59 protein-coding genes (1 of these 59 running past the window's edge) are annotated in these 57194 nt (G+C 60.7%); 20 read left to right on the forward strand and 39 right to left on the reverse strand.

The window, feature by feature from the left end:
- The 3 genes from I6I71_RS09430 to I6I71_RS09440 form a co-directional block, all read right to left on the reverse strand.
- Positions 1-534: the start of a ferrochelatase gene (locus I6I71_RS09430; protein WP_201820637.1), read on the reverse strand. The gene continues 546 nt to the left of window position 1, outside the view; the window shows 534 of its 1080 coding nt (coding positions 1-534); its start codon is at positions 532-534; its stop codon lies beyond the left edge, outside the window.
- Positions 535-558: 24 nt separating this feature from the next.
- Positions 559-2079 carry an NlpC/P60 family protein gene (locus I6I71_RS09435; protein WP_236587298.1) on the reverse strand — a complete coding sequence of 507 codons (1521 nt, stop codon included), beginning with the start codon at positions 2077-2079 and terminating at the stop codon, positions 559-561.
- Positions 2080-2487: 408 nt separating this feature from the next.
- Entirely contained in the window at positions 2488-2949 is a 462-nt protein-coding gene (locus I6I71_RS09440) for an Rv1476 family membrane protein (RefSeq protein WP_052204242.1), read from the reverse strand.
- A gap of 141 nt (positions 2950-3090) precedes the next feature.
- On the opposite strand from I6I71_RS09440, the gene acnA reads away from it, so the two are divergent.
- The 3 genes from acnA to I6I71_RS09455 all read left to right on the forward strand — a co-directional run bounded on the left by acnA (position 3091) and on the right by I6I71_RS09455 (position 7299).
- A complete protein-coding gene (gene acnA / locus I6I71_RS09445; RefSeq protein WP_236587299.1) occupies positions 3091-5871 on the forward strand; it encodes an aconitate hydratase AcnA in 2781 nt (926 codons plus the stop codon).
- Positions 5872-5986: 115 nt separating this feature from the next.
- Positions 5987-6538: a TetR/AcrR family transcriptional regulator gene (locus tag I6I71_RS09450; protein ID WP_201820641.1), complete on the forward strand. Its 552-nt coding sequence runs from the start codon at positions 5987-5989 to the stop codon at positions 6536-6538.
- Between the two features lie 38 nt (positions 6539-6576).
- The gene (locus I6I71_RS09455) at positions 6577-7299 is read left to right on the forward strand and encodes a glutamine amidotransferase-related protein (RefSeq protein WP_201820643.1); all 723 of its coding nucleotides are present in this window, start codon (positions 6577-6579) and stop codon (positions 7297-7299) included.
- A gap of 24 nt (positions 7300-7323) precedes the next feature.
- Here the strand turns inward: I6I71_RS09455 and I6I71_RS09460 are convergent, their stop codons facing one another.
- Positions 7324-7986, reverse strand: coding sequence for an NAD(P)H-binding protein (locus I6I71_RS09460; RefSeq protein ID WP_201820645.1), 663 nt, complete (start codon positions 7984-7986; stop codon positions 7324-7326).
- 36 nt (positions 7987-8022) lie between these two features.
- Between I6I71_RS09460 and I6I71_RS09465 the strand changes: the two genes are divergently transcribed.
- Genes I6I71_RS09465 through I6I71_RS09480 form a run of 4 tightly spaced genes read left to right on the forward strand, consistent with a single transcriptional unit; the run spans position 8023 to position 10993 of the window.
- Positions 8023-8289, forward strand: a complete 267-nt coding sequence (locus I6I71_RS09465) for an ACT domain-containing protein (protein ID WP_052204234.1) — start codon at positions 8023-8025, stop codon at positions 8287-8289.
- 1 nt (position 8290) lies between these two features.
- Positions 8291-9667 (forward strand): PFL family protein, encoded by a 1377-nt coding sequence (locus tag I6I71_RS09470; RefSeq protein ID WP_201820647.1) that lies wholly within the window; start codon positions 8291-8293, stop codon positions 9665-9667.
- Positions 9668-9723: 56 nt separating this feature from the next.
- Positions 9724-10413, forward strand: coding sequence for a MerR family transcriptional regulator (locus I6I71_RS09475; RefSeq protein ID WP_201820649.1), 690 nt, complete (start codon positions 9724-9726; stop codon positions 10411-10413).
- On the forward strand, positions 10406-10993 hold the full coding sequence (locus I6I71_RS09480; protein WP_052204227.1) for a hypothetical protein: 588 nt from the start codon (positions 10406-10408) through the stop codon (positions 10991-10993). The genes I6I71_RS09475 and I6I71_RS09480 overlap by 8 nt, the downstream gene beginning before the upstream one ends.
- A gap of 9 nt (positions 10994-11002) precedes the next feature.
- On the opposite strand, the gene I6I71_RS09485 is transcribed toward I6I71_RS09480, so the two are convergent.
- The 11 genes from I6I71_RS09485 to I6I71_RS09535 are packed head-to-tail and all read right to left on the reverse strand — an operon-like array spanning position 11003 to position 20021.
- Positions 11003-11245 (reverse strand): PLDc N-terminal domain-containing protein, encoded by a 243-nt coding sequence (locus I6I71_RS09485; RefSeq protein WP_236587300.1) that lies wholly within the window; start codon positions 11243-11245, stop codon positions 11003-11005.
- 37 nt (positions 11246-11282) lie between these two features.
- Positions 11283-11819 carry a hypothetical protein gene (locus tag I6I71_RS09490; RefSeq protein ID WP_201820651.1) on the reverse strand — a complete coding sequence of 179 codons (537 nt, stop codon included), beginning with the start codon at positions 11817-11819 and terminating at the stop codon, positions 11283-11285.
- A 9-nt stretch (positions 11820-11828) separates the two neighbouring features.
- Positions 11829-12176: a hypothetical protein gene (locus I6I71_RS09495; protein ID WP_201820652.1), complete on the reverse strand. Its 348-nt coding sequence runs from the start codon at positions 12174-12176 to the stop codon at positions 11829-11831.
- Positions 12177-12202: 26 nt separating this feature from the next.
- A complete protein-coding gene (locus I6I71_RS09500) occupies positions 12203-13831 on the reverse strand; it encodes an ABC-F family ATP-binding cassette domain-containing protein (RefSeq protein WP_201820653.1) in 1629 nt (542 codons plus the stop codon).
- A 37-nt stretch (positions 13832-13868) separates the two neighbouring features.
- Complete coding sequence (locus tag I6I71_RS09505) at positions 13869-14234, reverse strand: metal-sulfur cluster assembly factor (RefSeq protein ID WP_052204216.1); 366 nt, start codon at positions 14232-14234, stop codon at positions 13869-13871.
- A gap of 3 nt (positions 14235-14237) precedes the next feature.
- Entirely contained in the window at positions 14238-14711 is a 474-nt protein-coding gene (gene sufU / locus I6I71_RS09510; protein WP_201820654.1) for a Fe-S cluster assembly sulfur transfer protein SufU, read from the reverse strand.
- Positions 14708-15937, reverse strand: coding sequence for a SufS family cysteine desulfurase (locus tag I6I71_RS09515; protein ID WP_201820655.1), 1230 nt, complete (start codon positions 15935-15937; stop codon positions 14708-14710). The genes sufU and I6I71_RS09515 overlap by 4 nt, the downstream gene beginning before the upstream one ends.
- A complete protein-coding gene (gene sufC / locus I6I71_RS09520) occupies positions 15937-16692 on the reverse strand; it encodes a Fe-S cluster assembly ATPase SufC (RefSeq protein WP_052204211.1) in 756 nt (251 codons plus the stop codon). Before sufC ends, I6I71_RS09515 begins: the two co-directional genes overlap by 1 nt.
- A 13-nt stretch (positions 16693-16705) precedes the next feature.
- Positions 16706-17887: a Fe-S cluster assembly protein SufD gene (gene sufD / locus I6I71_RS09525; protein ID WP_201820657.1), complete on the reverse strand. Its 1182-nt coding sequence runs from the start codon at positions 17885-17887 to the stop codon at positions 16706-16708.
- Between the two features lies 1 nt (position 17888).
- Positions 17889-19334, reverse strand: a complete 1446-nt coding sequence (sufB, locus tag I6I71_RS09530) for a Fe-S cluster assembly protein SufB (protein WP_201820659.1) — start codon at positions 19332-19334, stop codon at positions 17889-17891.
- 12 nt (positions 19335-19346) lie between these two features.
- Positions 19347-20021, reverse strand: a complete 675-nt coding sequence (locus I6I71_RS09535) for a helix-turn-helix transcriptional regulator (RefSeq protein ID WP_201820661.1) — start codon at positions 20019-20021, stop codon at positions 19347-19349.
- A gap of 97 nt (positions 20022-20118) precedes the next feature.
- On the opposite strand from I6I71_RS09535, the gene mptB reads away from it, so the two are divergent.
- The 5 genes from mptB to I6I71_RS09560 are packed head-to-tail and all read left to right on the forward strand — an operon-like array spanning position 20119 to position 25144.
- On the forward strand, positions 20119-21501 hold the full coding sequence (mptB, locus tag I6I71_RS09540) for a polyprenol phosphomannose-dependent alpha 1,6 mannosyltransferase MptB (protein WP_201820663.1): 1383 nt from the start codon (positions 20119-20121) through the stop codon (positions 21499-21501).
- A complete protein-coding gene (locus tag I6I71_RS09545) occupies positions 21467-22390 on the forward strand; it encodes an ABC transporter ATP-binding protein (RefSeq protein WP_201820665.1) in 924 nt (307 codons plus the stop codon). The genes mptB and I6I71_RS09545 overlap by 35 nt, the downstream gene beginning before the upstream one ends.
- Before the next feature lie 2 nt (positions 22391-22392).
- A complete protein-coding gene (locus tag I6I71_RS09550) occupies positions 22393-23163 on the forward strand; it encodes an ABC transporter permease (protein WP_201820667.1) in 771 nt (256 codons plus the stop codon).
- Between the two features lie 60 nt (positions 23164-23223).
- A complete protein-coding gene (locus I6I71_RS09555) occupies positions 23224-24177 on the forward strand; it encodes a COX15/CtaA family protein (protein ID WP_236587301.1) in 954 nt (317 codons plus the stop codon).
- Position 24178: 1 nt separating this feature from the next.
- Positions 24179-25144: a quinone oxidoreductase family protein gene (locus I6I71_RS09560; protein WP_052204198.1), complete on the forward strand. Its 966-nt coding sequence runs from the start codon at positions 24179-24181 to the stop codon at positions 25142-25144.
- On the opposite strand, the gene I6I71_RS09565 is transcribed toward I6I71_RS09560, so the two are convergent.
- Positions 25141-26094: a heme o synthase gene (locus I6I71_RS09565; RefSeq protein ID WP_201820669.1), complete on the reverse strand. Its 954-nt coding sequence runs from the start codon at positions 26092-26094 to the stop codon at positions 25141-25143. The genes I6I71_RS09560 and I6I71_RS09565 overlap by 4 nt on opposite strands.
- Positions 26095-26262: 168 nt before the next feature.
- On the opposite strand from I6I71_RS09565, the gene tkt reads away from it, so the two are divergent.
- The 5 genes from tkt (at position 26263) to pgl (ending at position 32688) form a co-directional block, all read left to right on the forward strand.
- Positions 26263-28416 carry a transketolase gene (gene tkt / locus I6I71_RS09570; RefSeq protein ID WP_201820671.1) on the forward strand — a complete coding sequence of 718 codons (2154 nt, stop codon included), beginning with the start codon at positions 26263-26265 and terminating at the stop codon, positions 28414-28416.
- A gap of 30 nt (positions 28417-28446) precedes the next feature.
- On the forward strand, positions 28447-29532 hold the full coding sequence (gene tal, locus I6I71_RS09575) for a transaldolase (RefSeq protein ID WP_201820673.1): 1086 nt from the start codon (positions 28447-28449) through the stop codon (positions 29530-29532).
- A gap of 83 nt (positions 29533-29615) precedes the next feature.
- Positions 29616-31082: a glucose-6-phosphate dehydrogenase gene (gene zwf, locus I6I71_RS09580; protein WP_330910993.1), complete on the forward strand. Its 1467-nt coding sequence runs from the start codon at positions 29616-29618 to the stop codon at positions 31080-31082.
- The gene (locus I6I71_RS09585; RefSeq protein WP_201820677.1) at positions 31083-31988 is read left to right on the forward strand and encodes a glucose-6-phosphate dehydrogenase assembly protein OpcA; all 906 of its coding nucleotides are present in this window, start codon (positions 31083-31085) and stop codon (positions 31986-31988) included.
- On the forward strand, positions 31975-32688 hold the full coding sequence (gene pgl / locus I6I71_RS09590) for a 6-phosphogluconolactonase (RefSeq protein ID WP_201820685.1): 714 nt from the start codon (positions 31975-31977) through the stop codon (positions 32686-32688). Before I6I71_RS09585 ends, pgl begins: the two co-directional genes overlap by 14 nt.
- Positions 32689-32750: 62 nt before the next feature.
- Here the strand turns inward: pgl and secG are convergent, their stop codons facing one another.
- The 18 genes from secG to I6I71_RS09680 all read right to left on the reverse strand — a co-directional run bounded on the left by secG (position 32751) and on the right by I6I71_RS09680 (position 50849).
- Complete coding sequence (gene secG, locus I6I71_RS09595; protein ID WP_052204186.1) at positions 32751-32999, reverse strand: preprotein translocase subunit SecG; 249 nt, start codon at positions 32997-32999, stop codon at positions 32751-32753.
- 67 nt (positions 33000-33066) lie between these two features.
- The gene (gene tpiA / locus I6I71_RS09600) at positions 33067-33846 is read right to left on the reverse strand and encodes a triose-phosphate isomerase (RefSeq protein ID WP_201820687.1); all 780 of its coding nucleotides are present in this window, start codon (positions 33844-33846) and stop codon (positions 33067-33069) included.
- A gap of 14 nt (positions 33847-33860) precedes the next feature.
- Positions 33861-35078 (reverse strand): phosphoglycerate kinase, encoded by a 1218-nt coding sequence (locus tag I6I71_RS09605; RefSeq protein WP_201820689.1) that lies wholly within the window; start codon positions 35076-35078, stop codon positions 33861-33863.
- A 73-nt stretch (positions 35079-35151) separates the two neighbouring features.
- Positions 35152-36162, reverse strand: coding sequence for a type I glyceraldehyde-3-phosphate dehydrogenase (gene gap, locus I6I71_RS09610; protein WP_052204181.1), 1011 nt, complete (start codon positions 36160-36162; stop codon positions 35152-35154).
- A gap of 95 nt (positions 36163-36257) precedes the next feature.
- Positions 36258-37265, reverse strand: coding sequence for a DNA-binding protein WhiA (gene whiA, locus I6I71_RS09615; RefSeq protein ID WP_201820697.1), 1008 nt, complete (start codon positions 37263-37265; stop codon positions 36258-36260).
- A 40-nt stretch (positions 37266-37305) separates the two neighbouring features.
- Positions 37306-38286, reverse strand: a complete 981-nt coding sequence (locus tag I6I71_RS09620) for a gluconeogenesis factor YvcK family protein (protein ID WP_052204175.1) — start codon at positions 38284-38286, stop codon at positions 37306-37308.
- A 40-nt stretch (positions 38287-38326) separates the two neighbouring features.
- Entirely contained in the window at positions 38327-39205 is an 879-nt protein-coding gene (rapZ, locus tag I6I71_RS09625; RefSeq protein WP_070494912.1) for an RNase adapter RapZ, read from the reverse strand.
- Positions 39206-39233: 28 nt separating this feature from the next.
- Positions 39234-41297, reverse strand: a complete 2064-nt coding sequence (gene uvrC, locus I6I71_RS09630; protein WP_201820699.1) for an excinuclease ABC subunit UvrC — start codon at positions 41295-41297, stop codon at positions 39234-39236.
- 9 nt (positions 41298-41306) lie between these two features.
- Positions 41307-41825 carry a PH domain-containing protein gene (locus I6I71_RS09635; RefSeq protein ID WP_408606272.1) on the reverse strand — a complete coding sequence of 173 codons (519 nt, stop codon included), beginning with the start codon at positions 41823-41825 and terminating at the stop codon, positions 41307-41309.
- Between the two features lie 10 nt (positions 41826-41835).
- Positions 41836-42321 (reverse strand): 6,7-dimethyl-8-ribityllumazine synthase, encoded by a 486-nt coding sequence (ribH, locus tag I6I71_RS09640; RefSeq protein ID WP_052204164.1) that lies wholly within the window; start codon positions 42319-42321, stop codon positions 41836-41838.
- Positions 42322-42404: 83 nt separating this feature from the next.
- Entirely contained in the window at positions 42405-43679 is a 1275-nt protein-coding gene (locus tag I6I71_RS09645) for a bifunctional 3,4-dihydroxy-2-butanone-4-phosphate synthase/GTP cyclohydrolase II (protein WP_201820701.1), read from the reverse strand.
- 11 nt (positions 43680-43690) lie between these two features.
- Positions 43691-44278, reverse strand: coding sequence for a riboflavin synthase (locus I6I71_RS09650; RefSeq protein ID WP_201820703.1), 588 nt, complete (start codon positions 44276-44278; stop codon positions 43691-43693).
- A gap of 5 nt (positions 44279-44283) precedes the next feature.
- Positions 44284-45279 carry a bifunctional diaminohydroxyphosphoribosylaminopyrimidine deaminase/5-amino-6-(5-phosphoribosylamino)uracil reductase RibD gene (gene ribD, locus I6I71_RS09655; protein WP_236587303.1) on the reverse strand — a complete coding sequence of 332 codons (996 nt, stop codon included), beginning with the start codon at positions 45277-45279 and terminating at the stop codon, positions 44284-44286.
- A complete protein-coding gene (gene rpe / locus I6I71_RS09660) occupies positions 45260-45922 on the reverse strand; it encodes a ribulose-phosphate 3-epimerase (protein WP_201820705.1) in 663 nt (220 codons plus the stop codon). Before rpe ends, ribD begins: the two co-directional genes overlap by 20 nt.
- Before the next feature lie 4 nt (positions 45923-45926).
- Positions 45927-47402, reverse strand: coding sequence for an RsmB/NOP family class I SAM-dependent RNA methyltransferase (locus I6I71_RS09665; protein ID WP_201820707.1), 1476 nt, complete (start codon positions 47400-47402; stop codon positions 45927-45929).
- Positions 47399-48322 (reverse strand): methionyl-tRNA formyltransferase, encoded by a 924-nt coding sequence (gene fmt / locus I6I71_RS09670; protein WP_201820709.1) that lies wholly within the window; start codon positions 48320-48322, stop codon positions 47399-47401. The genes I6I71_RS09665 and fmt overlap by 4 nt, the downstream gene beginning before the upstream one ends.
- Positions 48323-48352: 30 nt before the next feature.
- Positions 48353-48844 carry a peptide deformylase gene (def, locus tag I6I71_RS09675; RefSeq protein ID WP_101734283.1) on the reverse strand — a complete coding sequence of 164 codons (492 nt, stop codon included), beginning with the start codon at positions 48842-48844 and terminating at the stop codon, positions 48353-48355.
- 10 nt (positions 48845-48854) lie between these two features.
- Positions 48855-50849: a primosomal protein N' gene (locus tag I6I71_RS09680; RefSeq protein WP_201820711.1), complete on the reverse strand. Its 1995-nt coding sequence runs from the start codon at positions 50847-50849 to the stop codon at positions 48855-48857.
- 115 nt (positions 50850-50964) lie between these two features.
- Between I6I71_RS09680 and I6I71_RS09685 the strand changes: the two genes are divergently transcribed.
- From I6I71_RS09685 to I6I71_RS09695, 3 genes are read left to right on the forward strand one after another with little or no spacing between them, the layout of a single operon-like run.
- Entirely contained in the window at positions 50965-51870 is a 906-nt protein-coding gene (locus I6I71_RS09685) for a polysaccharide deacetylase family protein (RefSeq protein WP_201820713.1), read from the forward strand.
- A 22-nt stretch (positions 51871-51892) separates the two neighbouring features.
- A complete protein-coding gene (locus tag I6I71_RS09690) occupies positions 51893-52264 on the forward strand; it encodes a hypothetical protein (protein WP_201820715.1) in 372 nt (123 codons plus the stop codon).
- Between the two features lie 16 nt (positions 52265-52280).
- The gene (locus I6I71_RS09695) at positions 52281-53144 is read left to right on the forward strand and encodes a hypothetical protein (protein ID WP_052204139.1); all 864 of its coding nucleotides are present in this window, start codon (positions 52281-52283) and stop codon (positions 53142-53144) included.
- On the opposite strand, the gene metK is transcribed toward I6I71_RS09695, so the two are convergent.
- The 5 genes from metK to mihF form a co-directional block, all read right to left on the reverse strand.
- Positions 53141-54379 carry a methionine adenosyltransferase gene (gene metK / locus I6I71_RS09700; RefSeq protein WP_201820718.1) on the reverse strand — a complete coding sequence of 413 codons (1239 nt, stop codon included), beginning with the start codon at positions 54377-54379 and terminating at the stop codon, positions 53141-53143. The two genes, I6I71_RS09695 and metK, sit on opposite strands and share 4 nt — an antisense overlap.
- 56 nt (positions 54380-54435) lie before the next feature.
- A complete protein-coding gene (coaBC, locus tag I6I71_RS09705; protein ID WP_201820720.1) occupies positions 54436-55644 on the reverse strand; it encodes a bifunctional phosphopantothenoylcysteine decarboxylase/phosphopantothenate--cysteine ligase CoaBC in 1209 nt (402 codons plus the stop codon).
- 85 nt (positions 55645-55729) lie between these two features.
- Positions 55730-56035 (reverse strand): DNA-directed RNA polymerase subunit omega, encoded by a 306-nt coding sequence (gene rpoZ, locus I6I71_RS09710; RefSeq protein WP_052204135.1) that lies wholly within the window; start codon positions 56033-56035, stop codon positions 55730-55732.
- A gap of 8 nt (positions 56036-56043) precedes the next feature.
- A complete protein-coding gene (gene gmk / locus I6I71_RS09715) occupies positions 56044-56625 on the reverse strand; it encodes a guanylate kinase (RefSeq protein ID WP_052206351.1) in 582 nt (193 codons plus the stop codon).
- A 24-nt stretch (positions 56626-56649) separates the two neighbouring features.
- The gene (gene mihF / locus I6I71_RS09720) at positions 56650-56970 is read right to left on the reverse strand and encodes an integration host factor, actinobacterial type (protein WP_052204133.1); all 321 of its coding nucleotides are present in this window, start codon (positions 56968-56970) and stop codon (positions 56650-56652) included.
- Positions 56971-57194 lie beyond the last annotated feature (224 nt).

Raw genomic sequence — 57194 nt, forward strand, 5'->3', positions numbered from 1 at the left:
GTGTGCGGTAAACAGCACGGTCGCACCTTCGGGGGCGCGTTCAACAGCGGCACGCAGCTTATCTGCGATCAGCTGCACAAACACAGGGTGGCCGTAGAACTGCCACAGCTTGGTGTAGTTGACCTCCGGGGTGACTTCACGGAGACGCTGGATGTCTTCGTCGTATTGGCGGCAGGCGGAGTAGCCGCCCCAGGCACTGGTGGCGAAGACGAGGGGGTTGCGGTGGCCGTCGGCAAGCATCTGCTCCGCAGTTTCAGCGGCAAAGGGATACCAGTTGCGGTTGCCCAAATAGACCGGCAGGTCGATGCCGCGGGCAGTAAGCTCCGCCTCAATGTTTGCGATGAGCTCGCGATTCTGCGCGTTAATTGGGCTGACACCACCGAAGTGAAAGTAGTGCTCGCCGACCTTTGCCAGGCGCTCGCGCGGGATGCCACGCCCGCGCGTTACGTTCTCCAGAAATGGAATAACCTCGTCTTCCCCTTCGGGACCACCGAAAGACAAGACGAGGAGTGCATCGTAGTCATGAAAGGCCATGGGTAATCAGCGTACCCGTAGGCGTTAGAGCAGTCGCACAGCCTTCGGGGACATGTTTGCCCAACGCACCGGGACTACGGATACGTTTTGGCCGGCTTGGGGGGCTTCGATCATGGTGCCGTCGCCAAGGTAGATGGCCACGTGCTGGGAGCCGCCCGGGCCCCAGAACAACAGGTCGCCGCGCTGTGCCTGGCTGGGATCGATCTGGGTGCCGCGCTGGTACTGGTACCCGGTGTAGTGCGGCAGGGAGACACCAGCGCCGGCGAAGGCGTAAAGCACTAGGCCGGAGCAGTCGAAGCCCTTAACGCTGCCGCCGTTGACGCCGGTGGTTGGGCCGTTGGCGTCGCCGCCGCCCCACACGTACGGCGTGCCCACGACGGACATGGCGCGAGCGATTGCGGTTTCCACGGAGCCGGAGTTAGCTGGCGCGACGGCCTGCTGGATTTCCTCGGTGATGGATTCAGCGGTTTCAACGGCCGGCAGGAGCTCGGACAGGGAGTCAGAGACGCTCTGGCCGGCAGTGTCGGAGACGCCCAGGCCGGTCTGCAGGCCGCCGGCGAAGGCAGAGACGATGTCCAAAAGGTCAGACGAGGAGCTCATGGCAGTGCCGCCTGCATACGGGTCGGCGAAGGTTGCGTGCGGGGTTTGCGTCGAACCCACTAGCGCTGCAGAGGCTGCGATGTTGGAGGCTTCCTCGACTGCGTTGTCCGGGGAAGCGATCTGGGCGGCAGCAACGGCTTGTGCGATGACCTCGGGTTCTGGGGCCGGTGCCTCCGGGGCGATCTCGGCCACGCGCTCGGTGACTTCGTCCACGATCTCCTGGTCAACCTCAGGTGCCTCATACGTCGGGGCTTCCTGCTTTTCGACGCCCGGACGCACCTCACCCAACTGTCCCTCAGCCGCGTCAAGCGCAGCCTGGGCCTCGGCGAGTGCGGTGTTGCGCTCGTTGAGTGCCTGGGCATTGTCTTCAAGCAGCTGTCGTGCATTGGTTTCGGCATTGGCAGCATCGTCGGCGGCGGTTTCCGCCAGCTGGGCAGCTTCGCGTGCCACGGAGGCTTCATTTGCGGCCTCGGCGCGAGCGCGCTCAACCGCCTCGAGAGCGTCCTGCTTCTCTTTGGAGCGCTGCTTCAGGAACTGGGAGCGCTCAAGTACCTCGCGCTGGCCACTTCCGGAGCTCAAGGAGTTCAGCACGCTGGACTGGCCTGCGCCGCGGTACTGCGAGCGGGTGATGTTGCTTAGTTCCTCGCGTGCCTTTGCCACCGCCTCTTCGGAAGCTTTCAGGCGCTCGTCCGCGTTTTCGGCGCCGCGGCGCGCCTGTTCGGCGCGAGCCTGGGCATCGCGCAGATCAACCAAGGCGCGGTTCACGCTCTCCTGGAGATCCCCAAGGCCGAGGGTAAGTTCATCCACGTTCGCTTGGGCGCGCGCGACAGCGGCGACAAGCTCCGCGGTGGATTCGGTTGCGCGCGCGGGATGTGCTGCACTGGCGAATGTCAATGCAGCGGTGACTGCCACTGCGGCGCTCGCCTTCAAAAATGGGTTGCCCACGAAGGTGCTCCTCACACCGCGCGCCAAAGCCCACGGGCTGACTAGGCCCGGACGTGACAAGCGTTAAGCCTTGACGTGCGGTCACTTCAAAGTTGACTACTGATGCAGGCGCGCAGACCGAAGGCAGACGAAACCAACCCCCAAACAACGTGAAGACTACGTAGCGTGCTTCCCCACATGCCCGTATCTGTCAGCGGTAGCGGCTTGACTAGAGCACACCACCGCAGTGTTGCTATTGGGTAACGGTTTGACAACCTTCGGCTCACGAGCCGACAGCAGAACCATACGTCACGAGATCAACTTGTTTAACATTCTTTACCAACCGCAACAGCAGTCAAGGCTTTTGGCGTGACTAGGCGGCGCGGCTAGCTGGCCGTTTAGACACGCCGAGAGATAGTGTGAGTTTTGTCACATACGTGACGTGCCCAACGGTTTGACGGCTCGCCAGGAGGCGACAATCACAACAGTGGTAACAACAACAATGGCGAGAAAGATGGGGAGCCACGCGGGTTGGGTTTGCGTGGACGTCGATAAGAATGCCCTGAGGCCGTCCCCATAGTCAGGCTGCGCGACCATCGCTCGCTCCCCTTGTTCCACCTGGGCGCGCGTCAGCGAGTTACTCACTGCAATAGCAACGTCAGGAGTGCGGACAATAACGGTGTCAATGCCCGTCTCATTGGCCAGGTCCTGTGCCAAGTCCCGAACATCCGGGATATGGGGTGGCGTGTGTTCCAAAATGACGAGCCCGTGATTCTCAGGTAACGCATTCGCGACATGGTTTTCAAGGTCCTCGTTGGCCACTTGGAGGGCGATATTGTCCTCGCGGAGCTGGTGCACGAGGGAGGAAACATCGATGTCAGCGCTATGCATAGAGAAATAATCTACGCCAAAAACCAAAACATAACGCTCGTACTGTTATTATTGCGGTAGAACTGTGGCGCCTGGCATATGATTAATGGTTGACCGCCACGGGTCATGTACCCCACATATCAACGAGAAACGGAGCTCACTGTGGCTGAAAGCAAGAACTCCTTCAACGCCAAGAAGACGCTCGAGGTCGGCGGAAAGTCGTATGACTACTTCGCACTCGACGCCGTAGAAGGCATGGAGAAGCTTCCCTACTCCCTCAAGGTTCTGGGTGAGAACCTGCTGCGCACCGAGGACGGCAAGAACGTCACCGCAGACCACATCAAGGCAATCGCGAACTGGGATCCGTCGGCAGAGCCGTCCATTGAGATCCAGTTCACCCCTGCACGTGTACTGATGCAGGACTTCACCGGTGTGCCGTGTGTTGTTGACCTTGCCACCATGCGCGAGGCTGTCTCCTCCCTCGGCGGCAACCCAGACCAGGTTAACCCGCTGAACCCGGCCGAAATGGTCATCGACCACTCTGTGATCATCGAAGCATTCGGTTCCGAGGCTGCTGAGGCGAAGAACGTAGAGATCGAGTACCAGCGCAACGAGGAGCGCTACCAGTTCCTGCGCTGGGGTGCTGAGAACTTCTCCAACTTCCGCGTTGTCCCGCCGGGAACCGGCATTGTCCACCAGGTGAACATCGAGTACCTGTCCCGCGTTGTCTTTGACAATGAGGGCGTGGCATACCCGGACACCTGTATTGGTACGGACTCCCACACCACCATGGAAAACGGCCTGGGCATCCTGGGCTGGGGCGTCGGCGGCATCGAGGCCGAGGCTGCAATGCTCGGCCAGCCGGTGTCCATGCTGATCCCGCGCGTGGTTGGCTTCAAGCTGACTGGCGAGATCCCGGCCGGCGTAACCGCAACCGACGTGGTGCTCACCATCACCGAGATGCTGCGTGAGCACGGCGTGGTGCAGAAGTTCGTCGAGTTCTACGGCAACGGCGTCAAGCAGATTCCGCTGGCAAACCGCGCCACCATTGGCAACATGTCCCCAGAGTTCGGCTCCACCTGTGCGATCTTCCCGATCGACGAGGAGACCATCAACTACCTCCACCTCACCGGCCGTTCCCAGGAGGACATCGACCGCGTTGAGGCATACGCCAAGGCTCAGGGCATGTGGCTGGAGCAGGACGCTGCTGAGGCTGAGTACTCCGAGTACCTCGAGCTCGACCTGTCCACCGTTGTGCCGTCCATCGCTGGCCCGAAGCGCCCGCAGGACCGCATCCTTTTGGCAGACGCCAAGGAAACCTTCCGCAAGCAGCTGCCGGAGTACAACACCGCAGGCAACGAGACCTTCGAGCCGGTTCGCGCACCGAAGGTTGACTCCGTGGAATACAACCAGTCCTGGCCGGGCAACGGCGAATCTGCCGCTGCTGGCGCTGAGGGCCGCGCATCCAAGCCGGTTGTCGTCGAGTCCCCGCAGGGTGGCGAGTTCACGCTCGACCACGGTGCCGTAGCAATTGCTGCTATTACCTCCTGCACCAACACCTCCAACCCGTCTGTGATGGTCGGCGCTGCCCTGTTGGCTCGCAAGGCTGCAGAGAAGGGACTGAAGGCGAAGCCGTGGGTCAAGACCATCATGGCTCCGGGCTCCCAGGTTGTTGACGGCTACTACGAGCGCGCAGACCTGTGGAAGGACCTCGAGGCTGTCGGCTTCTACTTGACTGGCTTCGGCTGTGCATCCTGCATCGGTAACTCCGGCCCGCTGCCGAACGAGGTCTCCGAGGCAATCAACGAGTACGACCTGACCGCAACCGCAGTGCTGTCCGGTAACCGTAACTTCGAAGGCCGCATTTCCCCGGACGTGAAGATGAACTACCTCGCGTCTCCGCTGCTGGTCATCGCATACGCAATCGCCGGTACGATGGACTTCGACTTCGAGACCCAGCCGCTGGGTCAGGATGCTAACGGCAATGACGTCTTCCTGAAGGACGTTTGGCCGTCCACCGAGGAGATCGAGTCCACCATCGCTTCCACCATCTCCCGCGAGATGTACGAGGCTGACTACGCAGACGTCTTCAAGGGCGACGAGCAGTGGCAGGGTCTGGACATTCCGACCGGCAAGACCTTCGACTGGAACGAGGACTCCACCTACATCCGCAAGGCACCGTACTTCGACGGTATGCCGGAGGAGCCGGAGGCAGTCACCGACATCGCTGGTGCACGCGTTCTGGCGAAGCTGGGCGATTCCGTGACCACGGACCACATCTCCCCTGCTTCCTCCATCAAGCCGGGCACCCCGGCGGCGGACTACCTGGATGCACACGGCGTTGAACGCCACGACTACAACTCCTTTGGTTCCCGCCGTGGTAACCACGAAGTCATGGTGCGCGGCACCTTCGCAAACATCCGTCTGCGCAACGAGCTGGTGGACGAGCAGGGTGGCTACACCCGCGACTTCACCAAGGAAGGCGCTCCGCAGGACTTCATCTACAACGCTGCGATGAACTACGCCGAGAAGAACATCCCGCTGGTTGTTCTCGCCGGCAAGGAGTACGGCACCGGCTCGTCCCGTGACTGGGCTGCAAAGGGCACCAACCTGCTTGGTGTTCGCGCCGTGATCGCAGAGTCCTTCGAGCGTATCCACCGCTCCAACCTGATCGGCATGGGTGTTCTGCCGCTGCAGTTCCCGGAGGGCGAATCCCACGCTTCCCTGGGTCTGGACGGCACCGAGACCTTCGCCATCAGCGGCATCACCGCTTTCAACGAGGGCGATGAGATCCCGGCTACTGTTCACGTCACTGCGACGAAGGACGGCGGCGAGACCGTTGAGTTCGACGCAGTTGTTCGCGTGGATACCCCGGGTGAGGCGGAGTACTACCGCCACGGTGGCATCCTGCAGTACGTACTGCGCCAGATGGTGAAGAGCTAAGGCCACGAGCTACGCACGTAGCTTGTAGCTAAAGAAGTGAAAAGGCCGCCCGCGCACGTGTGCGGGTGGCCTTTTCACGTGGACGTCGATAAGCAAGAAAGCCCCCGTATAAGCCATGCCAATTATTAGCGAAGATGAGCTGACCCGCCGCCAGCAGGAGATCATTGACGCCTCCCGCGACTGTTTCGCCAGGTATGGCTTTGAGGGGGCTACCGTCGCTCGCTTGGAAGAAGCCACGGGAAAAACACGTGGTGCGATTTTCCACCATTTTGGTGACAAGGAAACGCTGTTTCTTGCCATCGTGAGTGCGGACGCGCAGCGTCAGGCCGAGGTGGTTTCCCAAAACGGTCTGGTCGAGGTTATGCGTGAGATTCTGCGTAACCCTGCTGAGCACGGTTGGTTTGCCACCCGAAGCGAGATCATTCGTAAGCTCCGTACCGACCCAGTCTTTGAAGCACGTTGGCGTGAGCACCAGGATGTGCTGGATCAGGCAGTGCTTGAGCGTTTGCGCTCGAATGAGCATTTGCGTGACGACGTCAACGTGAACGTCCTCCAAACCTACCTCGAGACAGTGCTCGAAGGAGTTCTTACGAGGCTGGCTGCGGGCGAATCGCCGGAGCGCCTAGATGCCATGTTGGATGTGGTGGAGCAGTCGATTCGCGGCTAATTGTCTCAAAGTAGACCAAGCGGTATAGAATGACGCGCATGTCTACACTGCTTTTTCTTTCCCTACGCAACGGCGAGCTTGGCCCTGATGTAGCTCGCGCCGAGTACCACGATGCACTGGCATCTACGGGATTAGAAGAAGTCGAACTTGTTCACCGAGTGATTGACTCCCCTGCCACCGAGCTTGGCCCGCTTGACGGCATTGGTGGTGTGATCGTGGGCGGCAGTTCCCTAAACGTGAGCAATGAAACGTACGACGACTACCAACGCCACGTAGGTGAGGTGCTCACCCAGGTGTTGGAGTCTGGTTTACCGGTCTTTTTCGTCTGCTTCGGCCTGTCCTGGCTAGTGGATCACGTCGGCGGCGTCATCGGACATTCGCACGCGGAAGATTCCGGCCCGACCCACGTGGAGGTCACCGAGGCTGGGTGCAAAGACGTCTTGCTGGCCGCCGCTCCGCAAACGTTTACTGCTTTAACCGGCCACACTGAGGCACCGGAAGAGGTGCCGGAGGCGTTGACCGTGCTGGCGACTGGCCCAGACGGGATGACCCAGATGGTGCGCTACGGCGACCACGTGTGGGCCACGCAATTCCACGCGGAGATGAACGCAGACGCCATGCGTACGCGCATGGATTTCTACCACGACTACGGCTATTTCGCACCTGAAGACTATGCGCGCATCGTTGCGGACCTGCCGCACCACGACGTGTCCGCAGCAAACGGACTGATGCGCACGTTTGCGCAGTACGTACGCTCCTAACAGCCGGCCAGGCTACAAGGCTAGCTACAGGTCCTGCAGCTTCTGGTTGCCATTTTCAAACTCAAACGGATTCTGATCAAAGGACTCGCCCCGGTTGATAATCTCCGCAATCACCTGGGCAACGAGCTCGCGGGCTGTCTCAGAGCTTTGCGGCGGCGCGTCGTTGAGGATGTTGATGCCGGTCGCAGGGGCATCGGTGAGCAGGGTCGGTCCCAGGATGACCTGGTCGATCTCGCTGGAAAGCAGACGTAAGTCCACTGCCTTCTTTGCCTCCACATAGGCGTACCAGGATGACCCGTCGTCTTCTGCCTTGCCGTCTTGGGCGCCAGCATAGGAGACGTTGATTAAGAGCGGGGCGAACTCGCCGAGTTCTTCAAGTGCGTCGATCATCACCATCGCCGCGTCACGGTCCACCGCATAGGTTCGTTCCGGATCACCGCCGCCAGCACCAGCGGACCACACCACGACGTCAAACGGCGTCAGCAAACGCGCCCAGCCTTCCCTATCCAGCTTGGTCAAGTCTTGAATGATCACGGTTGCACCTGTTTCGGCAAGGCGCTCGGTGTGCTTGGGATTGTGGGCGAGGGCGGAGACGTGGTGGGAGGCGTCGACAAGCAAAGGCACCGTGTGAGCTGACACTTTGCCCCCGGCACCAAGGACTAGGACGTAAGAACGTGCGTCATGCATACGCCCACAGTAACCCAGTGGGTACTATCTTTGCCCATGCATGCAATTATCACGACCACGGGTCAGGACCGCGTCGGCATCATCGCCGGCGTGGCAAACGCCGCAGCCGAACGCAACCTGAACATCATCGACGTTTCCCAGACGCTCATGGACAACTTCTTCACCATGATCATGCGTGTTGAAGTACCAGAAGGCGCCAACGTGGGCGACCTACAAGCCGAACTCGCCGAGGTTGGCGAGCGCCTCGGCGTGGTTGTCCGCCTGCAGTCCGAAGCCCTCTTCACCGCGATGAATGAGATCTAGCATGGCTGCAGCATTCGACTTTGATTTCAAGTCCAAACACATCCTCGACGTCATCCACATGATCGAGGACTACCGCCTGGACATCCGCACCGTCACCATGGGCATCTCACTGATCGGGTGTACGCGCGCCACCATGGAAGCCACCGCAGAGGCTGTGTATGACCGTGTGGTTACCCGCGCCCGCAACCTGGTCCCGGTGTGCGAAGGCATCGAGCGTGAGCTGGGTATCCCGATTGTGAACAAGCGCGTGTCCATCTCCCCCATCGCTCTGGTGGTCGCGGGCGTTGCGGGCGACCCGGTGCTTGTGGCCAAGGCGCTTGACCGCGCGGCAGCGGAGCTGGGCATTGACTTCATTGGCGGCTACTCCGCGCTTGTGGAGAAGGGTGCTACATCTGGCGACGCCCGCCTGATCGCATCGATCCCTGACGCGTTGGCGCAGACGAGCAAGATCTGTTCGTCGGTGAACGTGGCTACGTCGCGCGCCGGCATCAACATGGATGCTGTGGCGGAGATGGGCCGCGTGATCAAGCGCGCCGCCGAGTTGACGGCCACAGAATCGTCCATCGCCTGTGCGAAGTTGGTCGTGTTTGCCAACGCTGTTGGTGATAACCCCTTCATGGCCGGCGCCTTCCACGGCATCGAAGAGCCAGACACTGTCGTATCGGTCGGCGTGTCCGGCCCGGGTGTGGTCAACAATGCGTTGGGTTCGCTCGAGGGAGCCACGCTTAACGACGTTGCCGAGGAAGTAAAAAAGGCCGCCTTCAAAATCACCCGCGCAGGCCAGCTCGTGGGCAACATGGCGGCAGAGCGCCTCGGTGTGCCGTTTGGCATCGTGGACCTGTCGTTGGCGCCGACTGCTGAAATGGGTGACTCCGTCGCACACATCCTTGAGCACATGGGCCTGGATCAGGTAGGTACCCACGGAACCACGGCAGCTCTCGCACTGCTTAACGACGCTGTAAAGAAAGGCGGCATGATGGCCTGCTCACGCGTCGGCGGCTTGAGTGGCTCCTTCATCCCGGTCTCTGAGGATAAGGGCATGATCGACGCAGTACGTGCCGGCAGCATCACCATGGACAAGCTGGAGGCCATGACCTCGATCTGTTCCGTGGGCTTTGACATGATCGCCATTCCTGGCGACACGTCCGCGGAGCTCATCTCCGGCATGATCGCGGACGAAGCCGCGATCGGCGTGATGAACCATAAGACCACCGCAGCACGTCTGATCCCCGTGCCGGGCACGAAGCCTGGGGATGAAGTCAACTTCGGCGGGCTGCTCGGATACGCACCGGTCATCCCGGTCTCCCAGGTGGGCAACGACGCGTTCATTCGCCGCGGGGGCTTCATCCCTGCCCCGGTCCACGGTTTCCGCAACTAGGAATTCCTAGCCCCAGGCCTTGACCCTCACACGATGTGAGGGTTTAGTCTGGCGTCGTGAAGATCTCTGATATAGCAGCTGCAGCTGGTTGTTCAGTCCGCTCAGTGCGCCACTTACATGAAGCTGGAGTAGTTGAAGAACCAGCCCGGACCAGCGGCAACTACCGCGAATACTCTGTCCGGGATCTGGCAGCAGTCATTCGGGCTCGGGCACTTATCGACGCAGGCGTGCCCGTAGCCGACGTCCAATCCGATGACGCCGTTGCTCGTTCCCTAACACTGCTGGATGAACGGATACGGCACCTGCAGCATCAACGTAAGCGCCTTGCGCTGATACAACATGCTCCGTTGGGTGCCCCGGAGGACATTCGGCAACGTTTGAGCGCTGTCTTCGAAGATGCTGACACCCTGCAGTTGGAGCTGGACTCGTGGGACCTGATGGCGCTCACCGGTGTTGCTACCAGCGCCACGTGGACTGTGCTTCGACGAAACCTTGATGATCAAACGTGTATCGCCGCGGCACGTGAGGCTGGCAGGTTATGGAGCGAACTCGCAACGTTAACCTCGCGCGATGAGAAAGTCACTCCGATCGTGCAACGCCTTCATGAGCTCTTTCCTCTCGGACTGATGCGGGGTGTTTTAGAAACGCTACAGCCTGCTCAAACAGGGCTAGCGGTGGGTGACGTCCCGACTCGTGGAGCGCAGGCGTTCGCGCTCGAATCCATAGCAGGGAGTCTGGGTGGCTAGGCTCTGGGCACTGCTGCGCAAACATCCTGGTTTCCGCCTCGCACGCTATGAACTCGGGTTGTATCGAGACCTCACGCGATGGGTCAAAGGCGTTCAGCTTATTCCCGATGGCGCGGATGCCCTTCCCCACCCTCCCGGCCGACTACAGATGCTTGGTGTTCTCACAGCGGTTCTTGTGTCCGAAATGGTGGCAGTGCATCTTCTTCTACCACCTGGCTCACTGCGATTGATCGCACTGATTATCTCGGCCTGGAGCTTTATCTACCTTTGGTCCCTGATTGCCAGCGAACGTATTCGCCCCAGCTACATCGCAAAGGACGTAATCGTCCTGCGCCGCGGAAGGATTGTGTTCGCTGAAGTGCCGACGGCTCTCATCCGCAGTCAACGCCGAGAGCGCTCATTTGCATCCGACATCGAAATCGAGCAAGGCGTGCTTACGCTCGGCAGTCCTGCAGGGACAGACACCGTTGTTGATCTAGAAAAGCCAATCGAGGCGGCCAAAGACCGATACCCATGGCAAAAGCCCCGGTACGAGCGAGTGCATCAAGTCCGATTCTATGCCGGGGCAACACAGCCCTAAGTGCTCGGGCTAGCGCTTCTTGCCTACCGCGAAGTAGGCAAGCCACCCGGCGGTGTTTACCGTGCCGATGATCGGCGTCCACAGCCACTTCGGGCCGCGGATACGGCGAGCGTCGGTACGGGCAAGGTCACGCAGCGCCCATGCCTTGCCGGCGGTATCAGTAGCGACAAGGACGCCGACGAGCGTCTTCTGGTCTGTGGAAAGTTCGTCCCAGGACTCGCGCAGCGTGGTCAAAATCACGTTGATGTTCATGCTGCCAACACTACGCCACAGCCCTAGTGTCACAGCCCTAGAAGATGGTGTTGCTGATCATGCCGCCGATTGCAAGGCCGCCGAGCAGCACGCTGATCACGACAAGCGCGATGGCAGCGCCTTCGGCGTCGCTGGAGCCGGCCTCTGACAGTCCCTCAATAAGTGAGCTGCCCGGGGTAATGTCGTGTTCAAGAAGGCGGACGCGGGCACCGAAGTAGCGGTTGATCGCCTCCGATTCTTCTTCCATGGTCACCATGCGACCATCCTGCGGCGCGTTTGCGGTGACCACGTAGCGCGTATTCCCGTTGCTGTCCTCGACCTCGAAGCTGGTGGACAAGACACCAACCAGCCCGCCGCCCGGTAGATACATGGGCCCGCCGGAGTCGCCTTTTCGGGCACCGCGCGGCGTTTCAACAATGATCTTGGTGCCCAAGGTGGCAATGAGCTCGCCGCAATCTGCGCTACCGCTGGTGCCGTGGCTGGTGTGTCCGTGGAAGCACACTTCCTGGCCTTTGCGCAGCTTACTGATCGGCACGATGCCGTCGCGATCGAAGGTGTTGGGATTGATGGTCACGCCGTCTTTTCAGCGGATAATCGCCCAGTCGTTCGCGTCCGTTTTCGGGTCGTACTTCGGCGACATTTCGATCGTGCCGGCGGCGATAGCCTTTTGCATGCGTTGGCCGAACTTATCGGAAAGAAAAACGCGGCTCACGCCCTCGGCACAGTGGGCGGCGGTGTAGCTGACTCGGTTGACCGGGTCGTTGTACCCAATCGTGCACTCGCCCGCCAGGGTGCCAAACTGCCAGCCTTGGTTGACCTCGAGCCCATTTCTTATCGACGACTCCGCCCCCGCCCCCGGCGCCCCCACACCTGCAAAAACGAGACCAGTAGCTAACAGTGCGGCACCAAGGCGTAGAGCATAAGAAGTCATAACTTCATGCTAATTTGCAGGGAGCTTTATGCCAATTCCACGATTTCCATATACTCGTCGCTCCACAGGTCCTCGTCCCCCTCCGGCATGATGATCACGCGCTCCGGCTCCAAGGCGCGAACGGCACCTGGGTCATGCGTAACTAGGACGACGGCGCCGGTATACGTTTTCAGTGCATCCAGCACCTGCTCGCGTGATTGCGGATCCAGGTTGTTCGTGGGCTCGTCGAGAAGCAACACGTTCGCACGCGACGATACAAGCGTTGCCAACGCTAGGCGCGTCTTTTCACCACCCGAGAGCGTGCCCGCGGGCTGTTCCAACTTGTCGCCGGAGAACATGAACGCACCTAAAAGGCCACGCAGGTCCTGTTGGCCGGCGTCTGGACAGGCCTCGATAGTGTTTTCCCAGACGGTCTTCTCACCGTCAATAGTGTCGTGTTCCTGGGCGAAGTAGCCGACCTTCAGGCCGTGGCCGGTGACAAGCCCGCCTTCGCCGTCGGTACGCTCAACGCCCGCCAGAAGCTTTAGCAAGGTCGTCTTGCCCGCACCGTTGGTGCCCAAAACAACCACGCGCGAGCCTTTATCAATAGCCAGATCAACGCCGGCGAACACTTCGAGCGAGCCGTACATCTTGGTCAAGCCCTTGCCGTACAGCGGCGTCTTGCCACACGGCGCAGGTTCCGGGAACTTGATGGAGGCGAACTTGTCGGCCACGCGGACCTCATCAAGCTCACTCATCATGCGGTCCGCGCGCGCAAGCATCTGTTTCGCCGCGGCGGCCTTGGTGGCCTTCGCACCGAGCTTGGCCGCCTGTTTCTGAAGCGCCGATGCTTTCTTCTCCGCGTTGGCACGCTCGCGACGCCTACGCGCCTCATCTTCCGCACGCGCTTTCTGGTAGGTGCTAAAGCCCATGTTGTACACGTCCGCCTCAGCGCGCACCGCGTCGAGGAACCAGACCTTATTGCAGACATCGTCCAACAGCTCAACGTCGTGGGAGATCATGATCAACCCACCTTCATGCTTGGACAAGAAGTTACGCAGCCAGGTGATGGAGTCGGCGTCGAGGTGGTTCGTCGGCTCGTCTAGAAGCAATGTGGTGGCGGACTTACCTGAGCCGGAGCGAGACGCGAATAGGATTTGGGCCAACTCCACGCGACGGCGCTGACCACCGGAAAGGGTCTTCAGCTGCTGATCCAGCACGCGGCTGGGCAGGCCAAGGTTATCGCAGATCTGGGCTGCCTCCGCGTTGGCTTCGTACCCACCGAGTGCCTGGTAGCGCTCCTCTAGACGCGAGTATTTCGCAATCGCCTTATCACGCTCAGCCCCTTCGGTGCATTCCATGATGGCCTGCTGCTTCGCCATTGAACGCTGGATAGCGTCCAAACCGCGCGCGGACAGCACACGCTCACGCGCGGTCTGCTCGATGTCGCCCTCTTTGGAATCCTGCGGCAGGTAGCCGATCTCACCCGAGCGGGTTACCGTTCCGCCGTAGGGTTCGGTCTCCCCCGCCAGGATGCGCATGGTGGTGGTTTTACCAGCGCCGTTGCGGCCCACCAGCCCGATGCGGTCGCCCGGCTGGACGCGCAGGTGTTGACCTGGTGCGGTCAACAGCGTGCGGGCGCCAACGCGGACTTCAAGATCATTGGTCACAATCACGGCTAGTTACCTTACAGCCGTGGTCGAATGCAGCAGCCTAGACCGCGAACCCGAGCGCGCGCAGCTGCTCCCGGCCTTCTTCCGTGATGAACTGCGGACCCCACGGCGGCATCCATACCCAGTTGATCTCCAGCTCTTCGGCGTCGGTGTTGTTCACAACCGCCGCGCGCGCCTGTTCCTCAATCACATCGGTCAGCGGGCATGCCGGTGAAGTCAGCGTCATGTTGACTACCGCCACGTTGGCGCCGTCGCGCTCTTCAATCCACACGTCGTAGACCAGACCAAGGTCAACTACGTTGATGCCCAGCTCCGGGTCGATGACGTCGTGCAGGTACTCCTCCACTTCGCCGACAAGCTTGAGCTGCTCTTCGGTTTGCTCTGGGCGCTGTGCTTCTTCAGCCATCGGTTAGTCCTCCCTCGTCTCTACGGTTTTACCGGTCTTGCTTAATGCTTCGGCGGTTGCTGCCTCAAAGGCTTTCCACCCAAGCAGCGCGCACTTCACGCGGGCCGGGAACTTAGCCACACCGGAAAACGCCACGCCGTCACCAATCAGTTCGGCGTCGCCCTCGACGGTGCCGCGCGAGGTGATCATCTCCTCGAAGGCCTGCAGCTTCTTAAACGCCTCACCGATCGGTTTGCCCACGATCTCCTCAGCCATCACAGACGTCGACGCCTGCGAAATCGAGCAGCCTTCGGCGTGGTAGGAGACGTCTTCGACTGTCTCGCCGTCGCTAGAGAGGTGGATGCGCAGCGTCAGCTCGTCGCCACACGACGGGTTGACGTGGTGCACCTCGGCTTCGAACGGATCGCGCAGGCCCGCATGCTGCGGGTTTTTGTAGTGGTCCAGGATGACTTCCTGGTACATCGATTTAAGGTTCATCGAAAGAACTCCTTCGCTTTGCTTATCGACGCCACCAACGCATCAACCTCTTCCAACGTGTTGTAGAGGTAGAAACTCGCCCTGGAGGTGGACTGCAGGTGCAACCCGCGGTGGGCTGGCCACGCGCAGTGATGACCAGTGCGGATTGCCACGCCCTCGGAGTCGAGAACTTGGCCCAAGTCGTGCGGATGGACGCCGTCGACGGTAAACGCAATCGACCCGCCGCGGTGATTGGTGGTTAATGGGCCTGCGATAGACAAGCCGTCGATACGCTGCATCTGCTCAAGTGCATATGCGGTCAGCTCGCGCTCGTGTGCCTGGATCTCCTCCATCCCGATTTCGGTAAGGAAGTCCACGGCGGCGCCAAGCCCAACAACCTGGGAGGTCATCTGCGTTCCGGCCTCGAAACGCTGTGGGGCGGGCGCGTAGGTGGATTCCTCCATACGCACAACCTCAATCATGGACCCACCGGTCAAAAACGGGGGTAGGTCCTGCAGGTGCTTCGAGTACACCGCACCGACGCCATTCGGGCCGCACATCTTGTGGCCAGAGAACGCGGCGAAGTCAACGTCCAACGCGCGGAAGTTCACGGGCATATGTGGCACCGACTGGCATGCATCCAACACCGTCAGCGCGCCGACAGCCTTGGCGCGGCGCACCATCTCTTCCACGTCTGCGTGAGCGCCGGTGACGTTGGACTGGTGTGTAAAAGCGACAACCTTGACGGAATCATCGAGTTCGAGCGAGTCGAGGTCGATGCGCCCGTCGGCAGTCATGGAGTACCACTGCAACGTCGCACCAGTGCGACGCGCCAACTCCTGCCATGGCACCAGGTTTGCGTGGTGCTCCAGCTCCGTGACCACGATCGTGTCGCCCTCACCCACGCTCAAGTCGCCCGCACGGCTATCACCCAGCACGTATGCGACAAGGTTCAGCGCCTCGGTGGCGTTTTTGGTAAAGGCGATGTCATCGTTGTCCGCACCCACAAACGCCGCAATCTTTGCGCGGGCGGACTCGTAGGCGTCGGTGGCTTCCTCCGCAAGCTGGTAGGAGCCGCGGTGCACAGGAGCGTTGCAGCCCATCACAAAGTCGCGCTCCGCCTCCCACACCCGCAACGGCCGCTGCGAGGTCGCCCCGGAATCCAAGTAGACCAAGGGCTTGCCGTCGCGGACGGTGCGTCCCAGGATGGGGAATTCCTTCCTGATTGCGTGAACGTCTAAAGCCATTAGATGAACTTCTCGTAGCCTTCAGCCTCAAGCTGATCTGCAAGCTCAGCACCGCCGGTGGTGACAATCTTGCCGTTGGCAAACACATGCACGAAGTCCGGCTGCACGTAGTTCAGGATGCGCTTGTAGTGCGTAATCATGAGCACGCCACCGTTGGTCTCCTCCTGGTAGCGGTTAATGCCCTCGGAGACAATGCGCAGCGCATCAACGTCCAGACCAGAGTCGGTCTCATCCATCACCGCGAACTTCGGCTTGAGCAGGGAAAGCTGCATAACCTCGTGGCGCTTCTTCTCGCCGCCGGAGAAGCCCTCGTTCACAGAGCGCTCGGAGAAGGACGCATCCATGTGCAGCGCGTCACGGGCAGCGTTGAGCTCACCAACCCACTCGCGCAGCTTCGGAGCCTCGCCGCGCACAGCAGTCACGGCGGAGCGCATGAAGTTCGAAGAGGACACGCCCGGTACCTCTACCGGGTACTGCATGGCCAGAAAGAGACCGGCACGTGCGCGCTCGTCAACATCCATGTCCAGGATGTTTTCACCGTCCAGAAGCACCTCGCCCTCGGTGACCTCGTAGCGCGGGTGGCCTGCCAGGGTGTATGCAAGCGTGGACTTACCGGAGCCGTTCGGGCCCATGATGGCGTGGGTTTCGCCGCCCTTGATGGTCAGGTTCACGCCTTTAAGAATCGGAGTGGGTTCCTGGCCTTCCTCGGTGGGAAGGACGTTGGCGTGCAGGTTCTTGATTTCCAGAGTGGACATATAAACGTTTCCTTTAGTTGTTGTTCAGCTCGAGCTCGCCGGCGACACGTGCAATCAGTTCATCACGCACGGATTCCACCGGAATCTGGTTCAGGACCTCGTTGAAGAAGCCGCGGATAATCAGGCGCGTTGCCTCGGTTTCCGGGATACCGCGGGAGCGCAGGTAGAAGATCTGCTCCTCATCAAAACGACCAACGGTAGCGGCGTGGCCCGCACCCGCAATCTGGCCGGTTTCAATCTCCAGGTTCGGGATCGCATCAGCGCGAGCACCATCCGTCAGCACCAGGTTGCGGTTGGTCTCGTAGGTGTCAGTGCCCTTGGCTTCTGCACGAATCAGGACATCACCAACCCAGCAGGTGCGTGCCTCCGGCAGAACGGAATCCTTATCGCCCTGCAAAGCGCCCTTGTACAGCACGTTAGAGCGGCAATTTGGCACCGAGTGGTCCACCAGCATGCGGTTTTCAATGTACTGACCTGCGTCAGCGAAGTAGACGCCCGTCAGCTCCACGTCTGCACCCGGAGCCTCAAAGGTCACACGCGGTGTCAGTCGCACTACCTCGCCACCGAAAGCGGCAACGGTGTGGCGCAGCACAGCGTCGCGCTGCACCTTGATGGACTGCTGGCCAATGTGCACTGCGTCCAACGCCCACTCAGTGTCCACGATCGCGTTGACGTGGGAGCCTTCACCGATGTGCCAGTTCAGGTTGTCAGCGTGGGTGCCGGAGCCCTCATAACGCACGATCACCGTCGCCTGGGAGTGGCGGCCAGTTTCAACCAGGATGGTGCTAAACGTCGTTGCGTCCACACCAGCGCCGGTGATTGTGATCTCAATCGGTGCATCCAGTACCGCATCCGCCGGCACGGAAATCAGCGTGCCATGCTCGGCTGCGCTCCATGCCTGGGCGGCAACACGGTCCACCGGGCCGCCTGCCACGCGCAGGCGCTCATCGTCGGCCGCGAGTTGTTCGATGGTGACGTCCGACGGAGCGTCGATACGCAGCTGCTCCGAAACCTGCGTGGGGAACGTACCGTCGTGCAGACCGCGGATCCTGCGCAGCGAAATGAAACGCCACACCTCGTCGCGTCCACCCGGAACCGGGAAATCCTCCACGTTGAAGGACTGGAACAAATCACCCTTGTTGTTGTGCGTCGTTGCGTTACCAACAGGGTCAATAACGGTTTTGGTCGAAGTCAACTTAGCCTACCGATCCTTCCATCTGCAGTTCAATCAGGCGGTTGAGCTCAAGCGCGTATTCCATCGGCAGCTCCTTCGCAATCGGCTCAACAAAGCCGCGCACGATCATCGCCATTGCCTCTTCCTCCGCAATACCGCGGGACATGAGGTAGAACAGTTGCTCTTCACTCACCTGCGACACCTTCGCCTCATGGCCAAGCGTCACACGGTCATTTCGAATGTCGTTGTACGGGTAGGTATCCGAACGCGAAATGTCATCAACCAACAGCGCGTCACATTCAACGTTGGACGCAGAGTGGTGCGCGTTCGCGTTGACCTGAATCAGGCCGCGGTATGCGGAACGGCCGCCACCACGCGCCACGGACTTGGACACCACCGAAGAGGACGTGTGCGGCGCCAGGTGCACCATCTTCGCGCCGGTGTCCTGGAACTGGCCTTCACCAGCAAACGCCACAGACAGCACCTCGCCGCGGGCGTGCTCACCGGTCATCCACACGGCCGGGTACTTCATGGTGACCTTGGAGCCGATGTTGCCGTCGACCCACTCCATGGTCGCGCCTTCCTCGGCACGTGCACGCTTGGTTACCAGGTTGTACACGTTGTTCGACCAGTTCTGAATGGTTGTGTAACGGCAGCGCCCGCCCTTTTTCACAATGATCTCTACCACTGCAGAGTGCAGGGAGTCAGACTTGTAGATCGGCGCCGTGCAACCCTCGACGTAGTGCACGTACGCATCTTCATCCACAATGATCAGGGTGCGCTCGAACTGGCCCATGTTCTCCGTATTAATACGGAAATATGCCTGCAGCGGAATATCCACGTGCACCCCTGGCGGGACGTAGATGAAGGAGCCACCGGACCAAACAGCGGTGTTCAGCGCGGAGAACTTGTTGTCGCCCGCCGGGATGACGGAGCCGAAGTACTCCTTGAACAGCTCCTCGTGCTCACGAAGGGCGGTGTCGGTATCAACGAAAATGACGCCCTTTTCCTCCAGGTCCTCACGGATCTGGTGGTACACAACCTCAGACTCGTACTGTGCGGCAACACCTGCAACCAGGCGCTGCTTCTCCGCCTCAGGGATACCCAGCTTGTCGTAGGTGTTCTTAATGTCCTCAGGCAGGTCTTCCCAGCTAGTCGCCTGCTTCTCCGTCGAGCGGACGTAGTACTTGATGTTGTCAAAGTCAATGCCGGACAAGTCAGCGCCCCACGTCGGCATCGGCTTCTTTTCAAAGATCTCGAGTGCCTTCAGACGCTGGTTGAGCATCCACTCCGGCTCTTCCTTAATGCCGGAGATGTCACGCACAACCTCTCCATTCAGGCCGCGACGCGCGGAGGCGCCAGCGACGTCAGAGTCATGCCAGCCGTAGTTGTAAGCACCGATGGACTGAATGATCTCATCATCATTCATCGGCGTTTCAAGGCCGGGTGCGGGAGTCGCTTTCGTCATCGTTTCCGCTCCTTAGCTTTCATTGTTTGTGTGGTAGTTCCCCGTGGTCAGCGGGATGTTTGTGGTGCAAAGCCCGTTGCCGTCCGCAATCAGCGCCAGTGGTTGCACGTGGCTTCCCACTAGCTGCGAGATCGCTTCATGCTCAGCCTCGCACAGCTCAGGGTGGGCCGCAGCGACCGACTGTACTGGGCAGTGGTGCTGGCAGATCTGCACGCCTCCGGCTGCGCGGCTCGCGGTTGCCGTGTAGCCGTGTGCCTCAAAAGCCGCGACTACCTGGTCCACCACATCTTCCACGTCACCGTTGGCATCGACGCCGCCGAGGATGGTTTCAGCGCGGCGTCTTGCAAACGCACGCACCGCTTCTGCCCCGCCGAGCTGCTCGAGCGCGTCAAGCGCCTCGAGCGCCAGCACGTCGTAGCTATTGCCAAAGTGGCTGCGTCCCAGCTGCGTAAGCCGGTAGTGCTTCGCTGGGCGGCCTCGCCCAACTTCGGCACCGGCTACGGCGTTTGGTTCGCAGGTTTGCGCCAGCCCCTCTTCTACCAGCGCGTCGAGGTGCCTACGCACTCCGGCGGCTGAGAGACCAAGAACCTCTCCAAGTTCAGAGGCGCTGACAGGCCCGCGCCCAAGCAATTGCGTCATGACTTCCCGACGTGTGTCGCCGCCAACGCTGCGGCTGCGGTCCACCATCGTTCCACCTTCCTTCGCATGTACTGTCTGGGCACTTTCCACAACACTAGTGTGTCTTAATTCATTCCGCCGCTAAGGGCACCCTACAATCGCCGTCGTGCCCCGTTCGCTGCTGCAATCCGCCCACCCTCGCTGGTTGGGCACCATCGGCAGTGGGCTTGTTGCGGTTTCCAGTTGGTCCTCTGGCGCGTTGCCGGAGCCTCTGCTTTTCGACGCCACGTTGATCCCCACCTCCGCCATTACCCTTTTCGGCGTAGTCCTTCTCTGCCTGGCGTGGTTGATGCTGCTGGGCCAGAAAGGGCACTCTTACCGCAGCCTCATGGTGACGTATTTCTGGTGGGCCGCTCCCCTGCTTGTCGCAGCGCCACTGTTCTCCCGAGACGTCTACTCCTACCTTGCGCAAGGTGCTGCGGTTGCCCGCGGTCTAGACCCATACGCTGCGGGCCCACTAGCTCTCCTTGGCACACATGACCCGTTAGCGAAGGCCGTAGACAGTTTGTGGGCAACAACACCAAGCCCCTATGGGCCGGTTGCTACCGGCATTTCCGGGGTGATAGCAACGCTCAGTCAGGAGCACATGATCGCGGGAATTGCCCTGCATCGCGCGGTGGCCTTCGGAGCAACCCTAGCTATCGCGTGGTCGCTGAAATCCCCACACGCGCTGCTGTTGGGTGTGCTGAACCCCTTGGCGCTGATCCACTTTGTGGGCGGCGCACATAATGACGCGCTCATGCTTGCATTTGTCCTTGTCGGCCTGAAAATCGCGCTGCGCAGCTCCTCACCTTCCAGTGCCCTTGGCGGCGCGGCACTCATCTCAGCTGGAGGATTAGTAAAGTCCGCGGGGCTGCCCGCTCTTGGCTTTGCCGGCATGGTTCTGGCTCGTCGGCTCAAACGCCGCGGCATTCCAGCGCCCATTCTCGTCGCTGCAGCTGTGGAAGCCTCAGTCCTTGCCGGTACTGCGTTTGGCACCTCCGCGATGACCGACACCGGCTTCGGCTGGATCACTGCCCAAACTGCATCGGCGCAGACAAACAGCTGGTTGTCTATAACCTCACTTATCGGCCGCGCACTAGGACATCAGCATGCTGCACAAGCCATAGGCCTTGTGCTGGCAGGCGCGGTTATGGTTGTCGCGCTTTTCGCCACCTACCACGCACGGATCCACCCATTGGGCGGCCTTGGCTTGGCCAACCTCGGCATGGTTGCACTCTTTCCCGTTGTGCAGCCCTGGTATCCGTTGTGGGCGATAGTGGTGTTGGCGGGATGGGGGTTGCACGTGGCGTCGAGAAGCAAAAAGCTCATCGCACCATCAGTGCTGTTTTGCTTTCTGGCACTGCCGCGAGGCCAGGCGCTCGGAGCAATCGAAGTTGCCGCGATTTACCTGCTAGCCGCGACACTGTGCGTTATTGGAGTATTTCTGATGCGGCTAGTTAGGATAGCCAATCATGGCAGAAGCGCTCGTAGTCGATTCCGTAGTTAAACGGTTCGGTGAAAAAACCGCGGTAAATAACCTAAGTTTCACCGCCACACGCGGTGAAGTCCTCGCACTCTTAGGACCAAACGGGGCAGGCAAGTCCACCACCCTGGACATGTGCGAGGGTTTTTCAAAGCCAACATCCGGCACCATCAGCGTGCTGGGGCTTAACCCGGCGACCCAACCGCAGGCAGTGCGCGAGCGCATCGGCATCATGCTCCAAGGAGGCGGCTCGTACTCCGGAACAACGGTGCGCGAAATGCTCAACCTCGCAGCCTCCTACAACGTCAACCCACACGACCCGGACTGGCTGCTTGAACTTCTTGGCCTGCAGGGAGCGGCGAAGACCACCTACCGGCGGCTTTCTGGCGGGCAGCAGCAACGCCTCTCGCTCGCCCTTGCCATTATCGGCAGGCCGGAGCTGGTGTTTCTGGATGAGCCGACTGCAGGCATGGACGCACAATCCCGGATGGCGGTGTGGGACATTGTTGACGCGCTGCGTCGCGACGGCACCACGGTCATCCTCACCACCCACCTGATGGATGAGGCTGAAAGCCTTGCGGATTACGTAGTGATCGTGGACCGCGGCCAGGTCGTCGCCCAAGGCACCCCGGCCGAGCTGACCAACCACCAGGACTTCCCCGTCGTTTCCTTTGCCACATCGGAGAACCTGGACTTGGCCGCATTGAACGCGTCGTTGCAAGGTTTTGATCTGCAAGCTGAGCAAAGCCGCCAAATGCACTACCGCATTCTGGGCGAGGCTCGCCCGGACGCCATTGCCGCCGTCGCTGCTGAAGCGGCAAACCAGAAGGTACTCATCCGCAACCTGCGGGTTGCCCACCGCACACTAGAAGACGTCTTCTTGGACATCACCGGACGAGAGCTGAGGAGCTAACCATGGCCCACCACACCACCTTGGAAGACGGCATCTTCACACCACAGCCACAGCGCGCCAGCTTTGGCAAGATGGCCGCAGCTCAGGGGCTCATCGAGTCCAAACTCATGCTGCGCCACGGCGAGCAACTGCTGCTCAACGTCATAGTGCCTGCCGGCCTGCTCATCGCCGCGGCAGTTGTGCCCATTTTTGGCGACACGGACTTTGACAAGCTCGTCCCCATGGTCTTTGCCGTCGCCGCAACCTCCGCCGGTTTTACAGGCCAAGCCATTTCGCTGGCATTTGACCGCAGATACGGGGCGTTGAAACGCGCCGGGGCTTCTGGTGTGCCGCCGTGGGTGATCATCGCTGGCAAGATCATCGGCGTGCTGTCCATGGTGGGGCTACAGCTGGTGATTTTGGGCACGATTGCCGCTTTCCTTGGTTGGCGCGTCGGCATCACTGGTGCGGTTTTGGGTCTTGCCACGCTGTTAGTCGGCGTTGCGGTATTTACCTCACTCGGCTTGCTCATGGGCGGCACACTGTCGTCCGAGATGGTACTTGCTCTGGCCAACCTGTTCTGGATCGTGTTAATGGGCATTCTCGGCTGGGTGGCCTATTCCGGTGATCTTGCCCACGCGGGCTGGTGGAACGCCGTGCCCACGGTTGCGCTTGCCAGCGCGCTTACGCAGGCGTTGCAAGGTGGATTCAACACCCTGGCGTGGATCTCCCTTGCAGTGTGGGCGGCCATTGGTGTTACGGCTGCCGCGCGCTGGTTCCGTTTCGACGGCTAAGGTCCGATACACTTTCAACCAACGACGAAACTATCGTCCGAAAGTTTGAAAGGACTCCCTGTGACCGCGCCAGTCGCCGAACACAATAACCGCTCCCCGCTGTTAACCGTATGGCAGAATCCCACGATTCGCTTTCAGCGCATGCTCGCGCTGATTCTGCTGATCTGCCAGGGCGGCATCACCGTCACAGGGTCTTTGGTGCGCGTCACTGGCTCCGGCCTGGGTTGTGACACGTGGCCACTGTGCCACGAAGGTTCATTGGTGCCTGTCCAAGGTGCCGCGCCGTGGATCCACCAGGCTATTGAGTTTGGCAACCGCCTGCTTGCGTTTGTGGTGGCTGCCGCCGCGGTTGCGGTGGTTATTGCCGTGATCAACGCGAAGCGTTCAAAGATGATCAAGGGCCTCGCATGGGCGTCCTTTATTGGTGTGGTTATTCAGGCTGTCATCGGCGGCATCTCCGTGCACTTGGATCTGAAGTGGTGGGCTGTTGCTATCCACTTCCTGCCGTCCATGGTGCTTGTGTGGATCGCCGCGATCTTGTACATGCGCATCGCTGAAACCGACTCTGCTACCCCGACACAGCGCTACCCCCAGCCGATCCAGTGGATGGCACTAGCAGCAGCTGTGGCGCTGTGCTTTGTCTTGGTTACCGGCACCATGGTCACAGGCTCTGGCCCGCACTCGGGCGACTCCGGCGTGGGCATGGATGGCCGCCTGGAACTTGACACCGCGATGCTGGCGTACGTCCACGCCGCATGCATGTACATCTACCTGATCTTCACGCTGCTTGCTTTCTACCTGCTGCGGAAGAACAAGGGGCCGAAGGATGCGTACAACACGGCGATCGTACTCATCCTGCTGATTCTGGTGCAGTGGGCTATCGGCGTTATCCAGTTCCAGTTGGGTGTTCCGCGCTGGACTATTCCTGCACACATTGCGATGAGTTCTGCAGTTGTGGCGTTTTCTGCGTTCCTTTACGCACATGGGCAGCGCCGTTTGCCTACCCTTGTGTGACATGAAAGCCATTTTAGTTAGCCGTCACGGCGGCCCCGAGGTCCTTGAGTACACCGATGTTGAAGCACCGACTCCGTCGAAGAGCCAGTTGCTTATCGACGTCACGTATGCCGGCATCAACTACATCGACACCTACTTCCGCTCCGGCACTTACCCGCAAGAGGTGCCGTACATCCCTGGTTCTGAGGGCTGTGGGCGTGTGGTGCACGACCCTTTGGGTGAGATCGCCGAGGGCACGTTGGTGGCGTGGAACCGTGGGCCAGGCTCCTACGCTGAACAGGTAGTGGTTGACCGTGGCCGTGTGGTCGCGGTACCCGAGGGTGTGAGCGAGCCAGTTGCTGCGTCGATGCTGCTGCAAGGAATGACGTCGCACTACTTGGTGGAATCTGTCTACCCGGTCACCGACGAGACGTCGTTGGTCGTCACCGCCGGTGCCGGCGGCGTGGGGCTTATGCTCACCCAGATGGCGGCGGCTAAGGGTGCACGGGTGTTTTCCGTAGTCTCCTCCGCGGAGAAAGAAGCGTTGGCTGCTGAGGCCGGCGCAACTCAGGTTTTCCGCTACGGCGATGATCTAGCAGCGCAGATCAAGGAAGCCAACGGTGGCGAAGGTGTGGACGTTGTCTTTGACGGTGTTGGCGCTGACACGTTTGATTTCGCGTTGGAGGTCTGCCGTCCGCGCGGCATGGTTGCATCCTTCGGCTCAGCCTCTGGCGATGTGCCGCCGTTTTCCATCCAGCAGCTCAATCGCGCAGGTTCGCTGTTTCTTACTCGTCCGAAGTTGGACGACTACACCGCTACCGATGATGAGTTCCGGATGCGCGCCCAAGCCGTGGCCCGCGCGGTGGAAGAGGGAACGCTGAGCATCCGTATTCACCCGCCATACCCATTGCCGGAAGCCCGCAAGGCACACGAAGACCTTCAGGCACGAAAGACCACTGGTTCAGTGGTACTAGAAGTCCAGCGCTAGAGCAGCGTTGGGAGCCCAAGCACTGCGTCAATGGACAGCGCCAAGAACAAGGCTGCCAGGTAGTTGTTGGACAGGATGAACAGCTTCATCGGCTTGACCTCGGCGCCGTTCTTGACGTCCGTGTGCAGCTTGGTTGCCACAATCAAGAACGCGGCACCTGAAACAATAGCGGTTGCAAGGTAGATCCAGGACGCTGCCGGCACGAGCGCAAACGACGTGATCACGGTCAGCCAAGAGTACAGGACAATCTGGCGCGTGGTCTGCTCGGCAGAAGCCACCACCGGCAGCATGGGCACGTTTGCACGCTCGTAGTCGTCCTTGTACTTCATGGCTAGCGCCCAAGTGTGCGGTGGCTGCCAGAAGAAGATGATCATGAACAAAACGAACGGCTGCCACCACTGATCCGGGGTGCCGTCATTCACGTTGTCACGGATAACAGCCCAACCAACCATCACCGGCATACTGCCGGCCACACTGCCCCAGATCACGTTCTGCCACGTCGTGCGCTTCAGCCACTTCGTGTAAATGAAGATGTAGAAGAAGTTGGTGAAGATGATAAACGCCGACGCCAACCAGGAGTTGCACAAGAACCCAAGCCATAGCACTGAGGCAATGAGCAGGCTCCAGGCGAAAATGCGTGCCTTTTCCTTAGTAATGCGTGCACGGACCAAAGGTCGTGCACGAGTACGTCCCATCAGCTGGTCAATGTCATAGTCCGCAACCATGTTGAAGGCGCTGGCTGCTGCAGCGCCCATCCAGCCACCAAACAGTGTTCCCAAAATGAGCCACAGGTGTACCTCGCCGCGGTCTGCCTGCAGCAGCGCAGGAATCGCGGCGACCAGGAGTAGCTCGATGACCCTCGGCTTCGTCAATGCGAAATACGCCTTGATGGTCTCCAACTGTGCTCCTTCTAAACTCTCTGAACTATGCCCGAACTTTGACCCCGGCATCATTCCTTTGGTTGATACTAGTCCCCAAAGGTGCAATGCGGGGAATCGAGCGCTCCGCCCCGCGCTTGCACCCCCGCGGTAGGATTCTTTAAGACCAACTCTGCTCTGACTACAACAAGCGAGGACTTTTCAGTGACTCAGCAAACGCTGCCCCCAGAACTTCAGGCTATGACCGTTCGTAATTACCCAGAAGATTGGACGGAGACTGACACGCGGGCAGTGGACACAGCCCGCGTTTTGGCGGCTGACGCCGTGGAAAACTGTGGCTCTGGCCACCCGGGTACCGCAATGTCACTCGCTCCCCTGGCGTATACGTTGTTCCAGCGCGTTATGAATGTAGATCCGTCTGACAAGGATTGGGTGGGCCGTGACCGTTTCGTCCTGTCCAACGGGCACTCCTCACTGACGCAGTACGTGCAGCTCTACCTTGGTGGCTTTGGTCTTGAGATGGAAGACCTCAAGGCGCTGCGTACGTGGGGCTCCAAGACCCCGGGCCACCCGGAGTACAACCACACCGACCACGTTGAGATCACCACTGGTCCACTGGGTCAGGGCCTGGCCTCTGCAGTGGGTATGGCCATGGCTGCTCGTCGTGAGCGCGGGCTCTTCGACCCGGAAGCTCCGGCCGGTGAGTCCCCGTTTGACCACTTCATTTACGTCGTGGCTGGTGATGGCTGCTTGCAGGAGGGTGTTACTGCTGAGGCCTCCTCCCTGGCTGGTACGCAGCGCTTGGGCAACCTGATCCTGTTCTGGGACGACAACCGCATCTCTATTGAGGACGACACACAGATCGCGTTCACCGAGGACGTGATGAAGCGCTACGAGGCCTACGGCTGGCAGACGCTGACCGTGGAGTCTGGCGAGGACGTTGCTGCTATCGAGGCAGCTGTTGCTGAGGCGAAGGCTGAGACCGCAAAACCGACGATCATTCGTGTCAAGACGGTGATTGGTTTCCCGGCACCGACCCTGATGAACACTGGTGCTATCCACGGCGCGGCTCTTGGTGCTGAGGAGATCGTGCGCGTTAAGGAAGCACTGGGCTTTGATCCGCAGGTGCACTTCCCGGAAGAGGAGGAAGTGATCACCCACACCCGCAAGTTGCGTGAGCGCGCTGCGGCAAAGCGTGCAGCGTGGAACGAGAAGTTTGATGCGTGGGCGAAGGCCAACCCAGAGGCTAAGGCACTGTTCGACCGCCTTTTTGCACGCGAGCTGCCGGAGGGCTGGGGCGAGGGCGAGTTCGCTTTCCCAACCTATGAGCCGGATGCGAAGGGCGTGGCCACGCGCAAGGCCTCCGAGGCTGCTATCCAGGTGGCGGCGAAGGCACTGCCGGAACTGTGGGGCGGCTCCGCTGACCTTGCTGGTTCCAACAACACGCTGATCAAGGGTGCGCCATCGTTTGGCCCGGAGGCGATCTCTACCGAGATGTTCACTGCGGAGCCCTACGGACGCAACCTGCACTTCGGTATCCGTGAGCACGCAATGGGTGCGGTGCTCAACGGCATCGCGCTGCACGGCCCGACTCGCGCGTACGGCGGAACGTTCCTGATTTTCTCGGAGTATCTCTACCCCGCTATCCGTGTTGCTGCCCTGTCCGGCATTGACGGCTACTACGTGTTTACGCATGATTCCATTGGCTTGGGTGAGGACGGCCCGACGCACCAGCCGGTCGAGGTCTTGACCGCGCTGCGCGCCATCCCGGATCTTGCGGTGGTCCGCCCTGCGGATGCTAATGAGACCTCTGCCGCGTGGAAGGCCGTGCTTGAGGCGAAGGAGCAGCCGAAGGCGCTTGCCCTGTCGCGTCAGAACTTGCCGGTTTTGGAAGGCACCCGCGAGAAGGCTTTCGACGGTGTTGCCCGCGGCGCATACGTTCTGGTTGAGGCTTCCAACGAAACCCCGGATCTGATCATCATGGCTACCGGCTCTGAGGTGCAGTACGCAGTGGAGGCCGCAAAGGTCTTTGAGGCTGAAGGCACCGCTACCCGCGTTGTGTCTGTGCCGTGCATGGACTGGTTCATGGAGCAGGATGACGCCTACATTGATCAGATCCTGCCGCCGGAGGTCAAGGCTCGCGTCTCCGTCGAGGCTGGCCTGTCCATGCCGTGGTTCCGCTTCCTGGGCGAGTACGGTCGGGCTGTGTCCCTGGAGCACTTCGGCGCGTCTGCACCTGGTGCGGAGCTGTTCGAGCGTTTCGGTTTCACCACCGACAACGTTGTCCGTGTTGCTCGCGAGACCTTGGACTGCGTTGCTCAAGGCCGTTCGGTGTCTACCTCGCAGCGCGTCGGTGACACCGAGGCTGAGCCGACTCGCGGCGACGGCAAGTAATCCACCCTGCAACCTGCAGAAAGGAATAGCATGACTGCCATTGATGATCTGGCCAAGCTTGGCACTTCCACCTGGCTTGATGACCTCTCGCGGGAGCGCATCACGTCTGGGAACTTGGAGGAAATCAAGGCCTCTAAATCCATCGTGGGCGTGACCACTAACCCGGCAATTTTTGCCAATGCCATGTCCACGGGCAATGCCTACGATGCACAACTTGATGAGCTGCGTGGGGCTGGTGCGCTTGCAGACGCTGCCGTGTACGCCATGAGCATCAAGGACGTCCAAGACGCCTGTGATCTGTTCCTGCCCACCTATGAGGCAACAAGCGGCGAGGACGGCCGAGTATCTATCGAGGTAGATCCCCGCTTTGCCGCAGATGAGGCGAAGACTGTCGCTCAGGCGGCTGAGCTGTGGAAGCAGGTTGATCGCCCGAACGTCATGATCAAGATTCCGGCAACCGATGAGTCGCTGCCTGCAATCACCGCCTCGCTCGCGGCTGGCATCTCAGTCAATGTCACGCTGATTTTCTCTGTGGAGCGCTACCGCGAGGTTATTGCCGCATATAAGGCTGGTATCCGCCAGGCAGCGGACAATGGCCATGACGTCTCTTCCATTTACTCGGTTGCATCCTTCTTCGTCTCCCGCATGGACACGGAGGTAGACAACCGCCTTGACGCTATCGGTTCGCAGGAGGCGCTCGCGCTTCGCGGAAAGGCGGGCGTGGCAAATGCTCGCCTGGCTTACCAGGTCTTCCTCGATGAGTTTGCGGATATGTCTGCGCTGCCGGCGGGTGCGAACAAGCAGCGTCCGCTTTGGGCGTCCACCGGTGTGAAGAACCCGGAGTACCCGGCAGATATGTACGTGGTTGAGCTTGCTGGGCCGGACACGGTGAACACGATGCCTGAGGCGACTATCGACGCTGTGTTGGATGCCAACAACGTCCACGGCGACACCCTCACCGGCACTGCCCCGGCAGCGCAGCAGGTGTTTGACCAGCTCGAAGCGGTTGGTATTGACCTGGCTGACGTGGTGAGCGTGCTGGAGCGCGAAGGCGTAGAGAAATTCGTTGACGCCTGGCAGGAGCTGTTGGATTCTATGGAGGCAACTCTCAAGTGACACGTCCCAACCCGGGCCCGTCTGCCAACCCGCTACGGGCCCTGGATGACACGCGCCTGCCACGTATCGCTGGACCGTCCGGCATGGTCATTTTCGGTGTTACCGGTGACTTGGCTCGCAAGAAGCTTCTGCCCGCAATCTACGACTTAGCTAGCCGTGGGCTCCTGCCCGCTGGCTTTACGCTCGTTGGCTTCGGTCGCAGGCAATGGTCCAAGCAGGATTTCGAAGACTATGTGCGTGATGCTGTAACGGCATCCGCGCGAACTGAGTTCAACGAAAACGTCTGGTCACGGCTTGCTGAGGGCCTGCAGTTTGTCAGCGGCGCGTTTGATGATGACGCAGCGTTTGACAACCTCGCAGCGTTGCTTGAGCAGATGGATGAGGTGCGTGGCACCGGCGGGAACTGGGCGTTTTATCTCTCTGTGCCACCGGAGCACTTCGCTAACGTCATCCACCAGTTGGACCGCAGCGGTATGGCTGACCAGCACACCGCGCAGGGCGGTAGCCGTTGGCGTCGTGTGATTATTGAGAAGCCGTTTGGCCACGATAAAGCCTCTGCGGTAGAGCTGAACGCTGTGGTCAACTCCGTTTTCCCGGAGAACTCGGTCTTCCGCATTGACCACTACCTGGGCAAAGAGACCGTCCAGAACATTTTGGCGTTGCGCTTTTCCAACGAGATGTTTGAGCCGGTGTGGAACTCTCACTACATCGACCACGTCCAGATCACTATGGCTGAAGACATCGGCCTTGGCGGCCGCGCCGGCTACTACGACGGTATTGGTGCCGCCCGCGACGTGATCCAAAACCACCTGATCCAACTGTTGGCGTTGGTGGCTATGGAGGAGCCGACGTCGTTTTCACCGAGGCGTCTTAAAGCAGAAAAGCTCAAGGTGCTACGCGCAACAACTGCCGTAGAACCGTTCGACCGGACAACCGCTCGCGGCCAGTACACGGCTGGGTGGCAGGGCTCGGAATACACAGTGGGCCTGCGTGAGGAGGAAGGGTTTGACCCTGAATCCACCACGGAAACGTTCGCGGCGTGCACGCTGCAAATCAACTCCCGGCGCTGGGCGGGCGTGCCGTTTTACCTGCGTACCGGCAAACGCCTAGGACGGCGCGTGACTGAAATTGCGCTGGTGTTTAAGCGACCGCCGTACCAGCCGTTTACTGAGGGCCAAACGAACCTGCTGACCAACAACGCCGTGATCATCCGCGTCCAACCAGATGAGGGCGTGCTCATGCGCTTCGGGTCGAAGGTGCCGGGCTCCTCGTTCGAAGTCCGCGACGTCAACATGGATTTCTCCTACGACGAGGCCTTCACCGAGCAATCCCCCGAGGCCTACGAGCGCCTGATTTTGGACGCACTGTTGGACGAGTCCAGCCTCTTCCCCACCAATGACGAGGTTGAGCGCAGCTGGGAAATCCTGGACCCGGTGTTGGAGTACTGGGCCGAGGCTGGGCGGCCGGACGAGTACGCGGCGGGCACGTGGGGGCCACAGTCCGCGCACCGCATGCTAGAACAAGATGGCCGTGAATGGAGGCGACCCTAAATGATTCTGACCCTCCCGGACACGACCACAAGACAGATTGCCACCACGTTGGCTGAGGCTCGTGAAAAGGCCTCAGTGGCGAACGGTCGCGTGCTGACATTGCTGGTTGCCGCCAATGGGAACGACAACGTCGACGTCATCTTGGAGACCGTCCGCAACGCCACACGCAAAAACCCCGCGCGCGTGCTGGTGTGTCTGCTTGGCAACCCGAAGGCAGAGACCTCCATCGACGCGCTGCTTCTTATTGGTGCTGATGCCGGCGCCTCCGAGATTATCGTGATGGAGCTCAACGGCGAACTCACTGAGCATCTTGACGCCGTGGTGACCCCGCTACTGCTGCCCGACACCCCGATTGTTGCCTGGTGGCCAACGTTTTCGCCAACGTGCCCTGCCAAGGATCAGATCGGTACGTTGGCGCAGCGACGCATCACCACGTACAGCTCAGCTGCAGCTGCAGCTGATGGATATACGCCGGGTGATAGTGACATGATGTGGTCGCGCATCACTGCATGGCGCGCAGTGGTGGCTTCCGCGTTGGATCGTTGCCTGGAGTCGAAGGTTGCTGCTGTTGAGATCTCCGGACTTGCCGATGACCCCAGTGTGGATATCGCCGCCGGCTGGCTGGCTTCGGCGCTCAACGTACCGGTGTCGCGTTCCTCTGCGTCTACGAATGCGGATGCGGTGCCCATTGCGAAGTTAACCTTGCACGCTAGCGATGGCGACATCACTGTGGAAACCATCGACGGCAACACGGTCGCAGTTTCCGTCCCCAACCACCCCACGATGTTTGCGGCCCTGTCAGCGCGTACGGACGCCGAATGCCTCGCCGAGGAGCTTCGCCACCTGGGCCCGGACGCAACGTATGGCCGCGCGTTACAAGGAGTGAAAATCCATGCAGATTCATAGGTTCCCAGAGCTTTCTTTGCTTATCGACGCCACGTCGTCCCACCTCACCTCACTCATCCAAACCCTGCAAACAGATGGCGGCGAAGCTCGCATCGTGCTCACCGGCGGCACAGCTGGCATCGCCCTGTTGAAGCGCGTGGCTGAGCTTGCCGCGGCTGGCGCTGCAATCGACTGGTCACGCGTACACGTCTTCTTCGGCGATGAGCGCAACGTACCTGGTACGCACCCGGACTCCAACGAGGGACAGGCCCGCGAGGCGCTTTTGTCGCACGTTGACATCCCGGAGGCCAACATCCACGGCTACCGCCTGGACGGCGGGAACATGTCTGATGCCGTTGAGGCATACTCGCGCACGATTGCAACGTTTGCGCCGGACGGTTTCGACCTTCATCTTTTGGGCATGGGCGGCGAAGGACACATCAATTCCCTATTCCCCCGCACTGATGCAGTCCGCGAAGAGAGCGCAACTGTCGTTGCTGTCACCGATTCACCGAAGCCGCCCGCGGAGCGTGCATCGTTGACGTTGCCTGCTGTACGCAGCGCGGATCGCGTGTGGTTTTTGGTCTCCGGCGCGGAGAAGGCGGAAGCCACAGCTGCGCTCGTCGCAAATGCGGACCCGCTTGACTGGCCCTGTGCCGGCGCGCGTGGCGTGAAGGAAACCGTTCTCTACGTCACCGAGGACGCCGCAAGCCAGCTATAACAAAACTCCCCGCCACCAACGAAAGGTGTGCGGGGAGTTCTTTGTGCGTTAGCGGTGTCGGCCTAGGTCAGCGCCGGCGTGGCAAATGCGTGAATCAGGTTCAAACCAATGATGCACGCGATCCAGATGAGCGCCAGGATCACGGTGACGCGATCCAGGTTCTTCTCCACCGTGGTGGAGCCAGAGAGGTTAGCCTGCACGCCGCCACCGAACAGGCTGGACAGGCCGCCGCCCTTGCCCTTGTGCAGGAGCACGAAGACCGTCATCAAAATGGACGAGACGACCAGCACAATCTCCAGCGTGAGCGTCATGCGCAAAACCCTCCTCGGGTAGACAACCTTGTAACCTCTGCAGATCCTACACCACTAGCGGCGATACCTAGGAAACGGACACGGCCTGTGCTGCAGCAGCTGCCAGGCGTGCGAAATCCTGACCGTCCAGCGAAGCGCCGCCGACGAGACCGCCGTCAACATCTGCCTCACCGATGATCTCTGCCACGGTGTCCGCCTTGACGGAACCGCCGTAGAGGATGCGGATGGCGTCGGCGGTGGCGTCGTCCGAAAGCTCACGAACCAGCTCACGGATGGCGTGGCACACTTCCTGTGCGTCTGCAGCAGAAGCCACCTTACCGGTGCCAATCGCCCACACCGGCTCGTAGGCAATCACAACCTCGGACAGGTCCAAGCCCTTGAGGGATTCGCGGGTCTGCTCCACAACGTAGGAAACGTGCTCGCCGGCCTCACGGATCTCAAGCGGCTCACCAACGCACACAATCGGCGTCATGCCGTGAGCAATCGCCTTCGCAGCCTTCGCCGCAACCAGCTCGTTGGACTCGTTGTGGTACTCACGACGCTCCGAGTGACCAACTACCACCCACGTGCAGCCGAGCTTCTCCAGCATGCTTGCAGAGATCTCGCCCGTGTAGGCGCCGTTGTCGTGCTGGGAGACGTCCTGTGCACCGTAGGTGATGGACAGCTTGTCGCCTTCCACCAGGGTCTGCACAGAACGCAGATCCGTAAACGGCACCATCAGGGCAACATCGACGTACTCGTAGCCGTCCTTAGGAAACGCAAAAGCAAGCTTCTGCGCGCTCTGGATCGCCTCCAAGTGGTCATGGTTCATCTTCCAGTTACCAGCAATCAGCGGGGTGCGTGCCATAACTTCAACTCTCCTTACTTCGAAAGAACGGATACGCCGGGCAGTTCCTTGCCCTCAATGAGCTCCAGCGATGCGCCACCGCCGGTGGAGATGTGGCTGAAGCCGTCCTCATCCAGGCCCAGCAGGCGTACGGACGCCGCGGAGTCACCACCACCGACAACCGTGAAGGAACCATTGTCCTTGGTTGCCGCGATCATGGCGTCTGCGACGGCCTTCGTGCCGTCCGCAAAGTTCGGGAACTCGAAGACGCCCATTGGGCCGTTCCAAAACACCGTCTTGGAGTCCTTGATGGCGTCTGCGTAGTTCTTGGCCGTCTCCGGGCCAATGTCAAGGCCCATCCAGCCCTCCGGGATCTCGTCCAGGCCGACGATCTTCTTCTCCGCGTCCTTGGCAAACTCTGGCGCAGCCGCAACGTCCACAGGCAGCAGCAGCTTCTCGCCGTACTTCGCCATGAGCTCCTTGCAGGTGTCAATCATGTCTTCCTGCAGCAGCGACTTCTGCACGTTGTGGCCCTGGGCGGCGAGGAAGGTGTAGCACATGCCACCGCCGATGATGACCTTGTCGGCCTTCTCCGCCAGCGCTTCAATCACACCGAGCTTATCGGAGACCTTGGAACCGCCGAGCACCACCACGTACGGGTGCTCAGGCACGTCCTTAACCTTGGACAGCGTCTCCACTTCCTTCTCCACCAAAAAGCCTGCGTACGCCGGAAGCTTCTTCGCCACGTCGTACACAGAGGTCTGTGCGCGGTGGACAACGCCGAAGCCGTCGGAGACGAACGCACCGTCGTCGGCAGCCAGTGCAGCCAGTTCCTCGGCGAACTCCGCACGCTCAGCCTCATCCTTTGAGGTCTCACGCGGATCAAAGCGCACGTTTTCCACCAGCATGATCTCGCCTTCAGTCAAACCGTTGGCGCGCTCGTGTGCGTCCTCACCACTGACATCACCGGCCAGCGCGACGAACTGGCCCAGACGCTCAGACAGCGCCTCTGCCACAGGCGCCAGCGAGTACTTCGGGTTGACCTCGCCTTTCGGGCGGCCCAGGTGTGCCATGACAATCACCTTTGCGCCGCCATCGAGCAGCGCCTTCAGTGTTGGCAGTGATGCGTCAATGCGGCCTGGGTCGGTGATGTTGCCATTGTCGTCCAACGGAACGTTGAAGTCGGAGCGGACAAGGACGTGGCGGCCGTCCACGCCTTCGTCGATAAGCTGCTGCAGTGTCTTCGTAGCCATAAAGGTTTCTCCTTGAAAGAAAGGGCCCGCAAAGTGCGCAGTTGCACTTCACCGGGCCCAAAACAACGTGGTGTTAGAGGTTGTCAGCGACCAGCTTGGTCATACGCACGTACTGAGCGGTGTAGGACCACTCGTTGTCGTACCAAGAGATGATCTTGACCAAGTTGCCGTCGATCACACGGGTCATCCCAGCGTCAAAGATTGCACCGTGGGAGTTGCCGATGATGTCAGAGGACACGATCGGGTCCTCGGTGTACTCCAGAGCCTTGCCAAAGGTCTCATCCTTGACAGCTTCCTTCACCGCAGCGTTGACCTCTTCAACGGTGACGTCCTTGTTCAGCTCAACCGTCAGGTCAGTTGCGGAACCGGTGATGGTGGGCACGCGCATAGCAAAACCATCCAGCTTGCCCTCCAGGCTCGGCAGCACGAGCGCCACGGCGCGGGCAGCACCAGTGGTGGTCGGCACAATGTTCTGCGCCGCTGCACGTGCACGACGCAGGTCCTTGTGCGGAGCGTCCTGAATGCGCTGGTCACCGGTGTATGCGTGGATGGTGGTCATCAGACCAGACTTGATGCCAAAGGCCTCATCGAGAACCTTTGCCACCGGCGCGAGCGAGTTGGTGGTGCAGGACGCAGCGGAGATGATGTTCTGCTCACCGGTGTAGTCTTGGTGGTTCACGCCCCATACGTAGGTGCCATCAACGTTCTTGCCCGGAGCGGAGATGATGACCTTCTTGGCACCAGCGTCCAGGTGAGCCTTCGCATCATTGCCGTCGGTGAAACGGCCGGTGCAGTCAAGCACAATGTCCACGTTTGCGTCGCCCCAGCCAAGGTTTGCCGGGTCCTTCTCAGCAGTGACCTCGATGCGGCGGCCATCTACGGTGATGGATTCATCATCATGAGTGACGTCGTGGCCGAGCTGCCCATACGCGGTGTCGTACTTCAGCAGGTGAGCAAGCGTCTTGTTATCGGTCAGGTCATTGATCTTTACAACTTCCAACTCACCCTGGTACTCCTCCAAGATGATGCGGAAAGCGGAGCGGCCAATGCGGCCAAAACCATTAATTCCGATACGGGTGGTCATGCGTATTCTCACTCCTCAATGTTGAGATGTATTACCGCAAACCAGTGTAGCCAGCTAGCCCATGTGTTGCAGAAGAAGACGCAGATTAGTACCACCTATTTGGAGGGTGGTTCAGTGGCATCCTGTGCAGCCTTTGCCGCCACCACTGCGGCCTGCGTGTCAGGGATACACAATTCTTCAGCACGCTTATCTGCCAGCGACAACAAGCGACGGATCCTGCCGGCGACAGCATCCTTGGTCATCTGCGGATCAGCCAAACGGCCAAGCTCTTCCAAGGAGGCGACACGGTGCTCGACGCGCAGGAAGCCTGCTTCCGCCAGGTGCTCCGGCACATCGTCTCCAAGAATCTCGAGCGCACGCTCAACGCGCAGCGCGGCAGTAGCAGCTGCCTGTGCAGAGCGGCGCGTGTTCGCGTCATCGAAGGTGGCAAGACGCTGGCCCTCGTGGGCGCTTGCTTGTTTTGCTTCGCGCTTTTCATCCCATTCGATGCGCGTGCGCGGGGCCCCCATGCGGCTCAGCAAGATGCCAATAGTTTCACCGTCGCGAATATAGACGCGCTCTACTCCCCTGGTCTCACGGGTTTTCGCCGCCACGCTCAACCGACGCGCCAGGCCCACAAGGGCAAGCGCGGCCTCCTGGCCCGGACACGCAACATCCAGAGCACCAGTGCGGCCCGGTTCACTGAGGGACCCGCGTGCGAGAAACGCCCCGCGCCACGCAGCTTCCACACACGTAATCGGCCCGGAGATTACCTGCCGGGGCATACCGACAACAGCGTGGCCAGAGGGCGTAACCAGCTTGAGGCGGCGAATCACGTCGTGGGCTCCCTCGGTTACGGTGACCTGGTACCGGGTCTCGCGGCTAACGGTGCCCGGCTCAATGGTGGCGATCTCGCACTCCGCGTTGCACAGTTCCTCGAGGAAGAGCACAAGACGCTGTGCCACCGCACGCTCCCCAAAGTCACAGGTAATCGCGATACCCCGCGGGGTGGATGAAAACTCGCCGGCGAAACGGATCATTGCCGTTGCCTCTGCTGCCCGAGCTTCAGCCGTTGTCCGGTGTACTCCCAGCAACTCGTCTTTCACCTTTGCGGTCAGCGCCACCTGTTTATATCCTTCCCAAGCCAAAAAACAGACACTAAGTCTAGCGTGCTTCCGTGAGCTTCAGCAGGGCGGTAGCCAGCTTCTGTGGATCGTGCCGATGGGACAGCGCCCCGTTGCTATCAAGCTCACGCATATCGCAGAAGCGCACTTCAGCATCCACCTTGGCTGCGGCGCGCCGCAGGTACTCCCGCTCGCCCTCGCTCATGCTTATCGACGAATCCGCGAGGAAATAATCCACATGCAAATTCGGCGCGTGCTGCGCAAACACATGCAGGTGGCGCTCAGCCGAAAACCCGTGGGTCTCCCCCGCTTCCGGCGAAAGGTTCAAGACAACTGCCACCGTCGCCTCTGTGGTGTTGAGCGCCTCAACAATTTCCGGCACCAACAAATGCGGGATGACGGAAGAGAACCACGACCCGGGGCCGATGGTGACCACGTCAGCGTCCTTAATCGCCTGCACCGCCTCAGGTGAAGCAGCGGGGTGGTCTGGGAGGACGCGCACTCGCCGTACGGCTCCTGGCGTTGTGGCAACAGCCACCTGGCCGCGTACAGAGCGAAGCACCCGCGGATCATCATCAAGCCCGGCAACGTCTGCTTCAATCTCCAGTGGAATCGGACACACCGGAATCACCCGGCCAACGGAGCCTGTCCACTCCGCCACCACGTCGAGCGCCTGCTGCATACTGCCAAACTTTTCAGCAAGACCAGCCAAGATGAGGTTGCCCACAGCGTGGCCCGCCATCGCGCCATGCCCTCCGAAGCGGTGCTGCAGCGCCTCACGCCACAGTGCGCCACCATCTGAATCTTCTGTCAGCGCGGCAAGCGCCATCCGGAGGTCCCCCGGCGGCACGATACTCATCTCGCGGCGCAAGCGCCCGGATGACCCTCCATCATCTGCCACCGTAACTACGGCGTTGATAAACGAGGCACCTGCGCAACGGGCAGCGCGCAACGTTTGGTAGAGCCCGTGGCCGCCCCCAAGACAGGTAAATACTGGTGATTGAGCGTCCGTATTGGTCACGAAAACAGCCTTTCTCCGTTTGTGTTTGGCGTGCTCGTGCCTAGTGGCGTTCCAGATCGCGATGGATCACACTGACATCCACATTGCCCTGTTGCCGCAGGCGCTTCCCAATAGCTTCTGATACCGCAACGGAACGGTGGTGACCTCCGGTGCAGCCCACGCCTACGGTGATGAAGTCCTTGCCCTCGTGGCGGTAGCCAGCAAGCGTGCTGGTGAGTAGCGAAACGAAGTTATCTACGTACTCCGTGGCACCCGGCTGCGAGAGCACATAGTCCGCCACGGGCTTGTCCACACCGCGGTACTCGCGCAGCTCCTCAATCCAGTACGGATTAGGCAGAAAACGCACGTCCACCACAATGTCCGCGTCGCGCGGGGAGCCGTGCTTAAAGCCGAAGGACTCCAAGGTGACGTGCTGGCGATCTGCCGGCAACTCCCCCACAGATGCCTCCACAGCGCGGCGAAGATCGTGCACCGACAGGTTGGAGGTATCAATGATCACGTCTGCCCGATTGCGCATCTCTTCAAGCATTTCGCGCTCGCGCTCAATGCCCGTGGACAACGTGTCATCACCCTGCAACGGGTGCGTGCGGCGCACCGAATCAAAGCGGCGAATCAGCACGTCATCGCGCGCCTCTAAAAACAAAACAAACGGCGAGTAACCGCGTTCCCTCAACACGTCGACGGTTTCCACCATCGAACCGTTGAAGTCATCAGCACGCACATCAGTGACTACTGCGAGCCGCTCAACTGGAGAATCCTCGGCTGCGGCTAGATCTACAAGCTCCAGAATCAGCTGCGGCGGCAAGTTCTGGGAGACGAAGAACCCTTTGTCTTCAAACACCTTTGCCGCAGTGGACAGGCCACCACCTGAGAGGCCCGTGATGATCACCGGTCGGATATTTTCGCGCATGTGCCCCATCCTAACCGCTGCAGGAGCCAAGCAACCCCTACTTCTGCAAGTGCTGGAAAATCACCTCAGCAAGCTTTGGCCCTACGCCCTTGACCTGTTGAATCTCCTCTTGCGTGGCTTCCTTGAGTTTCTTCACCGAGCCGAAGTGCTTCACCAGATCAGTGCGACGCGTCGGTCCAAGGCCCGGGATGTCGTCCAGCACCGATGCCCGCATCCGCTTGGAGCGCTGCTGGCGGTGGTAGGTGATGGCAAAGCGGTGTGCTTCGTCGCGAATCTGCTGGAGCAGATACATGCCTTCGGAGTTACGCGCCAAAATCAGCGGCTCATCGTCGTCGGGAATCCACACCTCTTCGAGGCGCTTAGCTAGGCCAATCAGCTGGACGTCTACAATCCCCAGCTCATCAAACACCGCCTGCGCGGCGTTGACCTGGGGTTTGCCACCGTCCACGATGAACAGCTGCGGCGGGTACGCAAATCGCTTTGTCCCGCCGGCGGTTTCATCGGCCTCGTCTGCAAACTCCTGGGCTTCCTGCACCTCATCCGGATTCGCCAGCTTGTCCTCGTTGTAGCGTTTGAAGCGGCGACGGGTGACCTCGGCGATGGAGCCCACGTCATCTGAGCGGCCATCGCCAGCTGCTTCCTTGATGCGGTAGCGGCGGTAGTCGTTCTTCTTCGGCAGCCCATCCTCGAACACCACGAGCGACGCCACCACGTCCGTACCCTGAATATGCGAAATATCCGTGCACTCAATGCGCAGTGGGGCCTCATCCATCATCAGTGCGTCCTGGATGTCTTGCAGCGCCTGGCTTCGCGCAGTCAGATCGCCCACGCGCTTGAGCTTGTGCTGGTGCAGCGCCTCAGCGGCGTTTTTGTGCACCGTTTCCATCAGTGCGCGCTTGTCGCCGCGCTGCGGAACGCGCACCTCAACCGGGCCACCACGCAACTGTGTCAGCAGCGTTTCCACATCGGAGGGCTCCTCCGGCAACACCTCAACCAAGATCTCGCGCGGTACCGGGATCGGCGCTTTCACCGCGGCGCGGGATTCCTGGTCAACGCCACGGCGGCGAACCTTTTGCTCCTCAATGCGCTGGTCTTCCTCCGCCTCCTGCCGGGAACGTTCAACGGCATCCGAGTAGTACTGCACGAGGAAGTTCTGCATCAACGTCGGCAGCGCTGGGTCCTCTGCGCCTTCCTCAAGGCGCTCCATCGAGCCCGGCTCATCCCCGGTCTTCTCCACAACCCAGCCGCGCTGGGAACGGATGCGGCCGTCGCGAACGTTGAAAATCTGTACTGCCGCCTCCAGTTCGTCGGTGGCAAAGGCGATGATGTCCGCATCGGTGTCTTGGGATAACACCACAGTCTGGCGTTCCATGACTTTGTTGACAGCCCCGAGATCGTCCCGAAGCCGGGCAGCTTTTTCAAACTCAAGGTTTTCCGCAGCTGTGTGCATCTGCTCAGTGATGCCGCGAACCAGCGCGTCCGTACGCCCAGACATAAAGCCCATGAAGCCTGCGACAATGTCGTCGTACTCTGATTCGCTGACGCGTCCCACGCAGGGTGCTGCGCACTTGTCGATGTAGCCAAGCAAACACGGCCGCCCAAGGGATTCGTGGCGGTTAAACACACCGTTCGAGCACGTGCGGATAGGAAACACGCGCGTGAGCAGATCCAGCGTTTCGCGCACCGCCCACGCATGGGAGTACGGGCCGAAATAGCGCACACCTTTACGCTTGGGGCCCCGGTAGAAAAACGCGCGAGGGTAGCGTTCCTTCACGCTGACGGCAAGCATGGGGTACGTCTTGTCGTCGCGGTACATGACGTTAAACCACGGATCAAAACGCTTAATCCACGTGTATTCCAACGCCAGCGCCTCAACCTCAGAGGCGACCACCGTCCACTCCACGCTGGCTGCGGTAAACACCATCTGGCGCGTCCGCGGGTGCAGCGTGTTCGGCGGCTGGAAGTAATTGTTCAGGCGCGCACGCAGGCTTTTGGCCTTGCCCACGTAGATCACGCGGCCCGAAGCATCGCGGAATTTGTAGACGCCCGGCTCCGTAGGGATAGTCCCCGGCGCCGGACGGTAATCCTTTGGGTTTGCCACCGCTACCCGTTAATCCTTTGGCATGTACTTGGCTTCCAGCTCACGGAAACCATCCACCGCAGCAAGTGCACGCTCCTTATCACCAGCCTGCATCGCCCACAGGGGAACGTATTCAAAATCCGGCAGCTCAAGGCGCGCCATGCGCTTGCCTTTAGGAAAGCTCAGGCCGTAGACCAGTGCCCACGGGTAAAAGCGGGTGCCCACAATGTTGATCACCTGCACGCCATCTTCGTTGGCGCGAACCCGCGGTCGGCTCAGCGCAATCCAGGACAACACCGAGATCACCAACCCCACGCCGATGAACGCGAACTTGTCCAGCCAGGTCAGTGTCACACCGGTGAACTGCACATCCACAACTGCCGCCATGAAAATATGCACGGCCATCACCACAAGGATCCAGATCACGGCCACGCGTTTTAAGTACGGGGACTTCGTCTCAAATTCCCACGGCTTGGTGCTGGTGACCGCATTTGGGTCTAGTGCTGTGAGGTAGGCCAGTTCTTTTTCGTCTAATCCCCGGGTGTTCACGCGCTTGATCCTATCCTTTCAACGGCAAAGAGCGGACCTTACGCAGCTCAACGGCTGCGCTGAGCGCCGCCTGCACGGCTGCAGCGCCCTTGTCTTCCTTGGCGTCTTCGCCGCCAGCGCGCTCGTAGGCTTGGTCTTCTTCCTCGACGGTAAGCACACCGTTGCCAATCGGCGTTTCCTCATCCAGTGCGATGCGGGTCAGGCCTTCAGTAACGGAGTCGCACACGTACTGGAAGTGGGCGGTTTCGCCGCGGATGACGCATCCGAGGGCCACGACAGCGTCGTAACGCTTGGCGCATGCCTGCACTACCACGGGCAGTTCCAGGGCACCGTCCACAAAGTAGAGGTCTGTTTTCACGCCGTGCTCGCGTGCGGTGTCTACCGCGCGCTCGGTCATTTGCTCAACCACGCGCGCGTTCCAGCGCGTGGCCACAACGGCCAGGGTCAACCCCTCAGCGCGTAACTGGTACTCCTCGGGGGCTCCGGTTGCAGCCATCCTTGTTGCTCCTTATTGCCTTTCAGCTTGCTTATTTGCCTAGCTTATCGACGCCACGTGAACACACGCACACGCCACCCACCCTAGTTGGCGCCGCCTGGGTGCTGGGCCAGCCACTCGCCTACGGCCTGTAAATCGTGTCCCATGCGGTCACGCTTGGTGCGTAGATAGGCAATGTTGTCGTGGGAGGGCACGACCTCAATGCTGGCCCTGCCGCGTACTTCAGGACCAAAGCCACTGAGTGCTGCGACCTTGTCCGGGTTGTTCGACAACACCGTTAGCGAGGTCACGCCAAGGTCCGCCAGGATGTGGCCGGCAACGGAGTACTCGCGTGCGTCCACAGGCAGGCCCTGTTCCAGGTTCGCATCCACCGTGTCAAGGCCTTGGTCCTGCAGCCGGTAGGCGTTCAATTTGGCAGAAAGCCCAATGCCACGCCCCTCGTGGCCGCGAACATAGACCACCACGCCGCGACCAGCTTCCTGGATGCGCCGCATGGACTCGTGCAGCTGCGGCCCACAGTCACAACGCTTGGACGCAAACACGTCACCGGTCAGGCACTCCGAATGCACACGCACCAAGACCGGTTCATCCCCGGAACTGCCCGCAGTTCCGGATACGTCGCCCACAACCAGCGCCACGTGTTCAACCCCGTCCACATCACTGCGGTAACCGTAGGCGCGGAACTCGCCGAACTCCGTGGGCAGGCGCGTTTCAGCGGTGCGGGTGATAAGGGGTTGCGTGCGGCGTCGAAAAGCAATCAACTGCTCAATCGAAATCATGACCAGGTCATGCGCATCAGCGAAGCGGCGCAGCTCGTCCGCGCGGGCCATCTCGGTCGGCTCATCCTCCGAGACAATTTCGCACAACGCGCCCACGGGCGAAAGCCCCGCCAAGCGTGCGAGGTCCACGGCCGCTTCGGTGTGGCCGTCACGTGCAAGCACACCGTGCTTCCGTGCGCGCAGCGGCACCACATGCCCTGGGCGGGTGAAATCCTGCGGGCCAAAGGACGCATCGGCCAAACGGGTGATTGTCTCCGCACGGGAACGGGCCGAAATACCCGTGGTGCCCGTGGCGGCATCCACCGTCACGGCGTAGGCAGTCTGGCGCGCGTCCTCGTTCTGCGCAACCATTGGCGGCAAATCGAGCTCACTTGCACGCTCATCCTCCATGGCCACGCAGATGTAGCCGGAGGAGTAACGCACCATAAACGCCACAAGCTCAGGTGTTGCACGCTCGGCGGCGAAGATGAGGTCGCCCTCATTCTCGCGGTCCTCATCGTCTACAACCACCACAGCCTCACCGCGGGCGATCGCGGCAATGGCATCTACGACACTGTCCAACCTGACGGGCGCACTCATACTGGCCAACCTTAGTTCCGCACCATTTTCTCAACGTACTTGGCCACGATGTCCACCTCTAGGTTCACCGTTTCGCCTACTTCCAGCTCGCCCGCGGTGGTTTCGCGCAGCGTGGTTGGGATGAGGCTGACCTCGAACCAGTCACCGCCAGCGGCGGAAACAGTCAGCGAGGTGCCATTGACCGTAATGGAGCCTTTTTCCACCACATAGCGGGCCAATGCCTCCGGCAGCCCGAAGCGGAACACCTCCCAGTGCTCAGACGGCGTGCGGCTCAAAAGCGTTGTCGTGCCATCCACGTGGCCTTGCACAATGTGGCCGCCCAAGCGCTGGGTAGCCAGAAGCGCGCGTTCCAGGTTCACTACCGTGCCCTCCTGGTAGCTGCCAATGCGGGAGCGCTCAAGGCTCTCGCGCATCACGTCTGCGCTAAATGTGCCGTCTGCCAGGTCCACGACAGTCAGGCACACCCCATCTACGGCAATCGAGTCGCCCGTGCGTGCATCGGAGGTCACCAGCGGGGCGTGAATGTGGACCCGTACCGCGTCTTCAAGCTGCTCAAGCTTGTCCACGCGACCTCGTTCCTCCACCAACCCAGTAAACATACGCCTTACGCCTGCCTTTTCATCTCAAAAATTACGTCTTTGCCTAACAACATGGTGCGAACCGGGGCAAACCGGCGGGCATCCGCAAGCGTTTCCGCAACCGGTCCGGCCAGCACTCCACGCCCAGCGCCAAGAAACATCGGCGCAATGTAGGCCTGCACCATATCCACCAAGTCCGCAGCCAGGAAGCTGTGGGCCAGGCCGGCCCCGCCCTCAAGCAGCACGTCGCGCGCGCCGGTGTCCCACAGTGCCTGCAGGGCTTCCTCCGGGGTGGCATAGCACTCGTAATCTCCCTGGATCTCGCCGGCGGCCGCCCGCGAGCCAATCACCACGCGGCGAGGCTGATGCTCATACAACGTGCCGTCGGGTTTGCGTGCTGTCAGCTTCGGCTGGTCTGCCAGCGCGGTGCCGCTGCCCACGATGATCGCGTCTCGCGTCGCGCGGTCCTCGTGCGCAAACTCACGCGCCTCGTCACCGGTGATCCACTGACTCGTGCCGTCTGCGGCAGCGGTGAATCCGTCCGCGGTTGCTGCGTACTTCCACGTCACCGCCGGCCTGCCCAGGCGCGTGGCTGTCAGCCACGGCTCAAGCGCCCCAACCGGATTCGGCATGTGGGTCACCTTCACACCGTGCTCACGCAGATACTGCGCTCCACCTGCGGCAACTGGGTTGGGATCGGCCACTAGGTAAACCACCTCTGCCACGCCGGCGTCAACCAAGGCCTGCGCGCACGGGCCGGTACGGCCGGTGTGGTTGCACGGCTCCAGGGTCACAATCGCCGTCGCGCCCCGAGCACGCTCGCCCGCCTCACGCAGCGCAACCGCCTCCGCGTGAGCGCCGCCTGCAGGTTGCGTGGCGCCGCTGGAGATGGCGTTACCGGAGGCGTCGATTAGCAAGCAGCCCACTGGCGGATTCGGCGAGGTGTTGCCGCGGACCGACTCACCTGCCTGGATTGCGGCGACGATACCTTCTATCAGCCACTCAGGATGCACGAGCTTCACGCGCGAGCTCGCGCAAACGCTCCACAGCCTCAGCCGGGTTATCCGCACCAAACACCGCACTACCAGCCACAAACGCGTCAACGCCTGCAGCTGCGGCCTGAGCGATAGTCTCGCCGGAAATACCGCCGTCAATACCAATGATGGTGTCTAGGCCCTGTTGCGCAATCGCGTCACGCAAGGTCATCACCTTCGACAACACCTCCGGCATGAACTTCTGCCCGCCGAAACCGGGCTCCACGCTCATCACCATGACTTCATCGAAGTGCTCAAGGCTATCCAGGTAGGGCTCCACGGCAGTGCCCGGCTTAATAGCAAAACCGGACTGCACGCCAAGCTCCTTGCACTGACGCGCCGCGGCAACGTGGTCATCCACTGCCTCAACGTGGAAGACCATCCTGGCACCACCGGCCGCAGCGTAGGTTTCAAACCACCTCTCCGGCTGCTCAATCATCAGGTGCATGTCCAGGAACTGCTCCGTCACACCATTGACAGCCTTGGTCACATCCGGGCCGAAAGAAAGGTTAGGAACAAAGTGGCCGTCCATGATGTCCACGTGAATCAGGTCGGCGTTTGCCACCTTCCGCACGTCCTCACCAAGCGCCGCATAGTCTGCCGCCAGAATCGACGGTGCAATGTAAATCATGCCTCTAGGGTAGCTTGCGCAACACTGCGAAAAACATGGCATCGGTGCCGTGTCGGTGCGGCCACATCTGCACACTCGGGCCCTCGCCAACATTGTCCATGGCGTACGGACGTGCGTCGAGCTCCTCCACATTGCCAAGAGCCTTTTGCTTATCGACGATCCCGCGCGTCTCCCTCACATCCGGACTACAGGTGGAGTACACGATTACACCACCCGGCTTTGCCAGATTGACCGCGGACGCCAGCAGCTCGGACTGCAAGGTGTTCAGCTCCGCGATGTCGTCTTCCGTCTTCACCCAGCGAGCTTCCGGGCGGCGCCGCAGTGCGCCAAGGCCAGAGCACGGCGCGTCCACGAGCACGCGGTCGTAGCTGCCTGCTTCGAGACCTGGGTCGCGGCCGTCTGCAACCTTAACGGTGACCGGCAGGTTGCCTACTGCCTTGCGGATCAGGTCTGCGCGGTGTGGGGCAACCTCGACTGCGTCCACGTGTGCTCCATCGATAGCGGCAATCGCTCCGGTGAGCGCCGCCTTGCCGCCGGGGCCTGCGCACAGGTCTAGCCAGCGGCCTTGATCGTTGTCCACCGGCACTTCCGCCAGCGCACGGGCGATGAGCTGCGAACCTTCGTCCTGCACGCCCGCAAGACCGTCGCGAACCTCCTGCAGATCGCCCGGGTCGCCCTCATCTAAGTAGACGGCGTAGGGCGAATACGTGCCCTCGCGCCCGCCGGTGGTCAGCGCCAGCTCTTCTGCGGTGATCTCGCCGGGGCGCGCAACCAGGTGCACAATCGGGCGTTCGGAATCCGCCTTCAGTGCGGAGTCGAGCTCAGCTTCCGCCGCAGCACCGAGTGCGGCAGCGAAGCTCTTTACAATCCACTCCGGGTGCGCGTGGTTACGGTCGAACTTGGCCAGCCACTCCTCAACCGGGGTACGCGTGATGGAGCGCAGCACACCGTTGGCAAAGCCCTTCGCTTTGTCCTGGTTCGCGGCCTCCACCAGGCGAACCGATGTATCTACCGCCGCGTGGTTTTCCACACGCATGTAGAGCACCTGGTAGGCACCAAGGCGAAGCGCCGCCAGCACCTCGGGGTTGATCTGTGCAACGGGACGCGAAGAATTCGCCCCAATCACCTCATCCAACACACCCATGGTGCGCAGGGTTCCGTAGGTCAGCTCCGTGGCAAAGGCGGCGTCACGGCCAGTGATCTTGCGCTCACGTAACAGGCCTGGCAGCGTCAGGTTGGCAAACGCTCCGTCACGGGTGACGCGCAGCACCGTTTCAAACGCTGCTTCGCGCGGCGCATCACCGATAGACGCCGGGCGTGACTTCACGCTGTAGCGCTGCCTGCCGGTGCCTTCCGGCTGCTTCTTCTGCTGCTTCTGCTGGCGCTGCTGTTTCTGTTGCTTCTGCTGCTCCGCAAACCCAGTGGGCCGCTTCGGTTCCTGCCTGCGACCCGCCGCGCGGGACCTAAATCCACCGCTCACTCGAACACCACCTGCTCATCTGCACGAAGTCCGCGCGCCCAATCGGCCGCGTTCATCATCTTTTTGCCTGGGGGCTGGATCCGCGTCAACACAACATCAACGGTGCCGGTGCCTACGCGGACCTCCTTTTTGCCAGCTGCGACCTCCCCCGGCGCCAGCGAATCCGTCTCTGCAAGCACTACCGGCTCCACCTTGACCCGCTGCCCACCAAGCGTGGTCCACGCCCCCGGCGCAGACGTATAGGCGCGAATGGCGCGATCGATCTCTGCTGCGGGCTTTGACCAGGTAATTCGCGCATCATCCACCGCGATCTTGGAGGCGTAGCTGGCCTCGCCCTCCTGAGCGCGCGGAGTAATCATGCCGTTTTCAAGCCCGTCCATAGTCTCCACCAGGGTTGCTGCGCCGCGGCGTGCAAGGCGAGCAAGCAGCACGTCAGACGTATCGTCCGACGCAATCTCATCCGGCAGCACGTTGAGGATGTCGCCGGTGTCCAAACCCTGGTCGATACGGAAAACCGTCGCCCCCGTTGCCGTCTCACCGCCTAAAATCGAGTGCTGTACGGGCGCTGCGCCACGCCACTGCGGCAGAAGTGAAAAGTGCAGGTTCACCCAGCCGTGCTGAGCGATGTCCAGCATGTCCTCCGGAATCAGGTTGCCGTAGGCCACAACCGGGATGCAGTCAGGTGCAAGCTCGCGCAAACGCTGGCGGATCTCCTCATTGTCTTTCAAGGTCACCGGCGTGAGCACCTCAATGCCGTGCTTGAGCGCGAGTTCCTTGACCGGTGAGGGGTGCAGCGTGCGGCCACGGCCTTTCCTCGCATCCGGTCGGGTGAGCACCGCAACCACCTCGTGCTGCGATTCGATCAGTTGCCTCAACGACTCCACCGCAGGCTCCGGCGTGCCGGCAAATACCAAGCGCATCTCTTGCCTTTCTCTTTCTCTAACCTGCTTTTATGACCATTCAGCGGCGCGAATCTCAGCCATTGCGGCCGCGCGTACTGCCGGTTCCATACGTGTAAGGAACAGTACCCCGTCGAGGTGATCGCTCTCGTGCTGGACGCAGCGTGCCAGCAAGCCGGATGCTCGAATCGCCACCGGTTTGCCCTCCACATCGAACCCGCGCGCCACCACTGTGTCGTGTCGTGCAACCTCCGCACGCACCCCGGGTATAGACAGGCATCCTTCAGGTCCTACCTGGAGCTTGTCGCTTATCGACGCCCACGTGGGGTTCACCAACACTCCCCTTAACCCCTGACAGTCATAGGTGAAGACACGCTTGAGCACACCGACCTGGTTCGCGGCCAGCCCCACGCCACCGGCGGCATCCATAGTCTGAAGCATGTCGTGTGCAAGCTGGCGCAGCGACTCATCGAAGACTGTCACCTCCGCAGCCGGAGTAGTCAGCACGGGGTCTCCAAATAAACGAACAGGGCGGTGTACCATGCGCTTCAACTTATCCGATGTTGATCGGATTGACCTGCACCCTCAACGGCAGGTCCGCCCGGCGGGCACCACGGCTCACCAAACCTGCGCGAAGCGCGATCCCCAACGCGTTTCGCCCAGCCAGCGGCGCGCGCACCAGCATCCGCTGCGCTGGCCCAAACTGGGCAACGTCCCACTCGCCCGGCAAGTGCTCGCCAGGCGGCAGGTCCACGGGCCCAAGCAGCTCGGCATGGGCGGGCAGGTCCAGATTGTTGAAGAAGTCGTCGAGGGCGGCCCGCGGGGCGTCGACAAGCGCAATGTGCACTGCGGGCGGGAAGCGGGCGTCGCGACGCTGCGCAAGCTCAAGGGCAGCAAACCCAGGCATATCCCAGCGGATCAGGTGCTGCACCGCAGGCAGGGCGGGATCTGCAACCACCACCACTTCCCCTTCGTGGCGCACAAGGGTGGCAGCCGCAGCCCAGCGAGCAAACGCATCCTCCACAGCGCGCAGATCCGGGCGCTGCAACAGGGCCCACGTATCCAGCAACACCGCAGCACCGTAACCTGAGCGCGGCTCCGCGCCAGGTGTGGCCACCACAATCGCCGCCTTGTCTGGCACAGTGTCGCGCACCTTCTCGCCCCAGGAGGTAACCACCCGGTACTTGGCAAATGCGCGCCCCAACTCTTCGGCAGTGCGTTCCGTACCCACCACCACGGCACGCACCTTGCGCGATCCGCACGACGGGCACACATGCTGCGCATCTATCCGCCCACACCAGCGGCATGTCGGCGCCGCTGCCTCACCACTCGACGGCAATCCAAGCGGGCCCATACACCAACGGCACCTCGACGGTGTGCGACACGTGCCACACGCCAACGTTTGGATATACCCCGTGCGCGGCACCTGGAACAGCACCGGCTGGTCGCGCTCCAACGCCCGTGCCGCGGCTTGAAAGGCCACCGACGGCAGTCGCGCCTGGCGTGCACGCGGGTCGCGCTCCAGCTCAAAATCAGAATCGCCCGCTGCATGAATGCGTGGCATCCGCGCACGCAACGCCCCACGGGGAGCCACCAGGGAGTGCATCCAACCGCTTTCCACCAACAGCTGCGTCTCCGCGGTGCGCGTATGCCCGCCAATGATCAATGACGCATGCTCGATCCCCGAGCGCGTTGTCAGCACCTCACGCGCATGAAAATAGGGCTCGCGGGGATCAACCAGCGAATCATCCCCGTCAAACATCACCACCATCAGCCGCAAATTCTGCATCGGCGCAAATGCCGCCGAACGCGTGCCCACTACAATCCGCGCCTGCCCATGGATAACAGACAGATACCGCGAGTAGCGCGCCTGCGGGCCTTGGGACGCCGTCAGCGTTGTCACCTGCTTTGCCGACACTAACTCCCGCAACGCCGCCTCAACCAAGTCCACATCACGCTGATCCGGCACCACCACCAGCGCAGAAAAGCCCTCTAGCGCCACCTTCACCACAAGCGCCGCAACAGCTGCCGCCCAATCATCCCCTGGCGCCACCTGCCAGGCGGCACGCGCCACCGCGCCGCCCAACACCGCATCAACAAAGGACTCACCGAACTCATAGGCACTCCACGCTGACAAATCCGGCTCCTGCGCCTGTCCCAACTCCGGCCACGGTGTGGAGGTATCCGTCTCCTCGGCCTTCGCGTGGCGCGCTGGGATCGCAGCGCGGTAGAGGTCCGAGCGGGTGGCGCTGTAGCGGTTGGCAAGGGCGTCGATAAGCAAACGAAGCTCCCTGGGAGCAACTACCTCCGGAGAGATGACCCGCTCGATGAACCGCAACTTGCCCTCATGTGTGGAGGTGGAGGCACGTTCCAACACCAGCGCATCCACCAGGCGGCCGGCGAAGCGGATGCGCACCTTGACTCCCGGCCGCGCTGATGCCGAATCCACCTCAGAAACCAGGTAATCAAACTCCCTGTCCAGGTGCGCCAAACCAAGCAGCGGCAACACCCGAACCACGGGCTGGGAGACGGCTTGGTTTTGTGACATGCTGTGAAATTCTAATGAATCTCAAGCACTGCCCCCGATTGGCTATCGGTAGGTTGCAGGCGCATACTCGTCAGCGTTAGAAATCTTTAGTTATCCCTATGAGTTTGTCCCAAAGATGAATCGTGTTTCGCGCGCCGTTGCGGCTGCATTGTGCTGCCTGGCCCTTGTTGTACCTACCGCTGACATCCAGGCTTCGGCCTCCTCGTTCGATGCCCTGTCCTCTGGGGCGAGCGATCTAGGTGTGCGCAGTTCACAGGCGGTTAACAACGCATGGCGGCAAGGCTTCAACGCCCTACCCCCACAGGTACGCAATGTGATTCCGAACGAGCTTCGCCCGGACCAACCAGCTCAGCCTTCGCACCCAGCGCCTCCTGCGGAACCGGAACGTGAAAGCACCCAGGAGCCGAAACCTGCGCCGGATTCCTGTGCCAATTGCGTGGCGTTGACCTTTGATGACGGCCCAGCCCCCGAGACCGAGCGACTGCTGGACATCCTGGATAAGAAGAACGTCAAGGCGTCCTTTTTCGTGATGGGTAATAACGCCCGCAAATATCCAGCAACCATGCAACGCATCCGCAATGGCGGCCACACCATTGGCAACCACACCGCGGACCACCGCGAGCTGCCACGTTTATCTCAAGACGGCATCAATCACCAGCTCGACCGGGCAAATGCGGCCATCAACGACACCACTGGCCAGTCCCCTCGATGGTTGCGCCCACCCTACGGCGAGTATGACGCGCGCGTGACCGCTGCGGCTCAACGCCGCGGCATGGCTGTCGCGATGTGGAACGTAGACACGCTTGACTGGAAGCACCGCAACGCGACCAAGACGTGCGCGGTTGCCGTGCAGAATTCACGCCCAGGCTCTGTGGTGTTGATGCATGACATCCACGGCCCCACAGTGGACGCAGTGCCGTGCGTGATTGATGGCCTGCGCGCGAAGGGGCTGCGCCCTGTCTCGCTGGATCAGATGATTACTTCACCCCAGGCGGGTCGCGTGTATTCGCAGCGCCCATAGACTGCCCTCTAGACTGCTACCCATGGCTGAAACTGAGGAACAAACACGCCGCGGCTGGCTCAAAGCCATGCCGTATCTCCTTCTTGCAGCGTATATCGTGGTTCCACTCGTGCTCATTCCCGCTGCCGGCAGCAGCGCACCCGCGGCCATGATTGCGTTTCTCTTTGGCACTGCAGGGCTTGTTTCGCTTATCGACGCCACGTTGTTCCGCCCCACGTATTCCATCCCCTTACTGTGCGGGGTTGGCTTTTGGCTTGCCAAAGTGCTCTACCTCAACGAGGGAACCTTTGTGTATGGCATTGGTTGCGTTGTCATCGCTGGACTGTGCAGCTGGCTCGGCGGCGTAATCGGTGGCGTGATCGGTGGCCGCGTAAGCGCTGGCGCCAACAAGTAGCCAGGAAAGGACACCTGTGGAAACTTGGAGCCTCAACCATCCCGAACACGGCCTGATCGAAGTGCGTATAGGCTACGATAACGAGTTTTTGGAAACCGACCCCTCGTGGCCAGGTGAGCTGCCAGAGCAATTCGTCGAGCATCCCGAATTGATCAAGCACATACCCGCCAACGGCAGCGTGGCAGAACGACTGCGTGCGGGATTTCCCAGGCCGCCGACGCGGCTGGAAGTCCGCGTAAACGGTGAGGTGCAAACACAGTACCAGGATCTAGATTCCGGGCGAATCCCTCTATTCGGCCAAGGCTCTAAAGATGCACTGAAAATAATGACGCACTTCGGCGTTGACCGCGCGAAACCGAATCTCAACCTCACTTTCAACATATTCAAAGAACTGCTGGAGGTGGATTACCGCGAGGGCAAAACCATAGTGGAATTTGATCCGCCGGAAGGATCTCGGGGCGCGCGCCGCCGCCAAGCCATGGAATCCAGCAACATCAAGCGCACCCTCTTCCCCATCGCACAGGGCATCGGAAAAGGTGGTTGGGCGCTGGCTGCGTTGCTGCTTCCGCCTGTCATCGGGCGTTTTCTTGCCTGGATTGCGCAGTACCTGCCAGATATTGATCTGCCGGACTTCACCCTGCCGCAGATCCGGCTACCCCACGTTGACTTGCCAGTACCACAGCTTCCACAGGTGAGGTTGCCAACGCCGAATATTGCTTTGCCGGACCTGCCGGACCTGCCCTACTGGGTGGCTTGGCTTTTGGAGTACTCAAAAATCTGGGTCCCCGTACTCATCGGCATTGTCATCGGCGTCGTCGCGTTACGCAACAAGAAGAAGTCCGACGCCGAAAAAGCGAAGTGGGAAGAGCAGGAGTCCTAGATTCCCGCTGCGCGCTTGAGCTCCTCAACCTTGTCTAGGCGCTCCCACGGGAGGTCAATATCCGTACGTCCAAAGTGGCCATAGGTTGCCGTCTGAGCGTAGATTGGACGAAGCAGATCGAGCTCCTGAATGATCGCATCTGGGCGCAGGTCAAAGACCTTCTGTACAGCCTGTTGGATGGATTCACTGCTCTGTCCGTCAACCGCCGTACCAAAGGTTTCCACGTACAAGCCCACCGGGTTGGCACGACCGATGGCGTAGGCCACCTGGACCTCAACGCGCTTGGCCAAGCCTGCGGCGACAATGTTCTTTGCAACCCAGCGCATGGCATAGGCCGCGGAGCGGTCCACCTTTGAGGGATCTTTGCCGGAAAACGCGCCGCCACCGTGACGAGCCATACCGCCGTAGGTATCCACAATGATCTTGCGACCAGTCAATCCCGCATCACCCATCGGGCCACCCAGGACGAAAGATCCGGACGGGTTAACCAAAAGCTTCGTGTCTTCGTTGTAGAAGGCGCCCAGCCCAGCGTCTTCAATCACCCACTCAAGCACGTGTTTACGCATAGCCGCTGCAAGCTCATCGCCAGTGAAGTCCGGGTCGTGCTGGGTGGAAATAACCACGGTATCCAAGTGCACCGGGGTTTCGCCGTCATACGCAAAGGTAACCTGCGTCTTGCCGTCCGGGCGAAGCCCATTAACAATGCCTTCGTGGCGCACCTGAGCCAGGCGGCGGCTCAAGTGGTGTGCGGTAGCGATTGGCAGCGGCATATACTCCGGGGTTTCATCCGTTGCGTAGCCGAACATCAGGCCTTGGTCGCCCGCACCGGACTGCGCAAGCTCCTCCTTGGAGGAGTGCTCACGCACCTCCTGGGACGTGGTCACTCCCGCGGAGATTTCCTCCGACTGATCACCAATAGCAACATTGACGCCACAGGTGTGTCCGTCGAAGCCAACCTCAGAGGAAGTAAAGCCGATCTCCACCAGGCGGTCACGCACAATCTTGGCAATGTTGGAATAGGCGCTGGTTCGCACCTCCCCCACTACGTGCACCTGTCCGGTGGTCACGAGGGTTTCAACCGCTACGCGCGACTTCGGGTCTTGGGCAAGCATGTCATCCAAGATGGCATCCGAGATGGAGTCACAGATCTTATCGGGGTGGCCCTCAGTCACGGACTCACTGGTGAAGAGGCGGTGGAACGTACCCTGAGACGTGCCATTGTGCTGTTCAGACATGCCCAACACACTAGACCAAGCGGTCTAATTTGGCAAAGCCGGGCGGTCCATTAATTTCAGTAGGCCTCAATCGCATCCCAAATTGCTACCGCTACCTCGTGCTTTGAGCCTTGGGGCACTTCGGTTTGTGAGCCATCAGCGCCAAGAATCCAACCCTCATTGTGGGACTCACCGAACACTTTGCCGCCCGTGACCGCATTGACCATCAGCAGATCCGCGCCCTTGCGCTTGAGCTTCGCACGCCCAAACTCCAATGGGTTATCGGTCTCTGCGGCAAATCCAACAATGACAGCGTCCGTCTCCCCCGCCTGGCGGCGCTCAACCAGCCCGCGCAGCACATCAGGATTTTCCACCAAGTGCAGCGTAGACAGCGAGTCATCGGCTTGTCCCTTCTTCAGCTTGCTCGTCGCTTCCTGCTCCGGGCGATAGTCAGCAACGGCAGCGGCCATAATCACCACGTCCGCCTCCGCAGCGCGTACGTTCATGGCTTCCTCCAGCTCTCTCGTTGAACGCACGCGCACCACCTCGGCGCCGGCAGGCGTATCCAACGCATCAGTATTGGCAGCAATAATGGTGACGTCGGCCCCGCGGTGCACCGCAACGTCTGCAAGCGCAAAGCCCTGCTTGCCCGAGGAACGGTTGCCAATGAAACGCACCGGGTCAATATTCTCCTGCGTACCGCCGGCGCTAATCAGTACGCGCTTGCCCTCCAGGCTGCGCGTAATCGGGCCGGTTGCTAACACCGTGCGCGCAAGCTGCGCAATCTGCACAGGCTCCAGCATCCGCCCTGGGCCAGTGTCCTTACCAGTTAGCCTGCCGTGCGCCGGCTCCAACACCGTCACCCCTCGGCGACGCAGCGTTGCCACATTCTCCTGTGTGGCCGGATTAAGCCACATCTCCGTGTGCATCGCAGGCGCCAACACAACGGGACACGTTGCTACCAGCACCGTCGAAGTCAACAGATCATCTGCACGCCCCGCGGCTAGGCGCGCAATCAAGTCAGCTGTTGCCGGAGCAATGACAATCAGGTCAGCCTCCTGACCAACGCGAACGTGCTGGACCTCATCTACGCGGCTAAACACCTCAGTGTCAACAGGGTTTCCAGACAGCGCCTCAAGCGTTGCGGCCCCCACAAAGCGCAGCGCGTTCTGTGTCGGCACCACCTTCACGTTGTCCCCAGTCTCCGTGAACTCTCGAATCAGCCCGACTGCCTTGTAGGCCGCGATGCCGCCAGCAATACCGATCACTACGTTGCTTTTGCTCATAGGGTCAAAGTCTACGCAACGCAAAAACCGCGCACCTGCCAGCATATGGCGAAGTGCGCGGCTACAGAACCTTGTGTGTGAAAGCTTAGTTGCCCTCTTCGTGCTCCAGAAGACCCGCCTGGATCTCACGTAGTGCGATGGAAAGCGGCTTCTCACCTGGCTCCGGATTGACCAGAGGGCCGATGAACTCGAACACACCCTCATCAGAGTTCTGGTAGAAGCTGTTGATCTGGCGAGCACGCTTGGCCGCAAAGATGACCAATGCGTACTTCGACGAAACCTTGGTCAGCAGCTCATCGATCGGAGGAGCCGTAATGCCCTCCGGTTCGTCGTACACACGCTCCGCGGAAGCGGCAGCAGTGGTCGACAGCTCATCAGTGACGTTGCTCAACTCAACACCTACTCATTTGTTGTATCAGTCAAAAGGGCCGCAATGGCGGCAACTGCCCGGTCAACATCGTCGTTGACCACAATGGAGTCAAACTCATGCTGGGCATCAAGCTCGCCTCGGGCAGTTTCTAGACGACGCTTAATCACGTCCTCAGTTTCAGTCCCACGACCAGTCAGACGCTCCACCAACACTTCCCACGACGGGGGTGCAAGGAACACCGTCTTAGCCTCAGGCATCAACCGCTTAATTTCACGTGCGCCAACCAGGTCGACTTCAGCCAACACCGGTCGCCCCGCCTCCAGCGCTTCACGCACCGGGCCAGCCGGCGTACCGGAACGCTGCAGGCCGCCGTGAATGTCGGCCCACTCCAGCATCTCGCCAGCATCAATGCGCTCCTGGAAGTCAGTTGGAGAGACGAAGAAGTAGTCCCTGCCATCAACCTCACCGGGGCGTGGTGCACGCGTAGTCATGGACACCGAAAAGTACAGATTCGGCACATCAGTAACAAGGCGCTGAACCACGGTGGATTTACCCACCGCGGACGGGCCGGCCAAAACAATCAGCCGACCACGCGTTGCATCATTCTTCACGGTATCCACGGGCGCGTATGTCTCTTACGCGTCGAAGCCGAAACGCTCGAGCAGAGCGCGGCGCTGACGGTCACCGAGGCCACGCAGGCGGCGGGTCTGGGCGATCTCCAGCTCCTCCATGATCTCGCGAGCCTTAACCTTGCCCACCTTCGGCATAGCCTCGAGCAGTGCGGAGACCTTGGTCTTGCCAATGATCTCGTTGGTGTCAGCCTTGTCCAGGACGTCCTTCAGGGTGGTCTCGCCACGCTTGAGGGAAGCCTTCAGCTCTGCACGTGCCTTACGTGCCTCTGCTGCCTTCTCAAGGGCTGCCTTGCGCTGCTCCGGGGTCAACTCGGGAAGTGCCATGGATCCTCCAAAATTTATTCGTAGTTTGTACTGGTCCAGTTACTTAACTGTCCTCAGCATTATTGCCGAGAAGCACCTTATACCCAGGTCGGGTAATTGCATCGTTGCAACTCGCCAGCTTCGGTCTAGTGTAGCACTGCATCTAGTGCTGCCGTATTGACTTGGCTCTACAGACTACTGCATTTCGCCATGTCAACGCATCGACGCAAATAAACTACCAGGGG

Origin of the sequence: Corynebacterium riegelii (assembly GCF_016728505.1) — a bacterium.
Classification (GTDB): Bacteria; Actinomycetota; Actinomycetes; order Mycobacteriales; family Mycobacteriaceae; genus Corynebacterium; species Corynebacterium riegelii.

Bases quoted from the DNA above. Each gene is read 5' to 3' on its own strand.
- tpiA (WP_201820687.1), bottom strand. From the start codon at position 33,846: ATGGCACGCACCCCGCTGATTGCTGGTAACTGGAAGATGAACCATGAC.
- rapZ (WP_070494912.1), bottom strand. From the start codon at position 39,205: ATGGGGCACATGCGCGAAAATATCCGACCGGTGATCATCACGGGCCTC.
- I6I71_RS09560 (WP_052204198.1), top strand. From the start codon at position 24,179: ATGAAAGCCATTTTAGTTAGCCGTCACGGCGGCCCCGAGGTCCTTGAG.
- I6I71_RS09650 (WP_201820703.1), bottom strand. From the start codon at position 44,278: ATGTTTACTGGGTTGGTGGAGGAACGAGGTCGCGTGGACAAGCTTGAG.
- sufC (WP_052204211.1), bottom strand. From the start codon at position 16,692: ATGTCCACTCTGGAAATCAAGAACCTGCACGCCAACGTCCTTCCCACC.
- I6I71_RS09460 (WP_201820645.1), bottom strand. From the start codon at position 7,986: ATGCATGACGCACGTTCTTACGTCCTAGTCCTTGGTGCCGGGGGCAAA.
- I6I71_RS09685 (WP_201820713.1), top strand. From the start codon at position 50,965: ATGAATCGTGTTTCGCGCGCCGTTGCGGCTGCATTGTGCTGCCTGGCC.
- rpe (WP_201820705.1), bottom strand. From the start codon at position 45,922: ATGATTTACATTGCACCGTCGATTCTGGCGGCAGACTATGCGGCGCTT.
- I6I71_RS09605 (WP_201820689.1), bottom strand. From the start codon at position 35,078: ATGGCTACGAAGACACTGCAGCAGCTTATCGACGAAGGCGTGGACGGC.
- coaBC (WP_201820720.1), bottom strand. From the start codon at position 55,644: ATGAGCAAAAGCAACGTAGTGATCGGTATTGCTGGCGGCATCGCGGCC.
- I6I71_RS09550 (WP_201820667.1), top strand. From the start codon at position 22,393: ATGGCCCACCACACCACCTTGGAAGACGGCATCTTCACACCACAGCCA.
- sufU (WP_201820654.1), bottom strand. From the start codon at position 14,711: ATGAACCTTAAATCGATGTACCAGGAAGTCATCCTGGACCACTACAAA.
- metK (WP_201820718.1), bottom strand. From the start codon at position 54,379: ATGTCTGAACAGCACAATGGCACGTCTCAGGGTACGTTCCACCGCCTC.
- I6I71_RS09450 (WP_201820641.1), top strand. From the start codon at position 5,987: ATGCCAATTATTAGCGAAGATGAGCTGACCCGCCGCCAGCAGGAGATC.
- gap (WP_052204181.1), bottom strand. From the start codon at position 36,162: ATGACCACCCGTATCGGAATTAATGGTTTTGGCCGCATTGGCCGCTCC.
- pgl (WP_201820685.1), top strand. From the start codon at position 31,975: ATGCAGATTCATAGGTTCCCAGAGCTTTCTTTGCTTATCGACGCCACG.
- I6I71_RS09515 (WP_201820655.1), bottom strand. From the start codon at position 15,937: ATGGCTTTAGACGTTCACGCAATCAGGAAGGAATTCCCCATCCTGGGA.
- I6I71_RS09495 (WP_201820652.1), bottom strand. From the start codon at position 12,176: ATGACTTCTTATGCTCTACGCCTTGGTGCCGCACTGTTAGCTACTGGT.
- I6I71_RS09680 (WP_201820711.1), bottom strand. From the start codon at position 50,849: ATGTCACAAAACCAAGCCGTCTCCCAGCCCGTGGTTCGGGTGTTGCCG.
- secG (WP_052204186.1), bottom strand. From the start codon at position 32,999: ATGACGCTCACGCTGGAGATTGTGCTGGTCGTCTCGTCCATTTTGATG.
- fmt (WP_201820709.1), bottom strand. From the start codon at position 48,322: ATGCGCTTGGTATTTGCCGGCACGCCGGAGCCTGCGGTGGAGTCGTTG.
- I6I71_RS09690 (WP_201820715.1), top strand. From the start codon at position 51,893: ATGGCTGAAACTGAGGAACAAACACGCCGCGGCTGGCTCAAAGCCATG.
- zwf (WP_330910993.1), top strand. From the start codon at position 29,616: ATGGTCATTTTCGGTGTTACCGGTGACTTGGCTCGCAAGAAGCTTCTG.
- I6I71_RS09485 (WP_236587300.1), bottom strand. From the start codon at position 11,245: ATGAACATCAACGTGATTTTGACCACGCTGCGCGAGTCCTGGGACGAA.
- I6I71_RS09535 (WP_201820661.1), bottom strand. From the start codon at position 20,021: ATGGTGGACCGCAGCCGCAGCGTTGGCGGCGACACACGTCGGGAAGTC.
- ribH (WP_052204164.1), bottom strand. From the start codon at position 42,321: ATGGCTGCAACCGGAGCCCCCGAGGAGTACCAGTTACGCGCTGAGGGG.
- tkt (WP_201820671.1), top strand. From the start codon at position 26,263: ATGACCGTTCGTAATTACCCAGAAGATTGGACGGAGACTGACACGCGG.
- mihF (WP_052204133.1), bottom strand. From the start codon at position 56,970: ATGGCACTTCCCGAGTTGACCCCGGAGCAGCGCAAGGCAGCCCTTGAG.
- I6I71_RS09545 (WP_201820665.1), top strand. From the start codon at position 21,467: ATGGCAGAAGCGCTCGTAGTCGATTCCGTAGTTAAACGGTTCGGTGAA.
- def (WP_101734283.1), bottom strand. From the start codon at position 48,844: ATGGTACACCGCCCTGTTCGTTTATTTGGAGACCCCGTGCTGACTACT.
- I6I71_RS09645 (WP_201820701.1), bottom strand. From the start codon at position 43,679: ATGAGTGCGCCCGTCAGGTTGGACAGTGTCGTAGATGCCATTGCCGCG.
- I6I71_RS09465 (WP_052204234.1), top strand. From the start codon at position 8,023: ATGCATGCAATTATCACGACCACGGGTCAGGACCGCGTCGGCATCATC.
- I6I71_RS09440 (WP_052204242.1), bottom strand. From the start codon at position 2,949: ATGCATAGCGCTGACATCGATGTTTCCTCCCTCGTGCACCAGCTCCGC.
- I6I71_RS09455 (WP_201820643.1), top strand. From the start codon at position 6,577: ATGTCTACACTGCTTTTTCTTTCCCTACGCAACGGCGAGCTTGGCCCT.
- I6I71_RS09505 (WP_052204216.1), bottom strand. From the start codon at position 14,234: ATGGCTGAAGAAGCACAGCGCCCAGAGCAAACCGAAGAGCAGCTCAAG.
- I6I71_RS09565 (WP_201820669.1), bottom strand. From the start codon at position 26,094: ATGCCGGGGTCAAAGTTCGGGCATAGTTCAGAGAGTTTAGAAGGAGCA.
- tal (WP_201820673.1), top strand. From the start codon at position 28,447: ATGACTGCCATTGATGATCTGGCCAAGCTTGGCACTTCCACCTGGCTT.
- I6I71_RS09470 (WP_201820647.1), top strand. From the start codon at position 8,291: ATGGCTGCAGCATTCGACTTTGATTTCAAGTCCAAACACATCCTCGAC.
- sufB (WP_201820659.1), bottom strand. From the start codon at position 19,334: ATGACGAAAGCGACTCCCGCACCCGGCCTTGAAACGCCGATGAATGAT.
- I6I71_RS09585 (WP_201820677.1), top strand. From the start codon at position 31,083: ATGATTCTGACCCTCCCGGACACGACCACAAGACAGATTGCCACCACG.